The 57,273-nt window shown below is 61.5% G+C and carries 53 protein-coding genes (1 of these 53 only partly in view); 19 read left to right on the forward strand and 34 right to left on the reverse strand.

All coding sequences use genetic code 11. From position 1 onward, the window contains the following. From tatC to ubiE, 8 genes are all read right to left on the reverse strand, one after another. A partial coding sequence (gene tatC, locus KVG87_RS13145) for a twin-arginine translocase subunit TatC (RefSeq protein WP_217851069.1) occupies positions 1-496 on the reverse strand: 496 nt, incomplete at its 3' end. Next, the gene (gene tatB, locus KVG87_RS13150) at positions 493-924 is read right to left on the reverse strand and encodes a Sec-independent protein translocase protein TatB (RefSeq protein ID WP_207807673.1); all 432 of its coding nucleotides are present in this window, start codon (positions 922-924) and stop codon (positions 493-495) included. The genes tatB and tatC, both read right to left, overlap by 4 nt. 10 nt (positions 925-934) lie before the next feature. Then, the gene (locus tag KVG87_RS13155; RefSeq protein WP_016772073.1) at positions 935-1,216 is read right to left on the reverse strand and encodes a twin-arginine translocase TatA/TatE family subunit; all 282 of its coding nucleotides are present in this window, start codon (positions 1,214-1,216) and stop codon (positions 935-937) included. A 25-nt stretch (positions 1,217-1,241) separates the two neighbouring features. Next, positions 1,242-1,574 (reverse strand): phosphoribosyl-ATP diphosphatase, encoded by a 333-nt coding sequence (locus KVG87_RS13160; RefSeq protein WP_003220849.1) that lies wholly within the window; start codon positions 1,572-1,574, stop codon positions 1,242-1,244. Further along, a complete protein-coding gene (gene hisI / locus KVG87_RS13165; RefSeq protein ID WP_007899278.1) occupies positions 1,567-1,968 on the reverse strand; it encodes a phosphoribosyl-AMP cyclohydrolase in 402 nt (133 codons plus the stop codon). The genes KVG87_RS13160 and hisI overlap by 8 nt, the downstream gene beginning before the upstream one ends. A 120-nt stretch (positions 1,969-2,088) precedes the next feature. Continuing rightward, positions 2,089-3,693, reverse strand: coding sequence for a ubiquinone biosynthesis regulatory protein kinase UbiB (ubiB, locus tag KVG87_RS13170; protein WP_217851071.1), 1,605 nt, complete (start codon positions 3,691-3,693; stop codon positions 2,089-2,091). After that, positions 3,690-4,313 carry a ubiquinone biosynthesis accessory factor UbiJ gene (locus KVG87_RS13175; protein ID WP_076565210.1) on the reverse strand — a complete coding sequence of 208 codons (624 nt, stop codon included), beginning with the start codon at positions 4,311-4,313 and terminating at the stop codon, positions 3,690-3,692. Before KVG87_RS13175 ends, ubiB begins: the two co-directional genes overlap by 4 nt. Further along, complete coding sequence (ubiE, locus tag KVG87_RS13180) at positions 4,313-5,083, reverse strand: bifunctional demethylmenaquinone methyltransferase/2-methoxy-6-polyprenyl-1,4-benzoquinol methylase UbiE (protein WP_016772069.1); 771 nt, start codon at positions 5,081-5,083, stop codon at positions 4,313-4,315. Before ubiE ends, KVG87_RS13175 begins: the two co-directional genes overlap by 1 nt. A gap of 154 nt (positions 5,084-5,237) precedes the next feature. Here ubiE and KVG87_RS13185 point away from each other — a divergent pair, with 154 nt between their 5' ends. The 3 genes from KVG87_RS13185 (at position 5,238) to KVG87_RS13195 (ending at position 7,083) form a co-directional block, all read left to right on the forward strand. Beyond that, positions 5,238-5,513 carry a polyhydroxyalkanoic acid system family protein gene (locus KVG87_RS13185; protein ID WP_056787308.1) on the forward strand — a complete coding sequence of 92 codons (276 nt, stop codon included), beginning with the start codon at positions 5,238-5,240 and terminating at the stop codon, positions 5,511-5,513. A 231-nt stretch (positions 5,514-5,744) separates the two neighbouring features. Beyond that, positions 5,745-6,167 (forward strand): phasin family protein, encoded by a 423-nt coding sequence (locus KVG87_RS13190; protein ID WP_076565216.1) that lies wholly within the window; start codon positions 5,745-5,747, stop codon positions 6,165-6,167. 10 nt (positions 6,168-6,177) lie between these two features. Then, positions 6,178-7,083 (forward strand): phasin family protein, encoded by a 906-nt coding sequence (locus tag KVG87_RS13195; protein WP_217851073.1) that lies wholly within the window; start codon positions 6,178-6,180, stop codon positions 7,081-7,083. A gap of 199 nt (positions 7,084-7,282) precedes the next feature. Here the strand turns inward: KVG87_RS13195 and KVG87_RS13200 are convergent, their stop codons facing one another. From KVG87_RS13200 to argS, 9 genes are all read right to left on the reverse strand, one after another. Further along, entirely contained in the window at positions 7,283-7,903 is a 621-nt protein-coding gene (locus KVG87_RS13200) for a TetR/AcrR family transcriptional regulator (RefSeq protein WP_024011259.1), read from the reverse strand. 30 nt (positions 7,904-7,933) lie between these two features. Beyond that, entirely contained in the window at positions 7,934-9,616 is a 1,683-nt protein-coding gene (phaC, locus tag KVG87_RS13205) for a class II poly(R)-hydroxyalkanoic acid synthase (protein ID WP_071174138.1), read from the reverse strand. Between the two features lie 140 nt (positions 9,617-9,756). Further along, on the reverse strand, positions 9,757-10,611 hold the full coding sequence (phaZ, locus tag KVG87_RS13210) for a poly(3-hydroxyalkanoate) depolymerase (protein ID WP_016772063.1): 855 nt from the start codon (positions 10,609-10,611) through the stop codon (positions 9,757-9,759). 215 nt (positions 10,612-10,826) lie between these two features. Further along, positions 10,827-12,506: a class II poly(R)-hydroxyalkanoic acid synthase gene (gene phaC, locus KVG87_RS13215; RefSeq protein WP_041477559.1), complete on the reverse strand. Its 1,680-nt coding sequence runs from the start codon at positions 12,504-12,506 to the stop codon at positions 10,827-10,829. A gap of 257 nt (positions 12,507-12,763) precedes the next feature. Continuing rightward, complete coding sequence (locus KVG87_RS13220) at positions 12,764-13,135, reverse strand: gamma-butyrobetaine hydroxylase family protein (RefSeq protein WP_016772061.1); 372 nt, start codon at positions 13,133-13,135, stop codon at positions 12,764-12,766. A gap of 77 nt (positions 13,136-13,212) precedes the next feature. Next, complete coding sequence (gene hslU / locus KVG87_RS13225) at positions 13,213-14,550, reverse strand: ATP-dependent protease ATPase subunit HslU (RefSeq protein WP_217851075.1); 1,338 nt, start codon at positions 14,548-14,550, stop codon at positions 13,213-13,215. Between the two features lie 55 nt (positions 14,551-14,605). Continuing rightward, positions 14,606-15,136: an ATP-dependent protease subunit HslV gene (hslV, locus tag KVG87_RS13230; RefSeq protein ID WP_007968352.1), complete on the reverse strand. Its 531-nt coding sequence runs from the start codon at positions 15,134-15,136 to the stop codon at positions 14,606-14,608. Between the two features lie 290 nt (positions 15,137-15,426). Then, positions 15,427-16,137 carry an SPOR domain-containing protein gene (locus tag KVG87_RS13235; protein ID WP_016772059.1) on the reverse strand — a complete coding sequence of 237 codons (711 nt, stop codon included), beginning with the start codon at positions 16,135-16,137 and terminating at the stop codon, positions 15,427-15,429. Between the two features lies 1 nt (position 16,138). Continuing rightward, a complete protein-coding gene (argS, locus tag KVG87_RS13240) occupies positions 16,139-17,875 on the reverse strand; it encodes an arginine--tRNA ligase (protein ID WP_041477563.1) in 1,737 nt (578 codons plus the stop codon). On the opposite strand from argS, the gene KVG87_RS26035 reads away from it, so the two are divergent. After that, a complete protein-coding gene (locus KVG87_RS26035; RefSeq protein ID WP_016772057.1) occupies positions 17,874-17,996 on the forward strand; it encodes a hypothetical protein in 123 nt (40 codons plus the stop codon). The two genes, argS and KVG87_RS26035, sit on opposite strands and share 2 nt — an antisense overlap. A gap of 118 nt (positions 17,997-18,114) precedes the next feature. On the opposite strand, the gene KVG87_RS13245 is transcribed toward KVG87_RS26035, so the two are convergent. Then, a complete protein-coding gene (locus tag KVG87_RS13245; protein WP_217851076.1) occupies positions 18,115-20,334 on the reverse strand; it encodes a primosomal protein N' in 2,220 nt (739 codons plus the stop codon). 284 nt (positions 20,335-20,618) lie between these two features. Here KVG87_RS13245 and rpmE point away from each other — a divergent pair, with 284 nt between their 5' ends. The 3 genes from rpmE to KVG87_RS13260 all read left to right on the forward strand — a co-directional run bounded on the left by rpmE (position 20,619) and on the right by KVG87_RS13260 (position 23,117). Further along, positions 20,619-20,840, forward strand: a complete 222-nt coding sequence (rpmE, locus tag KVG87_RS13250) for a 50S ribosomal protein L31 (protein WP_041477565.1) — start codon at positions 20,619-20,621, stop codon at positions 20,838-20,840. 41 nt (positions 20,841-20,881) lie between these two features. After that, positions 20,882-21,664, forward strand: a complete 783-nt coding sequence (locus KVG87_RS13255; protein WP_217851079.1) for a thermonuclease family protein — start codon at positions 20,882-20,884, stop codon at positions 21,662-21,664. A gap of 184 nt (positions 21,665-21,848) precedes the next feature. After that, complete coding sequence (locus tag KVG87_RS13260; RefSeq protein ID WP_016772053.1) at positions 21,849-23,117, forward strand: malic enzyme-like NAD(P)-binding protein; 1,269 nt, start codon at positions 21,849-21,851, stop codon at positions 23,115-23,117. 128 nt (positions 23,118-23,245) lie between these two features. On the opposite strand, the gene KVG87_RS13265 is transcribed toward KVG87_RS13260, so the two are convergent. Further along, positions 23,246-25,690 (reverse strand): penicillin-binding protein 1A, encoded by a 2,445-nt coding sequence (locus KVG87_RS13265; protein ID WP_437180902.1) that lies wholly within the window; start codon positions 25,688-25,690, stop codon positions 23,246-23,248. A 219-nt stretch (positions 25,691-25,909) separates the two neighbouring features. On the opposite strand from KVG87_RS13265, the gene KVG87_RS13270 reads away from it, so the two are divergent. The 11 genes from KVG87_RS13270 (at position 25,910) to hemE (ending at position 41,983) form a co-directional block, all read left to right on the forward strand. Next, complete coding sequence (locus KVG87_RS13270; RefSeq protein ID WP_217851081.1) at positions 25,910-26,974, forward strand: pilus assembly protein PilM; 1,065 nt, start codon at positions 25,910-25,912, stop codon at positions 26,972-26,974. Next, positions 26,974-27,540 (forward strand): PilN domain-containing protein, encoded by a 567-nt coding sequence (locus tag KVG87_RS13275; RefSeq protein WP_016772051.1) that lies wholly within the window; start codon positions 26,974-26,976, stop codon positions 27,538-27,540. Before KVG87_RS13270 ends, KVG87_RS13275 begins: the two co-directional genes overlap by 1 nt. Next, positions 27,537-28,160, forward strand: coding sequence for a type 4a pilus biogenesis protein PilO (gene pilO / locus KVG87_RS13280; protein WP_076565234.1), 624 nt, complete (start codon positions 27,537-27,539; stop codon positions 28,158-28,160). The genes KVG87_RS13275 and pilO overlap by 4 nt, the downstream gene beginning before the upstream one ends. Then, on the forward strand, positions 28,157-28,687 hold the full coding sequence (locus tag KVG87_RS13285) for a pilus assembly protein PilP (protein ID WP_217851083.1): 531 nt from the start codon (positions 28,157-28,159) through the stop codon (positions 28,685-28,687). The genes pilO and KVG87_RS13285 overlap by 4 nt, the downstream gene beginning before the upstream one ends. Positions 28,688-28,700: 13 nt before the next feature. Continuing rightward, entirely contained in the window at positions 28,701-30,779 is a 2,079-nt protein-coding gene (locus tag KVG87_RS13290) for a type IV pilus secretin PilQ (protein WP_217851084.1), read from the forward strand. A gap of 4 nt (positions 30,780-30,783) precedes the next feature. Then, positions 30,784-31,302 (forward strand): shikimate kinase AroK, encoded by a 519-nt coding sequence (aroK, locus tag KVG87_RS13295; RefSeq protein WP_024011270.1) that lies wholly within the window; start codon positions 30,784-30,786, stop codon positions 31,300-31,302. 152 nt (positions 31,303-31,454) lie between these two features. Next, the gene (gene aroB / locus KVG87_RS13300; RefSeq protein ID WP_041477573.1) at positions 31,455-32,555 is read left to right on the forward strand and encodes a 3-dehydroquinate synthase; all 1,101 of its coding nucleotides are present in this window, start codon (positions 31,455-31,457) and stop codon (positions 32,553-32,555) included. Positions 32,556-32,565: 10 nt separating this feature from the next. After that, entirely contained in the window at positions 32,566-34,152 is a 1,587-nt protein-coding gene (locus KVG87_RS13305; RefSeq protein WP_217851085.1) for an AAA family ATPase, read from the forward strand. 614 nt (positions 34,153-34,766) lie between these two features. Next, the gene (gltB, locus tag KVG87_RS13310) at positions 34,767-39,212 is read left to right on the forward strand and encodes a glutamate synthase large subunit (RefSeq protein WP_150638042.1); all 4,446 of its coding nucleotides are present in this window, start codon (positions 34,767-34,769) and stop codon (positions 39,210-39,212) included. Positions 39,213-39,245: 33 nt separating this feature from the next. Further along, the gene (locus tag KVG87_RS13315; protein ID WP_007909438.1) at positions 39,246-40,664 is read left to right on the forward strand and encodes an FAD-dependent oxidoreductase; all 1,419 of its coding nucleotides are present in this window, start codon (positions 39,246-39,248) and stop codon (positions 40,662-40,664) included. Between the two features lie 251 nt (positions 40,665-40,915). Next, positions 40,916-41,983 (forward strand): uroporphyrinogen decarboxylase, encoded by a 1,068-nt coding sequence (gene hemE / locus KVG87_RS13320; protein ID WP_076565240.1) that lies wholly within the window; start codon positions 40,916-40,918, stop codon positions 41,981-41,983. Positions 41,984-42,159: 176 nt separating this feature from the next. Here the strand turns inward: hemE and KVG87_RS13325 are convergent, their stop codons facing one another. Beyond that, positions 42,160-43,434, reverse strand: coding sequence for an MFS transporter (locus KVG87_RS13325; RefSeq protein WP_056787358.1), 1,275 nt, complete (start codon positions 43,432-43,434; stop codon positions 42,160-42,162). A 118-nt stretch (positions 43,435-43,552) separates the two neighbouring features. Between KVG87_RS13325 and KVG87_RS13330 the strand changes: the two genes are divergently transcribed. Continuing rightward, positions 43,553-44,455, forward strand: coding sequence for a LysR family transcriptional regulator (locus KVG87_RS13330; protein ID WP_056787362.1), 903 nt, complete (start codon positions 43,553-43,555; stop codon positions 44,453-44,455). A 103-nt stretch (positions 44,456-44,558) separates the two neighbouring features. On the opposite strand, the gene KVG87_RS13335 is transcribed toward KVG87_RS13330, so the two are convergent. The 14 genes from KVG87_RS13335 to KVG87_RS13400 all read right to left on the reverse strand — a co-directional run. Continuing rightward, a complete protein-coding gene (locus KVG87_RS13335) occupies positions 44,559-44,996 on the reverse strand; it encodes a hypothetical protein (RefSeq protein WP_041477579.1) in 438 nt (145 codons plus the stop codon). 133 nt (positions 44,997-45,129) lie between these two features. Further along, positions 45,130-45,573: a hypothetical protein gene (locus KVG87_RS13340; RefSeq protein ID WP_041477580.1), complete on the reverse strand. Its 444-nt coding sequence runs from the start codon at positions 45,571-45,573 to the stop codon at positions 45,130-45,132. Between the two features lie 29 nt (positions 45,574-45,602). Next, positions 45,603-46,829 (reverse strand): beta-ketoacyl-ACP synthase, encoded by a 1,227-nt coding sequence (locus KVG87_RS13345; protein WP_041477581.1) that lies wholly within the window; start codon positions 46,827-46,829, stop codon positions 45,603-45,605. Further along, positions 46,829-47,557: a 3-oxoacyl-ACP reductase FabG gene (gene fabG, locus KVG87_RS13350; RefSeq protein WP_016772040.1), complete on the reverse strand. Its 729-nt coding sequence runs from the start codon at positions 47,555-47,557 to the stop codon at positions 46,829-46,831. Before fabG ends, KVG87_RS13345 begins: the two co-directional genes overlap by 1 nt. After that, positions 47,550-48,014: a hotdog family protein gene (locus tag KVG87_RS13355; protein WP_217851086.1), complete on the reverse strand. Its 465-nt coding sequence runs from the start codon at positions 48,012-48,014 to the stop codon at positions 47,550-47,552. The genes fabG and KVG87_RS13355 overlap by 8 nt, the downstream gene beginning before the upstream one ends. Further along, the gene (locus KVG87_RS13360; protein ID WP_217851087.1) at positions 48,011-49,207 is read right to left on the reverse strand and encodes a beta-ketoacyl-[acyl-carrier-protein] synthase family protein; all 1,197 of its coding nucleotides are present in this window, start codon (positions 49,205-49,207) and stop codon (positions 48,011-48,013) included. Before KVG87_RS13360 ends, KVG87_RS13355 begins: the two co-directional genes overlap by 4 nt. After that, positions 49,204-49,815 (reverse strand): hypothetical protein, encoded by a 612-nt coding sequence (locus KVG87_RS13365; RefSeq protein WP_191637005.1) that lies wholly within the window; start codon positions 49,813-49,815, stop codon positions 49,204-49,206. Before KVG87_RS13365 ends, KVG87_RS13360 begins: the two co-directional genes overlap by 4 nt. After that, positions 49,815-50,540, reverse strand: coding sequence for a class I SAM-dependent methyltransferase (locus KVG87_RS13370; protein WP_125925750.1), 726 nt, complete (start codon positions 50,538-50,540; stop codon positions 49,815-49,817). Before KVG87_RS13370 ends, KVG87_RS13365 begins: the two co-directional genes overlap by 1 nt. Next, positions 50,537-51,784 (reverse strand): NAD(P)/FAD-dependent oxidoreductase, encoded by a 1,248-nt coding sequence (locus tag KVG87_RS13375; protein WP_217851088.1) that lies wholly within the window; start codon positions 51,782-51,784, stop codon positions 50,537-50,539. Before KVG87_RS13375 ends, KVG87_RS13370 begins: the two co-directional genes overlap by 4 nt. Further along, entirely contained in the window at positions 51,771-52,934 is a 1,164-nt protein-coding gene (locus tag KVG87_RS13380; RefSeq protein ID WP_056787377.1) for a cation:proton antiporter, read from the reverse strand. Before KVG87_RS13380 ends, KVG87_RS13375 begins: the two co-directional genes overlap by 14 nt. After that, a complete protein-coding gene (locus KVG87_RS13385; RefSeq protein WP_056787380.1) occupies positions 52,931-55,261 on the reverse strand; it encodes an MMPL family transporter in 2,331 nt (776 codons plus the stop codon). Before KVG87_RS13385 ends, KVG87_RS13380 begins: the two co-directional genes overlap by 4 nt. Next, on the reverse strand, positions 55,245-55,847 hold the full coding sequence (locus KVG87_RS13390) for an outer membrane lipoprotein carrier protein LolA (protein WP_217851089.1): 603 nt from the start codon (positions 55,845-55,847) through the stop codon (positions 55,245-55,247). Before KVG87_RS13390 ends, KVG87_RS13385 begins: the two co-directional genes overlap by 17 nt. Further along, positions 55,844-56,269: an acyl-CoA thioesterase gene (locus KVG87_RS13395; RefSeq protein WP_130911762.1), complete on the reverse strand. Its 426-nt coding sequence runs from the start codon at positions 56,267-56,269 to the stop codon at positions 55,844-55,846. Before KVG87_RS13395 ends, KVG87_RS13390 begins: the two co-directional genes overlap by 4 nt. Then, on the reverse strand, positions 56,262-57,273 hold the 3' portion of the coding sequence (locus KVG87_RS13400) for an HAL/PAL/TAL family ammonia-lyase (protein WP_217851091.1). 533 nt of this gene lie beyond the right edge of the window; 1,012 of the gene's 1,545 nt are visible here — the last part of the coding sequence; the start codon falls outside the window, past its right edge; the stop codon is at positions 56,262-56,264. Before KVG87_RS13400 ends, KVG87_RS13395 begins: the two co-directional genes overlap by 8 nt.

Raw genomic sequence — 57,273 nt, forward strand, 5'->3', positions numbered from 1 at the left:
ACAGCGTCATGACGAAATCGAGGTAACTGGCGATGTCGGTCATCATTTCCACGCCGGCCGGGGTGGCAGCGGCGAAGAATTTGAAGATCAACGGAAAGACGAAGTAATAGGCGAACGCCATGCCGATGTAGAAGAGCAGGATGCTGGAGATCAGCAACGGCACCGCGACGCGTTTTTCATGCTTGTACAGGCCTGGCGCGATAAAGCCCCAGATCTGATGCAGGATCACCGGAATCGCGAGGAATAGCGAAACCATCATCGTCAGTTTCAGCGGCGTCAGGAACGGCGACGACACGTCTGTGGCGATCATCGTCGCGCCGACCGGCAGGTACTGGCGCAGCGGCGTCGAGACGAAGGTGTAGATCTGCTGGGTAAACGCGAACAGCCCGGCAAAAATAATGAAGATCGCCGCCACGCAACGCAGCAGGCGGGTGCGCAACTCGGTGAGGTGCGATACCAGCGGCATGTGCTGGTCGTTTTCCGGAAGATCGCTCATGGGGCTCGCGGCGGCAAAGTGGTGTCGTGAGGCGCAGGTGTGATCGGCGCGGTATTCGAGGCTACGTGTTCAACCGACGTTTCTGCGGGAGCGGATTGTGTCGGCGCGACAACAGGCGCAGGCGCCGTCGGCGCATGAATCGTCGGCTCAGCGGGCGGCTGCGCCGGCGACGGCTCCTGCTGGTTCGGATTGAAGATCTTCCGCGCCTCTTGCTCCAGCGACAGAATATGTTCGTTGTGCAGTTGCCGACGGATCTCGTCGGCACCGATTTCACGTTCAACTTCCTGTTTGATCGCGTTGAAGCTGCGCTTCAGGCGGCCGACCCACAGACCGGCGGTGCGCGCCGCGCCCGGCAGACGCTCGGGGCCGAGCACCAGCAGGGCGACGAGGCCGACGAGCAGCAGTTCAGAGAAGCTGATACCAAACATTAGTCAGTGCTCACACGTCTTTGCGGATCGGCTCTTCGACTTTCTGCGCCTGCACGTCGATGGTGTGCGGCGGGTTGGCCTGAGCGGTGGTTTGCGGCTGCACCGGTGGCACAGGCTGGGCCGGCGGGGTCACGCTCGGCTCGGCCGGTTTTTCGTCGTCGTTCATGGCTTTGCGAAAGCCCTTGATTGATTCGCCAACGTCGGTGCCGAGGTTTTTCAGTTTCTTGGTACCGAATACCAGCACCACGACAATCAGAATGACGACCCAGTGTTTCCAGTCAAAAATGCCCATGTGGCGATTCCTCTCTAAAAGTTGTTCAGGCGGACGGACGCGAGGCTTTCTCGACGTGTCCGGACAGGCCGAAGCGACGGTCCAGTTCATCCAGCACGGCCTGCGGATGCTGCCCCAGTTGGGCGAGCATGACCATGCTGTGGAACCACAGGTCGGCGGTCTCGTAGATCACATCACTGCAATCGCCGCTGATGGCGGCATCCTTGGCGGCAATAATGGTTTCGACCGACTCTTCGCCGACTTTCTCCAGAATCTTGTTCAGCCCCTTGTGATACAGGCTGGCGACATACGAACTGTCGGCGGCTGCGCCTTTGCGCTCTTCAAGTACCTGAGCGAGGCGGGTCAGGGTGTCACTCATGTGTGTGTCCTGCGGAATAGATAGCGTGCGGGTCTTTCAGCACCGGGTCGACCGTTTTCCAGTCGCCGTTTTCGAAGACCCGGTAAAAGCAGCTTTGACGGCCGGTGTGGCAGGCGATGTCGCCGATCTGTTCAACCATCAGGATGATCACGTCGGCGTCACAGTCCAGGCGCATTTCATGCAGGGTCTGCACATGGCCGGACTCTTCGCCCTTGCGCCACAGCTTGCCACGGGAACGTGACCAGTAGATTGCACGATTCTCCGCAGCGGTCAGTTCGAGCGCTTCGCGGTTCATCCAGGCCATCATCAATACGCGCCCGGTCTTGTGATCCTGGGCAATCGCCGGCACCAGGCCGTCAGCGTCCCACTTGATCTCGTCCAGCCAGTTTTTCATCGTCAAATCTCGAAAAGCAGCAGCAAGCCATGAGCTTCGAGCTGCAAGTAAACGCACGTTGCGGCGTGCCTGTAGCGTCAAGCTTGAAGCTGGCAGCTTATAACTTGCAGCTGATTCGTGCTATCGGCGAACGACCAGATACAAACCGACCGCGATCATGATTCCGGCGGGCCAGTGCGCCCACTCGGTCAACGGACCACCCGCAGCGAGGATCGCGCCGCCGGCCAGATGCGCGCAGCCGAGCAGGCGCAGGAACCAATCGTCCTTGCGTTTGCGCCACGGCGGCGGCGGGTCTTTGGCGTGGGGTTGCGACATGCGTTCGAGCAGATCGCGGGCCATGTTCGACAGGTGCGGAATCTGCTCCAGCTGGCTCTGCACGTTGCCCAGCACGGCTTTCGGGCTGACGCGTTCGCGCATCCAGCGCTCGAGAAACGGCTGCGCGGTGTTCCACAGATCCAGGTCCGGATACAACTGACGACCGAGGCCTTCGATGTTCAGCAAAGTTTTCTGCAACAGCACCAGTTGCGGCTGCACTTCCATGTTGAAACGGCGAGCGGTCTGGAACAGGCGCATCAGCACCTGGCCAAATGAAATATCTTTTAACGGTTTTTCGAAGATCGGTTCGCACACCGTACGAATCGCCGCTTCGAATTCGTTGAGTTTGGTTTCCGCCGGCACCCAGCCCGAATCGATGTGCAACTGCGCCACACGGCGGTAGTCACGCTTGAAGAAAGCGAACAGGTTGCGAGCCAGATAATCCTGGTCTTCCGGGGTCAGGCTGCCGACGATGCCGCAGTCGATCGCGATGTATTGCGGGCTCCACGGATTGACGGTGCTGACGAAAATGTTGCCCGGGTGCATGTCGGCGTGGAAGAAGCTGTCGCGGAACACTTGAGTGAAGAAGATCTCCACGCCACGCTCGGCGAGCATTTTCATGTCGGTGCGCTGGTCGGCGAGGGTCGCCAGGTCGGTGACCTGAATGCCGTAGATGCGCTCCATCACCAGCACTTTCGGCCGGCACCAGTCCCAATAGACTTGCGGTACATAAAGCAACTGCGAGCCTTCGAAGTTGCGGCGCAACTGGCTGGCGTTGGCCGCCTCGCGCAACAGATCGAGCTCGTCGTAAATGGTCTTTTCGTAATCCTGCACCACGTCGACCGGGTGCAGCAGGCGCGCGTCAGCGGAGAATTTTTCCGCCGCGCGGGCGAGGATGAACAGCCATGCCAGATCCTGCGCGATGATCGGTTTCAGGCCCGGGCGAATCACCTTGACCACGACTTCTTCGCCGCTTTTGAGCTGCGCCGCATGCACCTGCGCTACCGATGCCGAGGCCAGCGGGGCAACGTCGAAACGGCTGAACACTTCGCTGATTTTCTTGCCCAGCTGTTCTTCGATCAGCTTGATCGACACTTGCGAATCGAACGGCGGCACGCGGTCCTGCAGCAGCATCAGCTCATCGGCGATGTCTTCCGGCAACAGGTCGCGGCGGGTCGAAAGAATCTGCCCGAACTTGATGAAGATCGGCCCCAGATCCTGCAACGCCAGACGCAAGCGCGCACCACGATTGAGTTCCAGCGGCTTGCGCGGCAGCCAGCGCCACGGCAGCAAAAAGCGCACGGCCAGAAGGAACCAGGGCAGTGGCAGATCGAACAGCAGGTCATCGAGGCGGTAGCGGATCACGACGCGCTGGATGCGCAACAGACGGCGGACGGCAAGCAGCTTCATGCGTTATCGCTTGGGTCGAGGGATCGGGAAAGGCGCTCGAAACGCGCCTCGAGTCGTTCCAGATCAAGTTTGATCCGGTCCAGTTCGCTGAACCGCGCTTCCGCTTCGCGTTGCCCGACGAGGGTGCGCGATTCTTCAGCGAGGTATTCGGCAAGATTCTGGTTGAGGCTGGCAAATCCTTGTTGATACCAGCGCGCGCGGCTGCGCAGATGGCCGCCGAGCAATTGCGTGGCGACCGGCCCGAGCCAGCGCGAGAGTTCGTACTCCCAGTCCAGCTCAAGATCCTGAAGCACGCCGGCCAGCTCCAGCAACACACCGCTGTCGCCATCGAGCTCGACTTCCGGTGCATGCAGCACGGCGGTCTTGTCTTTGCTCAGGGCCAGTTTCACCAGGCTTGAAGCCGGAGCACGCAACGTGCAATCGACATCCGCTGCCCACTGCGCAGCGAGCATCAGGCCTTCGTCGCTGGGCAGAATGAACAGTTGCAGCGCCGGGTTGCGGCAGTCGACGGCAATCACCTTGCCGGTCAAATGCGCCAGGCGCGGCAGCGCCGTGCTGTCGAGACGCAGCACCCGGTTGAGGCCGAGTTCGACGCTGGCGAGCAGCCCGGTGAGCAACATCAGGGTTTGATGCCGCGGTGCAGGGCGACGATGCCTGCGGTCATGTTGTGATAGGTCACGCGGTCGAAACCGGCCTCGACCATCATCGACTTCAGGGTTTCCTGATTCGGGTGCATGCGGATCGATTCGGCCAGGTAGCGATAGCTTTCCGAGTCATTGGTGATCAGCTTGCCCATCAGCGGCATGAAGGCGAACGAGTAGGCGTCGTAGGCTTTGGACATCAGCGCGTTGGTCGGCTTGGAGAATTCCAGCACCAGCAGGCGGCCGCCGGGCTTGAGCACGCGCAGCATCGAACGCAACGCGTCCTCTTTGTGCGTGACGTTGCGCAGGCCGAAGGCGATGGTCACGCAGTCGAAATGGTTGTCCGGGAACGGCAGTTTTTCCGCGTCGGCCTGGACGAATTCGACGTTGCCGGCAACGCCCAGATCGAGCAGACGATCACGGCCGACCTTGAGCATCGACTCGTTGATGTCGGCCAGCACGACCTGGCCGGTCGGGCCGACGAGGTTCGAGAACTTGCGGGTCAGGTCGCCGGTGCCACCAGCGATGTCGAGTACGCGGTTGCCGCTGCGCACGCCGGAAAGCTCGATCGCGAAACGCTTCCACAGACGGTGCATGCCGCCCGACAGAAGGTCGTTCATGAGGTCGTATTTAGCGGCTACGGAATGGAAAACCTCAGCGACTTTTTCCGCTTTCTGGCTTTCCGGAACGTTTTTGAAGCCGAAGTGAGTGGTGGGTTCGGCATCGCTGCCTTTGCGCTGATCAGTCATATCGCTGTCACCAAAAGAGAATGCGCGACATTCTAATCCCCAAGCCATGCTTTGTCTTGGAATGGCTAAAGGTAAGATGGGCAACCTTCGGGACGATTTGCCGCAGATGCGGTCAAGATTCAACGTCAGCCATTCAATCATCAGGAGTCATTCCATGGCCAAAATCAGTGTTGAGCGCGCCCACACCCTGGGTAAGGAAGCCGCCCGCGAAAAGGCCGACAAACTGGCCAAAAAGCTCAACGAACAATACGGCCTGGAGCCGCAGTGGTCGGGCGACACCCTGAACCTCAAGCGCTCCGGCGTGAAAGGCGAAGTGCATGTGGCGGACGATTCGATCAGGGTCGACGTCGAACTGGGCCTGATGATGTCGGCCATGAGCGGCATGATCAAAGCCGAGATCGAGAAAGCCCTCGACAAAGCCCTGGCCTGATTTCCAGATTGAAATCCAGTCCCCTGTGGGAGCGAGCCTGCTCGCGAAAGCGGTGTATCAGTTGACTGAAATGTTGGCTGATATGACGCATTCGCGAGCAGGCTCGCTCCCACATTTGTTTTGTGATGCTCCCGCTGGTTAGGGTGCCCTTTCTAATTTTTCTCCCTACTTTGTGCCTGAGCCCGACACTCGTCCGGCAGTTCCTCAAACCTTCTGCGCGTGAGGTGCACCATGGCCAAAGTCATTTTGAAGAAAAAAATCGACGCTCCGACTTCCACTCTGAGCGACGTCAAATCCTATGCCCGCAAGATCTGGCTGGCAGGCCTGGGCGCCTACACCAAGGTCGGCCAAGAGGGCAGCGAGTACTTTCAAGAACTCGTAGCCGCCGGTCAAACTGTTGAAAAGAAAGGCAAAAAAGCCGTCAGCGAAAAACTCCATGCGGCCAACGCCGAGATCGATGACGCGGCCACTCAGGTCAGCTCGTTCAAGGGTCGCGTTGAAGTTCAGCTCGACAAGGTCGAGAAGGCCTTCGACAACCGTGTGGCCAGCGCCTTGAATCGGATCGGCATTCCGTCTAAACATGACGTTGAGGCACTCTCTGCTAAGCTCGATGAGCTGACGGCATTGCTCGAACGCGTCGCGCGAAAATCTTAAGGAGAACGGGATGGCTGGCAAAAAGAACACCGATAAAGAAAGCAGCTCGTGGGTCGGGAAGGTCGAGTCCTACTCCCGCAAAATCTGGCTGGCTGGTTTAGGCGTGTACTCGAAGATCGACACTGACGGCAGCAAACTCTTCGATGCATTGGTCAAAGACGGCGAGAAAGCCGAGAAGCTCACCAAGACTGCCGTCGGCAAGAAAGTCGAGGACTCGACCTCCTCGGCCAAGTCGCGTATCAGCGGCGTGAAAGATCGCGCACTGGGCAAGTGGGACGAGCTGGAAGGGGCTTTCGACAAGCGCCTGAACAGCGCGATTTCGCGCCTGGGTGTGCCGAGCCGCAATGAGGTCAAGGCGCTCAACGCCAAGGTCGATACGCTGACAAAGCAGATCGAAAAACTCACCGGTCTGAAAGCGCAGCCTGTGGCGGCAAAAACCGCTGCGGCGAAACCTGCCAGTAAAACTGCAGCTGCCAAACCTGCGGCGAAAACCGCAGCCAAGCCACTGACCAAAGCGGCAGCAAAACCGGCTGCGAAAGCTGCGACCAAAACTGCGGCCGCCAAGCCCGCGGCCAAAGCGGCAGCCAAACCGGTTGCCGCCAAGGCCGCTGCCAAACCGGCAACCAAAGCGGCAGCAAAACCTGCGGCTAAAGCTGCAGCGAAACCAGCGGCCAAGCCAGCAGCGAAAACTGCTGCCGCCAAACCCGCTGCGAAGCCTGCGGCCAAACCGGCTGCGGCGAAAAAGCCAGCAGTGAAAAAACCGGCCGCGCCGAAAGCCGCTGCGCCGAAACCGGCTGAGGCGCCATCGACTGCGCCAACAGCTCTGGCCAACGCGGCAAACTCCGCTGCGGCACCCACGGCAGCAGCTACTCCGACTGCGGCATCGACACCGTCGACGCCATCCAGTCAGTCCTGATTTCAGGGCAAATCAAAAACGCCCGGCCTGTGAAGGTCGGGCGTTTTTGTTTGTGGAGATTATCTCGATCACTGCAAGCCCTGTGGGAGCGAGCCTGCTCGCGAAAGCGGTGGATCAGTTGCACAGGCATCAGCTGAAAGTGTGCATTCGCGAGCAGGCTCGCTCCCACATTGGATTGTGAGTAGGCGCAGCGCTCGGGTCAGTCGTGATCCTCAAGGTATTGCAAGGCCATCCGCTCTGTCGCCACCTTCACTGGCGGCAGCAAATGCGGCGCCACCAGCATCATGATCTGATAAACCACCAACCGAACCTCTCCCTCACGATCAAGAATCCGCTGGTAATCCAGCGAGAACAGCAACGTCATGGTCACCTGCTCCACCAGTTGCCCCAATGCCTGGGTATCGCTGACCAGTTGCCCCGAAGCCTTCAATCGCGCCAGCAACGACGCCAGCGTCCGCTTCAGCGCATTGAGCAGATTGCGAATCCCCTTGGCCAGTTTCGGCAAGCGCCCGGCGAGGTTCGACAGGTCCTGGAACAGGAACCGGTATTGCGCCAGGCGCTCGACGATCAAATGCAGAAACAGCCAGTAATCCTCCGGCGCCAGTTCAACGTCCGGCGGTGGGTCGAGCAGGGGCGCGAGCTCGTGCTGGAAGCGTTCGAACAGGCCGAGAATCAGCGGTTCCTTGCCGTGGAAGTGGTAGTAGAGATTGCCCGGGCTGATCCCCATTTCGTTGGCCACCTCCATGGTGGAAACGTTCGGTTCACCCTTTTCGTTGAACAGTTGCAGCGCACATTCGAGGATCCGGTCGCGGGTTTTCATCCAGTCTTCTTAGAAAATTTCGGTTGAGCGTCAGCGCACATGCACATAGGTGCCAGGTGCTGCTTCCATCGGTGGATAGTTCGGATTGCCGAGGGTGGTGCGAGTCTCATTCAGGGCGCCGGAGCGCTGGGCGACCCATTCCAGCCACTGCGGCCACCAGCTGCCGTCGACGTGTCTGGCATCGTAGTACCAGGCACGCGGGTCGCTGCTCAGTTTGGCGTTCTCGACGTAGGCAGCTTTCGGGTTGCTCGGCGGGTTGAGGATGCTCTGCACGTGGCCGCTGTTGGACAGCACGAAACGTCGTTCGCCACCGAGCAGCAGGGTCGAACGATACACCGCGTCCCACGGCGTGATGTGGTCGTTCATGCCGGCGACGCTGAAGCTGTCGACATTGACCTTCTGCAGGTCGATCGGCGTACCGCACACCTCGAGACCGCCCGCGTGGATCAGCGGGTTGTGCTTGAAGAAGTCCAGCAGATCGCCGTGCAGCGCCGCCGGCAGGCGCGTGTTGTCGTTGTTCCAGTAGAGGATGTCGAAGGCTGGCGGCTCCTTGCCCAGCAAGTAGTTGTTGACGAAATAGCTCCAGATCAAATCGTTGGGGCGCATCCAGGCGAAGACCTTGGCCATGTCGCGACCGTCGAGCACGCCTCGCTGGTACGAGCGACGCTTGGCCGCTTCCAGTGTTTGTTCATCGGCAAACAACGTCGCCGGAGTTTCGATCTGGCTGTCGAGCAGACTGACCAGATAGGTCGCGCTGGCGACCCGGCGCAGTTGCCGTTTGGCCTGCAAATGCCCTTGCAGGGCGGCAATGGTCAGGCCGCCGGCGCAGGCGCCCATCAGGTTCACTTCGCGGGCGCCGGTAATCGCCCGGCAGATGTTCATCGCTTCTTCGACCGCTTCGACGTAACTCGACAGGCCCCACTCGCGATGGCGCACATCAGGGTTGCGCCAGCTGATCATGAAGGTCTGCAGGCTGTTTTTCAGGGCGTACTGGACGAAACTGTTCTGCGGGCTCAGATCGAAGATGTAGTACTTGTTGATTTGCGGCGGCACCACCAGCAAGGGCTTGGCGTACTGCTTTTCGCTCATCGATTTGTACTGGATCAACTCGAACATTTCATTGCGAAACACCACAGCCCCAGTGGTGGTCGCTACGGTTTTGCCGACCTCGAACGCCTGCTTGGTCACTTGCCGTGGCAGGCCGTCGTTGTGCAACAGATCATCGAACAGATGGCTCAGGCCACGCACCAGACTCTGCCCGCCGGAATTGAACAGCTCCTTGACCGCCAGCGGATTGAGCAGGGTGTTGGAGGGCGCTACGGCGTCATTGAGCAGAGTGAAAGCGAAGTGCGCACGGGCACGATCTTCAGGGCTCATGTCGCCTTCATCGATCCAGCTTTTGACCTGTTTTTGCCAGGCCAGATACGCCTGCAGGCTGCGCCGGTAGAACGGGTTGAGGCTCCACGCCGGATCGGCGAAGCGGCTGTCTTGCGGATTGGTCGGGTGTAGGGTTTCGCCGAGCAGCACGCGGCCCAGCTGTCCGCCAAGCTTCAGCGCATGCTTTGCGCTGTGCAACGGATTGCGCAAGCCGTGGGCGGCGACGCTGCGCAGTGTCGACAGCAGATCCCTGCCACGCAGACCGGCGATCGCACTTTGGGCGTTGATAAACACGGCGGGGCTGGGCACCACGCCCGTCGCTGGTTTTTCGCGCATGACTCAACACTCCTTCGTCTTCAGGGCAAAAACACACTCACCGAACCAGAACACCATAGACGCTGTTACCGGTTGCTGCCTGCGCGGCGTCCTGCCGCGCGCTTGATTTGGAAAGTGCTGCATAAAGCAGGCCGCCGCGATCAGCCGCCGAGCGGGGTCGGATGCGGGTGCATGACTGCGCGCAGACGCTCCTCTTCGAGAAACTTCATGATGATCGGCGCCACCGCTTCGGCGCGAGTGATCAGGAACAGATGGCCGTCATCGATGATGTGCAACTGGGCGTTGGGAATGCGCCAGGCGAGCATGCGCATGTTGATCAGCGGAATCAGCGGATCGTCATCGCCGGCCAGCACCAGCGTCGGCTGATGGATCTTGTGCAGCCAGTGGATGCTGGTCCAGCCGAGGCCGGCGAACAGTTGCCAGTAGTAACCGAGCTTGCCCGCCGAGCGCACTTTCGCCGCATGGCTGGCAGCCAGCGTCGGGTCGCGACGGAACGAGCCGCCGTAGATCATCGGCGCGATGCGGATCACATGGGATGGCTGAATGTAGCGGCGCGGGCTGGCCATCATCCATAGCACTTTCGGTTTGCCCGGCACCATCACCGCACCGGCCGCAGTGGCCGCCAGTACCAGTTTCTTGCAGCGCTCGGGATAGTCGTAGGCAAACTGCTGCGCCAGAGCTCCGCCCCACGACACGCCGATCACATTGACCTGACCGTAGTCGAGATAGTCGAGCATCCGCGCCGTCAGTTTGGCCAGGCCGGGAAAGCGATACGGCCGGTTGGGCGTCGAGGAGCCGCCGACCCCGGGCACGTCGAAGGCGATCACTTCCAGATCCGGGTCGAGCGCCGCGACAAACGGGAACACCAGCTCCAGGTTGGCGCCGATGCCGTTGAAAATCAGCAGAGGCGTCAAATGAGGCTTGCCGGGACGCACCGCCGTGCGGAGGGTCTGGCCATCCAGATCGACGGTGCGGAATATGAACGGTTGCGGCATGCGTGAGGCCCTGTAGATTTCAAGTCCACCCGTATTCCTGTAGGAGCGGACCTTGTGGTGAGGGGATTTATCCCCGTTCGGCTGCGAAGCAGTCGTGAATCGAGTAGCCGCGGTGCGTCTGACAAATCACGGTTTCAGGATTCGGGGTCGCTTCGCAACCCAACGGGGATAAATCCCCTCGCCACAAGGCCCTCTCCCACAATGGGTGGTGTCAGTTACCGCTCGTGAACATAAGTGCCCGGCGAAGCCTCGCCTGCCGGGTACGCTTTGTTGCCCAGTTTCGTCGGGGCCTTTTTCAGGTTGCCCGAGCGCTCGGCCAGCCATGCCTGCCAGTACAGCCACCAGGAATCGGTGTGCTTGGTCGAGTTTTCCTGCCAGTCATCGGCAGTCGCCGCCATCTCTTCGCTGGTCATGTAACGCGATTTCGGGTTGCCCGGCGGGTTGAGGATGCTCTGGATATGGCCGCTGCTCGATAGCACGAATTCAACTTTGCCGCCGAACAGTTGCGCCGACTTGTAGCAGGACTTCCACGGCGTGATGTGATCGTTGGTGCCGGCCAGCGAGAAGATGTCGGCGGTGACCTGCTTGAGGTCGATCGGCGTGCCGCACACTTCCAGTGCATTGGGGCGGATCAGTGGATTGTTTTTGAACATCTCGATCAGGTCGCCGTGGAACGCAGCGGGCAGGCGGGTGGTGTCGTTGTTCCAGAACAGAATGTCGAACACCGGCGGCTCGTTGCCGAGCAGGTAGTTGTTGACCCAGTAGTTCCAGATCAGATCGTTGGGGCGCATCCAGGCGAAAACCTTGGCCATGTCTTTGCCTTCGAGCACGCCGGCCTGGTAGGAGTGGCGCTTGGCGGTCTCCAGGGTCTGCTCATCGACGAACAGGGCGACGTCGCTGTCCAGGGTGGTGTCGAGCACGCTGACCAGCAGGGTGAGGGCGTTGACCTTGTTCTCGCCGAGCGCGGCGTAGTGGCCGAGCAGGGCGGTGCAGGTGATGCCGCCGGAGCAGGCGCCGAGCATGTTGACGTCTTTGCTGCCGGTGATCGCGGTGACTACGTCGACCGCCTCCTTCAGCGCTTCGATATACGTCGACAGACCCCACTCGCGCTGGGCCTTGGTCGGGTTGCGCCAACTGATGATGAAGGTCGGCACGTTGTTGCGCAGGCAGAAGCGCGCCAGACTCTTGTCCGGGCTCAAGTCGAAGACGTAGAACTTGTTGATCTGCGGCGGCACTACCAGCAGTGGGCGTTCGTGGACCTGCTCGGTGATCGGCCGGTACTGGATCAGCTCCAGCACATCATTGCGGAACACCACAGCACCTTCGGTGACGCCCAGGCTCTTGCCGACCTCGAACGCGCCCATGTTGACCTGGCTCGGCATGCCGCCGTTGTGCACCAGATCCTTGGCCAGATGCGAGAGGCCATCGAGCAGGCTTTTGCCGCCGGTTTCGAAGAAGCGTTTGACCGCCGCCGGGTTGGCCGCCGTGTTGGTCGGCGCCATGGCTTCGGTCATCAGGTTGATGACGAAATGCCCGCGAGCGATGTCCTTGGGGGACAGGCTGCTGTCATCGATCCAGGCATGCAGTTCCTTGCGCCAGGCCAGATAGGTTTGCAGATAACGTTTGTACAGCGGGTTCTGGCTCCACGCCGGGTCGGCGAAACGGCGGTCGTCACCGGCCGGTTGCAGCGCGGATTTACCCAGCAGCACGTTCTTCAGCTCGAGGCCGAAATGGGTCACGTGCCTGACGCTGTGAATCGGTTGTCTGATGGCCTGTTTCAGCACCATTCGAGCAGAGGCCAGCAGATCCTTTCCGCGCAGCCCGACGACGGGGTTAAGCCCCAGAGTGTTTTCCGAGGCTTGGTACTTCAGGTCATCGTTATTCTTGTCACTCATCTACGACGCTCCATTGTCCTGAGACGAGTACCCGGTTTCACGCTGTCGCTTCCACAGCCAATGCCGGGTACTACTGCTCGGGTGACCGTTGATTCTGCATAGCTGCTTTACAGTCGTAGAGCACTGCAGGGAACTTGCCAGCTCCATTGGTTACCCGAGTTTAATTTTTTTCGCAAGCGGCCGATCCGGGGCCATATGCGCGGAGCATTCAAACAGATGAAGTTAGAAAATGCCCTCTAAAGAGCGAGAGCCACGGCCTAGAGCATCAGCTTGACGAACGACTCGTTCGGATCGCGGGATTTTCCGGCAGCGCGCAGCTCGGCAAGATAATCGTCCCAGAGTTCGTTCTGGCGCTTGCCGAGTTCGTAGAGGTATTCCCAGGTGAACAGGCCGCTGTCATGACCGTCGTCGAAGGTCAGTTTCAGTGCATAGTTGCCAGCCGGTTCCAGCTTGCTCAGACCCACGTTGAGCTTGCCGAATTGCAGGATCGGTTTGCCGTGGCCCTGGACCTCGGCGGAGGGGGAGTGCACGCGCAGAAACTCGGCGGGCAGAGTGTATTCCTCGCCGGACGCGTAAGTGAGCGTCAGGGTTTTCGAGGCTTTGTGCAGTTTGATGTCGGTGGGAATCATGAAAAACAGCCTTTAGCTGCAAGCTACAAGTTGCAAGCTTAACTCAGCTTGCCGCTTGTAGCTTGTAGCTTGCCGCTCTACAGAATGTAGCGGGACAGATCTTCGTTCTGCGCCAATTCGCCGAGGTGGCTGTTGACGTATTCGGCGTCGATCAGAATCGCCTTGTCATCGTGGGCGCTGGCGAGGTCGCCGGCGCTGAACGACACCTCTTCGAGCAGACGCTCAAGCAGGGTGTGCAGGCGACGGGCACCGATGTTCTCGGTTTTCTCGTTGACCTGCCAGGCGATCTCCGCCAGACGCTTGATGCCCTCGGGCTGGAACTGGATGTTCAGGCCTTCGGTCTTCAGCAGCGCGCAGTATTGCTCGGTGAGCGAGGCGTGCGGTTCGCTGAGGATGCGTTCGAAGTCTTCCGGGCTCAGCGCCTTGAGCTCGACGCGGATCGGCAGACGACCTTGCAGCTCCGGCACCAGATCACTCGGCTTGCTCAGGTGGAACGCACCGGAGGCGATGAACAGGATGTGGTCAGTCTTGACCATGCCCAGTTTGGTATTGACGGTGCAGCCTTCGATCAGCGGCAGCAGGTCGCGCTGTACGCCTTCGCGGGAGACATCGGCGCCGCCGACATTGCCGCGCTTGGCGACCTTGTCGATCTCGTCGATGAAGACGATACCGTGCTGCTCGACCGCTTCCAGCGCCTTTGCCTTCAGCTCTTCTTCGTTGACCAGACGCCCGGCTTCTTCATCACGCACCAGTTTCAGCGCTTCCTTGACCTTGAGCTTGCGCGACTTCTTCTTGCCCTTGCCCATGTTGGCAAACAGCGATTGCAGCTGGTTGGTCATCTCTTCCATGCCCGGCGGCGTGGCGATTTCGATGCCGGAGACTTCGGCGACTTCGATCTCGATTTCCTTGTCGTCCAGCTGACCTTCGCGCAGGCGCTTGCGGAACAGCTGACGCGTATTGGAATCGGAGCTCGGCGCTTCTTCGTCGCTGAAGCCCATGCGTGCCGGCGGCAGCAAGGCGTCGAGGATGCGGTCCTCGGCAGCGTCTTCGGCGCGGTGGCGTACGCGGGTCATTTCCTGTTCGCGGAGCATCTTGATCGCGGCATCGGCCAGATCACGGATGATCGACTCGACGTCACGGCCGACATAACCGACTTCGGTGAATTTGGTCGCTTCGACCTTGATGAACGGCGCATTGGCCAGTTTCGCCAGACGACGGGCGATCTCGGTTTTACCGACACCGGTCGGGCCGATCATCAGGATGTTCTTCGGGGTCACCTCAACGCGCAGCTCTTCAGGCAGCTGCATGCGGCGCCAGCGGTTGCGCAGGGCAATCGCGACGGCGCGCTTGGCATCGTCCTGGCCGATGATGTGGCGGTTGAGTTCGTGGACGATTTCGCGGGGAGTCATGGACATAGTAATTGACGGTCCTCAAGCAGAAACAAGCCGTGGCACACGGGCCGCAACAGGCTTACTCAGCGAGATCCTGCTCCTCAATGGTCTGGGTGTGGTTGGTGAATACGCAGATGTCGCCAGCGATGCCGAGAGCGGTTTCGACGATCTCGCGCGCTGACAAATCGGTCTTTTTCAGCAGGGCGCTGGCGGCGGCTTGCGCGTAGGCGCCGCCGGAACCCATGGCGATCAGGCCATCTTCGGGTTCGACCACGTCACCGTTGCCGGTGATGATCAGCGAGGCATCCTTGTTGGCAACCGCGAGCATCGCCTCGAGGCGGCTCAGGGAGCGGTCGGTGCGCCATTCCTTGGCGAGTTCGACGGCGGCGCGGATCAGGTGGCCCTGATGTTTTTCGAGCTGGCCTTCGAAACGTTCGAACAGGGTGAAGGCGTCGGCGGTGGCACCGGCAAAACCGGCGATGACCTGGCCGTGGTACAGGCGACGGACTTTTTTGGCGTTGCCTTTCATCACGGTGTTGCCGAGAGAAACCTGGCCGTCGCCGCCCATGACGACTTTGCCGTGGCGGCGGACTGAAACGATGGTGGTCAAGGGAAGAGTCTCCACGCAGCGGGGCGAAAATGCCTTATGCCCATTCATATGGGGGTGCTGGAGGGGATTTCAACCGGCAGGGACGATGGGAGACGAATGGTGTGTGTGATGACTGTGGCGAGGGGATTTATCCCCGTTCGGCTGCGGAGCAGTCGCGAAACCATCATTTGCGGTATGCCTGCTGCACCGCAATGGCTGGTTTCAGGGCTGCTCCGCAGCCAAACGGGGATAAATCCCCTCGCCACAAAGTTTGAAGGTCACCTGCAAGTTGCAGCTGACCTCTGAGAGCCTTAGCGGCTCTGGCGTTGTTGTAACAACAGGTTGCTGAAGCCGGCGCCGGCCAGTTGTTTCTGCGCCGTGGTCAGTTGTTCACGGTTGCTGAACGGGCCGACCAAGACGCGGTACCAGGTTTCATCCTTGACCGTACCGGACTCCACCGCGACGGCTTGGCCGAGCAGAATGATTTGCGCGCGAACCTTGTCGGCATCGGTTTCCTTGCGGAACGAACCAGCCTGGAGGAAGAACTTGGTCACTGGCGCGGCCTTGCTCACTGGCGGCGCTGGCGGCGGCGTGATCCCCGCCAGGGCCGCTTGAGCCCGTGCGGTGTCGATCTTCGCCGCTTCGGCCGGGGTTACCGGCGTGGTCGGGATGGCCGGCACTTGCGGCGTCGGCAGGGTCTTCTCCGGTACCGCGTCCGGCGGCACGATCACTTCCGATTCCGGCAGCAGGGTGTAGAAGTCGTACTTCGGTTTCACCGGTTGCGTCGGGCTCGGCGGGGTCTTGTTGGCCTCGGCGATCTTCGACGCTTTCTGCTGCTGTTCGACTTTCTCGCGCTTGACTGTGTCGCTGCCCTTGCCCGGTTCCAGTTTCATCAGAAACACGATGAACGCGCCGACGGTCAGGCCGATAGCCATCCACAGCCAGCCCGGAATCGGTTGTTTCGCCGGGGCCTGATAGCGGCTGGCGCCGCGTTTGGGTGCAGGTTTTTTCTTGGCAGCCAACTTACATACGCTCCAGAGTTTCCAGACCCAACAGCTCCAGGCCTTGCTTGAGGGTGCGACCGGTCAGTGCGGCCAGACGCAGACGGCTCTGCATCTGCGCCGGGGTGTCGGCGGCGAGGATCGGGCAGTTCTCGTAGAAGCTGGAGAACAGGCCGGCGACGTCGTACAGGTAGGTGCAGAGAATGTGCGGCGTGCCTTTTTCAGCCACGTTGTTCAACACTTCGCCGAACTGCGCCAGCTTCGCCGCCAGCTCTTGCTCGTGCGCCGCTTCGAGGACGATCTGGCCGTCGACTTCGCTGAAGTCCTTGCCCAGTTTGCGGAACACACCGGCCACGCGGGTGTAGGCGTACAGCAGATACGGCGCGGTGTTGCCTTCGAAGTTGAGCATCAGGTCGAAGTTGAAGCTGTAGTCGCTGGTGCGATGCTTGGACAGGTCGGCGTATTTCACCGCGCCGATGCCGACGACCTTGGCGATGTTGCGTAACTCGTCTTCGGCCAGGGTCGGGTTCTTCTCTTTCACCAGGTTGTAGGCACGTTCCTGGGCTTCGGTGAGCAGGTCGATCAGCTTCACGGTGCCGCCATCACGGGTCTTGAACGGACGGCCATCGGCGCCGTTCATGGTGCCGAAACCCATGTGTTCCATTTCCATCGGATGGGTGACGAAACCTGCCTTGCGCGCCACCGCGAAGACCTGCTGAAAGTGCAGGGCCTGACGCTGGTCGACGAAATACAGCGCGCGATCAGCCTTGAGCTTGCCGCTGCGGTAGCGCACGGCGGCGAGGTCAGTGGTGGCGTACAGGTAACCGCCATCGGCCTTGACGATGATCACCGGCAGCGGGTCGCCATCGGCGTTCTTGAACTCGTCGAGGAACACGCACTGGGCGCCGTTGCTCTCGACCAGCATGCCCGCTGCTTTCAGGTCGTTGACCACATTGATAAGGTCGTCGTTGTAGGCGCTTTCGCCCATGACATCGGCCATGGTCAGTTTGACGTTGAGCAGTTCGTAGATCTTCTGGCAGTGCGACAGCGAGATGTCCTTGAACTTGGTCCACAGCGCCAGGCATTCGGCATCGCCAGCCTGCAACTTGACCACCAGGCCACGGGCGCGGTCGGCGAATTCTTCGGACTCGTCGAAACGCTGCTTGGCCGCACGGTAGAAGTTTTCCAGGTCGGACAGCTCGTCGCTGGTGATCGGATTTTCCTGCAGATAAGCCATCAGCATGCCGAACTGAGTGCCCCAGTCGCCGACGTGATTCTGGCGGATCACTTCGTCGCCGAGGAACTCAAGCACGCGGGCCACGCCGTCGCCGATGATGGTCGAGCGCAAGTGGCCGACGTGCATCTCTTTGGCCAGGTTCGGCGCCGACAGGTCGACCACGGTGCGTTGCGCCGGGCCGGCCTTGCGCACGCCGACATGGGCGTCGGCCAGTGCGGCGTCGAGGCGCGAGGCCAGGGCCTGGGTGTTCTGGAAGAAATTGATGAAGCCCGGGCCGGCGATTTCGGCCTTGGTGACGTTCTCGTCAGCGGGCAGGGCGGCGATGATTTTCTCCGCCAGATCGCGTGGCTTCATGCCGGCCGGCTTGGCCAGCATCATGGCGATGTTGCTGGCGAAGTCGCCGTGGGTCTTGTCGCGGGCGTTCTCCACCTGGATCGCCGGCGTCAGGCCTTCAGGCAACACACCTTCGTTGACGAGTTGGGTGAGGGCTTGCTGGATCAGCTGGCGAATGGTGTCTTTCATGGTCTTCTCTTTCGACCGCAAGCGCGGCGGGCGCATCGATGCGCGGGTGGAAAAACTGGGCATTATCCGTTGCGAAGACGGGCTTGCCAACCTTAGCAGGCAGGATGTGGATATGTGGTGACAAAAAGTCCGCTTTCGAGAGCAGGCTCGCTCCCACAAGGTTTTGCGCAGGACACACAAGGTATGTACGGCGCTGATCCACTGTGGGAGCGAGCCTGCTCGCGAAAGCGATCTTCAGCTCAATACAGATCCACCGGATCAACATCCAGCGACCAGCGCACCGCCCGCCCACTCGGCATCTGCTCCAGCGCCAGCATCCAGCTCGCCAGCAAGCGATGCAACGGCGCCCGGGCGGTCGCCTGCAACAACAGTTGCGCGCGATAACGCCCGGCGCGGCGCTCCATCGGTGCCGGCACCGGCCCGAGCAGCTCGATGCCGCTCAGATTCAATTCGGCCAGCAAGCGTTCGGCCTCGCTGCACGCTTCATCGAGAAAGCCTTCGGCCTGCCCCGGCTTGTGCGCTTCGGCACGCAACAGCGCCAGATGGGCGAACGGCGGCAACCCGGCGGCGCGGCGTTCGCTCAAGGCTTGTTCGGCGAAGGCGAAATAACCCTGCTCGGTCAGTTGCACCAATAAAGGGTGGTCAGCCAAATGCGTCTGGATGATCACCTTGCCCGGCTCTTCAGCCCGCCCGGCACGCCCGGCGACCTGGACGATCAGTTGCGCCATGCGCTCGCTGGCGCGGAAGTCGCCGGAGAACAGGCCGCCGTCGGCATCCAGAATCGACACCAGCGTCACCCGTGGGAAGTGGTGCCCCTTGGCCAACATTTGCGTGCCGACCAGAATGCACGGCTGACCCTTTTGAATCGTCGCAAACAACTGATTCATCGCGTCCTTGCGCGAGGTGCTGTCGCGATCGACGCGCAGTACCGGGTAATCCGGGAACAGAATCGCCAAGCGTTCTTCGGCGCGTTCGGTACCAGCACCGACCGGGCGCAGATCGACCTTGCTGCACTTCGGGCACTGGCGCGGCGTGCGCTCGACGTTGCCGCAGTGGTGGCAGCGCAACTCGCCGTAACGTTGATGCACGGTCATGCGCGCATCGCAGCGCGAGCACTCGGACATCCAGCCGCAATCGTGGCAGAGCAGGGTCGGGGCAAAGCCGCGACGGTTGAGGAACACCAGCACCTGCTGGCCGTTGGCGAGGGTCTGGCCGATGGCTTGCTGCATCGGTCCGGAAATACCGCTGTCGAGCGGACGGCTTTTCACGTCCAGACGCAGGAAGCGCGGTTGCTTGGCGCCGCCGGCGCGCTCGTTCAGGCGCAGCAGGCCGTAGCGACCGGTGTAAGCGTTGTGCAGACTTTCCAGCGACGGCGTGGCGGAGCCGAGCACGATCGGGATGTTTTCCTGCCGCGCGCGTACCAGCGCCAGATCGCGAGCGTGGTAGCGCAGACCTTCCTGCTGTTTATAGGAACCGTCGTGCTCTTCATCAATGATGATCAGCCCGGGATTTTTCATTGGCGTGAACAGCGCCGAACGGGTGCCGATAATAATGTCGGCCTCGCCATCACGGGCGGCGAGCCAGGCTTCCAGGCGTTCGCGATCATTTACCGCCGAGTGCAGCAGGGCGATCCGCGCATTGAAGCGCTGTTCGAAACGCGCCAGGGTCTGCGGGCCGAGGTTGATTTCCGGGATCAGCACCAGTGCCTGTTTGCCGGCTTCGAGGGTCTCGCGAATCAGTTGCAGATAGACTTCGGTCTTGCCGCTGCCGGTGACGCCGGCCAACAGAAACGCGTGATAACTGTCGAAACCGGCGCGAATCGCTTCATACGCCGCGCGCTGTTCGCTGTTGAGCGGCAGCTCCGGTTGCGCCAGCCAATGTTCATGGCGAACGCCTGGGGCGTGGCGGCGGATTTCGACCTGCACCAGCCCCTTGGCCAGCAGCAGATCGAGGCTGTCCTTGCTCAGCATCAGTTTGCTCAGCAATTGATGGGCGACGCCGTGGGGGTGCTGGGCCAGCGTGGTCAGCGCCTCGCGCTGGCGTGGCGCACGGGCCACTCGCGGGTCGTCAACGCTGGCGCCGGGGGCAATCGACCAGAAGCGTTCCTGCCGGGCCTCGGCCAGCTCGCCCTGACGCAGCAGCACCGGCAAGGCCCAGTTCAAGGTGTCGCCGAGGCTGTGCTGATAATACTGCGCCGTCCACAGGCACAGCTTGAACAGCGCCGGCGGCAGCGGTGAAGTCGAGTCGAGGAGGGCCAGTGCCGGTTTGAGTTTTTCTGCCGGCACCTCGCTGGTGTCGGTGACCTCGACCAGAATCCCGATCATCTCGCGCCGACCGAACGGCACCCGCAAGCGCATGCCCGGCTGCAATTGCTCACGCCGCACCCCGGCCGGCGCCCGGTAATCGAACAGGCGGCGCAGAGGCGAAGGCAGGGCAAGGCGCAGAATGGCGTCGGGCACGCGGGGGGATCTCGATACGCAAAATGATCGGATATGCATGACCTGTGGGAGCGAGCCTGCTCGCGAAGGCGGTGGGACAGGCAACACATGTGTCGACTGCCATGGCGCCTTCGCGAGCAGGCTCGCTCCCACAGGGAAGTGCGTTCAAGGCCGGGAGCCTAGCAGACGGTCGGTCTCGGTGACAGCTTGCGCGATTGAAAAGGTCTGGTAGAATCCGCGGCCTAATTACGTGCGGTATTCAACAATAGTGTTGGGTGGCGGCACGCTAGCCTGAGGAAGACACCATGAAAGCCGATATCCATCCGAACTACCCGGAAATTGCTGTTACCTGCAGCTGCGGTAACAAGTTCGAAACTCGTTCGACCTACGGCAAAGCCCTGGCGATCGACGTTTGCAACGAATGCCACCCGTTCTACACCGGTAAGCAGAAGACTCTGGACACCGGCGGCCGTGTGCAGAAGTTCGCAGACCGTTTCGCTACTTTCGGCGTCGGCAAAAAAGCCTGAGGCTGATCATTTTGGAAGGTCGCTTCGACTGCTCCAGACTGATGAAAAAGGCGTCCCTTGCGGGCGCCTTTTTTGTGTCTGCGATTTGGCTGTCCGCCGCCCAGGCGTTCTGCCCGGCACCCGCAGGGCTGACCAGCGTTTCCGTGCAGCGGGTGGTCGATGGCGACACCCTGCGCCTGAGCGACGGCCGCAGCGTGCGCATGATCGGCCTCAATACGCCGGAGCTGGGCAAGCAGGGCCGCAGCGACGAACCCTTCGCCGTGGCGGCGCGTAAACGCCTGCAAGCGCTGGTGGATGACAGCGCCGGCCGAGTCGGTCTGCGGCCCGGCAAGCAGGCGAAAGACCATTACGGGCGTACGCTTGCGCATGTTTACAGCGTCAGCGGAGTGAATCTCGAAGCGCAGATGCTTGCCGATGGCCTGGGTTTTCACGTTGCGGTCGCGCCGAATGTCGACCTGGTCGCCTGCCAGCAGGCCGCCGAACGCAGCGCGCGACAGGCCGGGCTTGGGCTCTGGCGGCAATCGCCGGTGCAGAAAGCGCAGGAGATCCAGCGTTCGGGCTTTGCCGTACTCAGCGGTCGGGTGAGCAAGGTGCAGCGCAATCGCGGCGGAATCTGGATCGAGTTGCAGGACAGGCTTGTATTGCGGGTTGCACCCAATCTGGTCGGACAATTTGACAGTGCTGGTTTGCAAGCATTGAAAGGCAGGCAGATCGAGGCGCGTGGCTGGGTGGTTGACCGATCCCGGCGCGGTGGTCTGCAAAAAGGTCAGGCGCGCTGGTTGCTGCCGTTGACCGATCCTTCGATGCTGCAAGTATTGCGCTGAAGAAAAATTGTAGACATTTTTACGGCTGATTGTGAACAGTCCAGCCCTTGTGCGCCGTGGCTCTTGGCCCAAAGTCGTAGGGCAGGGCGCTTGACAGCGGTGACTGCCCAGTCTTGTGGGGACTTTGCGAGGCGCGTATCCTCGCTGACCAGTCTGTCCAACAGTAAAAAAGCGGAATGCCAAAATGTCTGATCTGAAAACTGCCGCTCTCGAATACCACGCCAATCCTCGTCCGGGGAAGCTGAGTGTCGAGCTCACCAAGGCCACTGCTACCGCCCGCGACCTGTCGCTGGCCTACAGCCCCGGCGTAGCTGAACCAGTGCGCGAGATCGCTCGCGATCCTGAACTGGCCTACAAATACACCGGCAAGGGCAACCTGGTGGCAGTCATTTCCGACGGCACCGCGATTCTCGGCCTGGGCAACCTCGGCCCACTGGCTTCCAAGCCTGTAATGGAAGGCAAAGGCGTGCTGTTCAAGCGTTTCGCCGGCATCGACGTATTCGACATCGAAGTCGACTCCGAAAGCCCGCAGGCCTTCATCGACACCGTCAAGCGCATCTCCATCACCTTCGGTGGCATCAACCTGGAAGACATCAAGGCGCCTGAGTGCTTTGAGATCGAACGCGCTCTGATCGAGCAGTGCGATATTCCGGTGTTCCACGATGACCAGCACGGCACCGCGATCGTGACCGCTGCCGGTATGATCAACGCCCTGGAAATCGCGGGCAAAACCCTGCCGGAAGCGAAGATTGTCTGCCTCGGCGCCGGTGCTGCCGCCATCTCCTGCATGAAACTGCTGGTGAGCATGGGCGCTCGCATCGAAAACATCTTCATGGTTGACCGTACCGGCGTGATCCACTCCGGCCGTGACGACCTGAACCAGTACAAAGCCGTGTTCGCCCACGCTACCGAGAAGCGCACCCTGGCAGACGCACTGGCAGGCGCTGACGTATTCGTCGGTCTGTCCGGTCCGAACCTGCTGAGCGCCGAAGGCCTGCTGTCGATGGCGGCCAACCCGATCGTCTTCGCCTGCTCCAACCCGGATCCGGAAATCTCCCCGGAACTGGCGCACGCAACCCGTAGCGACGTGATCATGGCTACCGGCCGTTCGGACTACCCGAACCAGGTCAACAACGTACTCGGCTTCCCGTTCATCTTCCGTGGTGCCCTGGACGTTCGCGCCAAGCGCATCAACGAAGAAATGAAAGTCGCTGCTGCCAACGCCCTGCGCGAACTGGCCAAACTGCCTGTTCCACAGGACGTGTGCGATGCCTACGGCGGTGCTCCGCTGGAATTCGGCCGTGAGTACATCATTCCGAAACCAATGGACAAGCGCCTGATCACCCTGATCTCCGACGCCGTGGCCAAGGCTGCGATCGAGACCGGCGTGGCCACCCTGCCGTATCCGAAGAACTACCCGCTGAAAAGCGTGGATGACGTGTTCAACGGTTAAAAGCAGCCGCCCATAAAAAAACCCAGCCTGGTGCTGGGTTTTTTTATGGGCTGCAAGCTACAAGCTACAAGCGTGCATCGTTCGCGCTTTTGCTTTCCGCTTGTAGCTTGGCGCTTGCAGCTGCTCCCCTAGAACAGATCGATCGGCGCCTGCTCATCCGCCGGCAGCGGGCTGCCTGGCACGGCGCCGTTGCCCAGCTCGTTCACCGATGGCGGCGTGTCTTCGGCCTTGAACAGTTCGAAGTACGCACCCGGTGTGCTCGGTGTTGCTGCACGGCCGCTGACCGGGTCTACCCGCAGGCTGAGCAAGCCTTCTGGCTCAGGCTGCACATGCGGCGGCTTGTCTTTCAGCGCGGCCGACATGTAATTCATCCAGATCGGCAGCGCCACAGTACCGCCAAACTCACGGCGCCCGAGGCTTTCCGGCTGGTCGAAACCGGTCCACACCGTGGTTACGTAATCAGCGTTGTAGCCGGAGAACCAGGCATCTTTCGATTCGTTGGTGGTACCGGTCTTGCCGGCGATGTCGCTGCGGCCCATGGCCAGTGCACGGCGGCCGGTACCGAGTTTGATTACGTCCTGCAGCATGCTGTTGAGGATGTAGGTGGTACGTCCATCGACAATCCGCTCGGCCACGGCCGGCGCTTGCGGCACTGCCGGATTGCCGGGCGCTTCACCGGCAACTGGTGTGGCGTTGACCGTGAACGACTCGGTGGCTGGCGCAGCGATACCGTCGGTCGCGGAACCACCCTGTGGCACGGTCGGCGGGTTGGCGACGAACAGCGTGTCGCCGTTACGGCTTTCGATCTTGTCGATGATATACGGGGTGATCTTGTAGCCGCCGTTGGCAAAGGTGCTCCAGCCAGTGGCGATTTCCATTGGTGTCAGCGTTGCGGTGCCGAGTGCCAGCGACAGGTTCGGCGGCAGGTCCTGCTTGTTGAAGCCGAAGCGAGTGATGTAATCGATGGTCTTGCCCACGCCCATGGCCTGCAACAGGCGGATCGACACCAGGTTGCGCGACTTGTACAGCGCTTCACGCAGGCGGATCGGGCCGAGGAAGGTGTTGGTGTCGTTCTTCGGTCGCCAGACCTTGTCCAGGTACTCGTCGACGAACACGATCGGCGCATCGTTGACCAGGCTGGCAGCGGTGTAGCCGTTATCCAGCGCGGCGCTGTAAACGAATGGCTTGAAGCTCGAACCCGGCTGACGCTTGGCCTGCATGGCGCGGTTGTAGTTGCTCTGCTCGAAAGCGAAGCCACCCACCAGCGAACGGATCGCACCATTCTGCGGATCCAGCGACACCAGTGCGCCCTGAGCCTGGGGAATCTGGCTGAATTTCAGCGAATTGTCGGTCTGGCGCTGTACGCGGATCAGATCACCGACCTGCGCGACATCCGACGGCTGGCGCGGGTTGGCGCCCATGCTGTTGGTGTTGAGGAACGGTCGCGCCCATTTCATCGTGTCCCAGGCTACGTGCTCTTCACCGGTGCGGGTCAACACCTGCAAGCCGGTTTTATCGACCTGGGTGACGATGGCAGGTTCCAGGCTGCTGATGGTGCGCTGCTTGGTCAGTTCGCTGGCCCAGGCTTCGCGGGTCTTGCCCGGCAAGCGCGACTCGGGGCCACGGTAGCCGTGGCGCTGATCGTAAGTCATCAAGCCTTCGTGCAGCGCGGTGTTGGCCATTTCCTGCAGATTGCTCGGCACTGTGGTGGTGACGCGGAAACCTTCGGTGTAGGCGTCGCTGCCATAACGGCCGACCATTTCGGCACGGGCCATTTCGGCGATGTACGGTGCGTTCACTTCCGGGGTCGGTACGTGATAGCTGGCGTTCAATGGCTCGTTGATCGCCGCGGTGTAGTCGGCTTCGCTGATCTTGCCCAGCTTGTACATGCGCCCGAGGATCCAGTCGCGGCGTTCTTTACTGCGCGCCGGGTTGGCCAGCGGGTTGAAGCGCGACGGAGCTTTTGGCAGGCCGGCGATCATCGCCATTTGCGCGAGGCTGATGTCACGGATCGATTTGCCGTAATACACCTGCGCCGCCGCCTCGATGCCGTAGGCGCGGTTGCCCAGGTAAATCTTGTTGACGTACAGCTCCAGGATCTCGTCCTTGGTCAGTTGCCGTTCGATCTGCAGGGCGAGCAGGATTTCCGTGGTTTTACGCGAGAAGCTGCGCTCGCTGGTAAGGAAGAAGTTCTTCGCCACCTGCATGGTGATGGTGCTGCCACCGGACTGAATGTGTCCGCTCTTGACCAGTTGCGTTGCCGCGCGCATCAGGCTGCTCGGATCGACGCCATAGTGATTGGCAAAATTGTCGTCTTCAGCACTTAGTAACGCATTGATGAAGTTGGGCGGAATGTCGGCGAAACGGATCGGTGTACGGCGCATTTCGCCAAATTCTGCGATCAACTTGTTGTCGCTGCTGTAGACGCGCAGAGGAATCTGCAACTGAATGCTTCTCAGCGCCTCCACAGACGGCAAACCCGGACTAAGGTAAAGAAAGGCGCCGCTGAGACCTAAGAGCAGTCCGCAGAAAACGGCGACGATGGACCAACCGAAAAATTTCAGCAGACGAATCAAGGCTTTTGGACATCCAGGGCAAAGAATGAATTTGGCACGGGGCTGCGGTTACACACAGAGCCATCCGCGCGGGCAGTAAAAAGCGGAAAAAATCGCTGGGCATTATAAGCACTTTTCCGTCGGAGGCGTCATTGGCGCTTCTGTCAAGACGGGGGTGAAGGAACGCAATGCGTATTACAGAGTCCGTAACTCACGGAAAGTCATAGGGAATTGGTAGTGCTGGGACTCTTCAATAAAAAGACCAATGCGTTACTGGGGATCGACATCAGCTCCACGTCGGTGAAGCTGCTGGAACTGAGCCGTCAGGGCGAGCGCTACCGGGTCGAGGCCTACGCGGTGGAGCCGTTGCCGGCGAACGCTGTGGTCGAAAAGAACATCGCCGAACTCGAGGGCGTTGGCCAGGCACTGAGCCGCCTGCTGGTCAAGGCGCGTACCGGGGTCAAGAGCGTGGCGGTGGCAGTGGCGGGTTCGGCGGTGATCACCAAGGTCATCGAGATGGACGCCGGGCTGTCCGACGACGAACTGGAAAACCAGCTCAAGATCGAGGCCGACCAATACATTCCCTATCCGCTGGATGAAGTCGCCATCGACTTTGAAGTCCAGGGCGTCTCGCCGCGCAACCCGGATCGGGTCAACGTGCTGCTTGCTGCCTGTCGCAAGGAAAACGTCGAGGTGCGTGAAGCGGCGCTGGCGCTCGCCGGCCTGACCGCGCGGGTGGTGGACGTCGAGGCCTACGCCCTCGAGCGCTCGTTCGGTCTGCTGGCGACGCATCTGGCGGCCTCCCAGGAGCGCCTGACCGTGGCAGTGGTCGACATCGGCGCGACCATGACCACTCTCAGCGTCCTGCACAACGGCAAGATCATCTATACCCGCGAGCAATTGTTCGGCGGACGCCAGCTCACCGAGGAGATCCAGCGCCGCTACGGCCTCACGGTCGAACAGGCGGGCCTGGCGAAAAAGCAGGGCGGGCTGCCTGACGATTACGTCAGCGAGGTCTTGCAGCCATTTCGCGAGGCGCTGGTGCAGCAAGTCTCGCGTTCGCTGCAGTTCTTCTTCGCCTCCGGCCAGTACAACGCGGTCGACCATATCCTGCTGGCCGGCGGCACCGCCTCGGTGCCCGGCCTGGACCGTCTGATCGAACAGCGGCTGGACACGCCGACGCAGGTCGCCAACCCCTTCGCCGACATGGCCTTGGGCAGTAAGGTCAACGCAGGAGCGCTGGCCAGCGACGCGCCAGCCTTGATGATTGCCTGCGGGCTCGCGCTCAGGAGTTTCGACTGATGGCGCGGATCAACCTTCTCCCCTGGCGCGAGGAGCGCCGCGAAGAACGGCGCAAGCGCTTTCTGCTGGTCCTGATCGGCGTGCTGGCCGGCTCGATCGGCGCGGTGCTGATTGCTGACCAGATCATCACTGCGGCCATCGAGCGGCAAATGGCGCGCAACGATTACATCGGCAAACAGATTGCCGTGGTCGACGAACGCATCAAGCAGATCAGCGAGCTCAAGGCGCGCCGCCAGCAATTGGTCGAGCGCATGCGCATCATCCAGGACCTGCAGGGCAACCGGCAGATCAGCGGGCGAATCTTCGATCAGTTGGCACGCACGTTGCCGGACGGCGTGTATTTCACCGATGTGAAAATGGCCGGCAAGACCCTGTCCATCAGTGGCGCGGCGGAGTCGAACAACCGGGTCTCCGAGCTGATGCGCAATCTCGACGCGTCCGACTGGTTCGACGCGCCGAGCCTGAATGAGGTCAAGGCCACCAGCGCCGATCAGGTCGAACAGGCCAACGTCTTCCAGCTGACCGTTCGTCAGACCCAGCCCAAGGTTGTGGAGGACGAGCAATGAACGCCTCCGAGTGGCTGCAAAGCCTGCGCAACATCGATTTCAATGACCTCGACACCAGCAACATCGGCTCCTGGCCGCCGGCCGTGAAAACCCTGTGCGGTGTGCTGGTGATGGTGTTGATCCTCGCGCTTGGCTATTACTTCTTCATCAGCGACATGGAAAATCAGCTCGACCTCAAGCGCGAAGAAGAAATCACCCTCAAGGAACAATTCGCCAGCAAGGCGCGGCTGTCGGCGAACCTTGAGCTCTATACCCAGCAAATGAAGGAAATGGAAAACACCTTCGGCGTGCTGCTGCGGCAATTGCCCAGCGACACTGAAGTGCCGGGCCTGCTCGAAGACATCACCCGTACTGGTCTGGGCAGCGGCCTGGAATTCGAGGAAATCAAGCTGCTGCCGGAAGTGACCCAGCCGTTCTACATCGAACTGCCGATCCAGATCACCGTGACCGGTGCCTATCACGACCTCGCGACCTTCGTCAGCGGCGTCGCCGGCCTGCCGCGAATTGTCACTCTGCACGATTTCGAACTGGCGCCGGCCAATCCCGAGGGCGGGACGAAGCTGCGCATGAGCATTCTTGCCAAGACGTACCGCTATAACGACAAGGGGCTGGAAAAATGACCCCGATTCGTTATCTCGTCCTGCCCATGATGCTGGTGCTGGCGTTGAGCGGTTGCGGTGGTGGTGATGACTTCAGCGACCTCGACGCTTACCTCAACGAAGTGCGCCTGCGTCCGGCGGGCAAGATTGAACCAACGCCGACATTCCGGTCTTACCCCACATTCACTTACAGCGCCGCCAACCTGCGCAGCCCGTTTTCGCGGCAGGCGCGGGTCGATCTGGCCGGGCAGAAGCACGGCTCGCGCAACGTCAAACCCGACCCTAACCGGGTCAAGCAATATCTTGAAGGGTTCAACATCGAGCAGTTCGAAATGGTCGGCACGATCGCCAATGCCTCGGGCTCGTTCGCGCTGCTGCGCGGCGCAGGCGGGGTGCATCGTCTCAAGGTTGGCGACTACCTGGGCCGCAACGACGGCCGCATCGTCGCCATCAGCCCTACCCAGGTCGATGTCGTGGAGATCGTGCCCGACGGCGCCGGCGCCTGGCTGGAGCGGCCGCGCACCATTCCTTTGAAAGAGCACTCATAGTGGAAGTCGAACAATGAACAGGATTTTCTCCACCCTCGGTTTTTCGCTATGGATAGCGCTGGTGTCACCGATGGTAATGGCGGCCAGTCTGAAAGCGCTGGATGTTGCCGCGCTGCCGGGTGACCGCGTCGAACTGAAGCTGTCATTCGACGGCCCGCCACCACAGCCCAAGGGCTACACAACCGAGTCACCGGCACGCATTGCACTGGATCTGCCGGGCGTGACCAGCCAGTTGGCCAACAGAAATCTTGATCTAGGCAGCGGCAACGCGCGTACCGCAACGGTGGCCGAAGCCAAGGATCGAACCCGGCTGATTGTCAGCCTGACGCAATTGGCGCCGTACAGCACGCGGGTCGAGGGCAATAATCTGTTTGTGGTGGTCGGTCAGGGCGCTTCCGCGACTGCGCCGCGCCCGGCCGCCGTCGCACCGCGTGCCACCACGGCCGCTGCGGCACCGGCCAGACCAGCCGCGCAACGCAGCCGGGCGATTCGCGGCGTCGATTTCCAGCGCGGCACCGAGGGCGAGGGCAACGTGGTCATCGACCTCTCTGATCCGACCATCGCCCCGGATATCCAGGAGCACGATGGCAAGATCATCCTCAGCTTCGCCCGCACGCAATTGCCGGAAAAACTGCGTGTGCGCCTGGACGTCAAGGACTTCGCCACGCCGGTGCAGTTCGTCAACGCAGCGCTCACCGGCGATCGCACCGTGATCAGTGTCGAGCCCAGCGGCACCTTCGATTACTCCACGTTTCAGACCGACAACAAGCTCACCGTGAGCGTGCGGCCGATGAGCATCGACGACCTGCAAAAGCGCAACGCCGACCGTCAGGCCTATGTCGGCGACAAGCTCTCGCTGAATTTTCAGGACATCGACGTGCGCTCGGTGCTGCAACTGATCGCGGACTTCACCAATCTCAATCTGGTGGCGAGCGATACGGTGCAGGGCGGTATCACTTTGCGCCTGCAGAACGTGCCGTGGGATCAGGCGCTGGATCTGGTGCTGAAAACCAAGGGGCTGGACAAGCGCAAGATCGGCAACGTGCTGCTGGTCGCGCCTGCCGATGAAATTGCCGCTCGCGAGCGTCAGGAACTGGAATCGCAGAAGCAGATCGCCGAGCTGGCGCCCCTGCGTCGTGAGCTGCTGCAAGTCAATTACGCCAAGGCGGCGGACATCGCCAAGCTGTTCCAGTCCGTGACCAGTGCCGAGGCCAAGGTCGACGAGCGCGGTTCGATTACCGTCGATGAGCGAACCAACAACATCATTGCCTACCAGACCCAGGATCGCCTCGACGAACTCCGGCGGATCGTCGCGCAGCTGGATATTCCGGTGCGCCAGGTGATGATCGAGGCGCGCATCGTTGAGGCCAACGTCGATTATGACAAGAGCCTGGGCGTGCGCTGGGGCGGTTCGGTGCAGAACAAGGGCAACTGGAACGCCTCCGGTGTCAACGGTTCATCGAGCACCATCGGTACGCCAGGCAGCACGAGTACAAACTCGCCGTTCGTCGACATGGGCACGGTCAATAACACTTCGGGGATCGGCATCGCATTCATCACCGACAACGTGCTGCTGGATCTCGAACTGACGGCGATGGAAAAGACCGGCAACGGCGAAATCGTCTCGCAGCCGAAGGTGGTCACCTCGGACAAGGAAACCGCGAAGATCCTCAAAGGCACCGAGATTCCCTATCAGGAGGCCAGCTCCAGCGGCGCGACCTCGGTGTCGTTCAAGGAGGCCTCGCTGTCGCTGGAAGTGACCCCGCAGATCACTCCGGACAACCGCATTATCATGGAGGTCAAGGTCACCAAGGATGAGCCCGACTACCTGAACAAAGTGCAGGATGTGCCGCCGATCAAGAAAAACGAGGTCAACGCCAAAGTGCTGGTAAATGACGGCGAGACCATCGTAATCGGCGGTGTTTTTTCAAATACTCAGAGCAAGGTCGTAGATAAGGTGCCATTTCTTGGCGATGTGCCGTATCTTGGCCGCCTTTTCCGGCGTGATGTGGTTTCGGAGAAAAAATCCGAGCTGCTGGTATTTCTCACTCCGCGTATCATGAATAACCAGGCGATTGCTGTGAGTCGTTGATTCTGTGCGAAATTTGATACTTGTAGGACCGATGGGTGCTGGCAAAAGCACCATCGGCCGATTGCTGGCCAAAGAGCTGCGCCTGCCGTTCAAGGATTCCGACAAGGAAATTGAGCTGCGCACGGGTGCCAATATCCCATGGATCTTCGACAAGGAAGGCGAGCCCGGCTTTCGTGACCGCGAGCAGGCGATGATCGCCGAGCTCTGCGCGTTCGATGGTGTGGTGCTGGCGACCGGCGGCGGCGCGGTGATGCGTGATGCCAATCGCAAGGCCCTGCATGAAGGCGGGCGCGTGGTGTATCTGCACGCCTCCGTCGAGCAGCAGGTCGGCCGCACCTCCCGCGATCGCAATCGGCCGCTGCTGCGTACCGCCGATCCGGCGAAAACCCTGCGCGACCTGCTCGAGATCCGTGATCCGCTTTATCGGGAAATTGCCGATCTGGTGGTGGAAACCGACGAGCGGCCGCCACGCATGGTGGTGCTCGACATTCTCGACCGTCTCGCGCAGTTGCCACCCCGTTAAAGCATCGCCCGAAATGCGCTATCCTCGGCGTCCTGTCAGCGCCCGCCGAGGGTGTGGCGGATGCCGGGCGAGCGGCGTCATACCGCTACAGGCCGCAGAACACCAATAATTTCAGGGCAGGACGCCTGCTTCCATCTTCACTGTGGGGACACATGCAGACACTCAAGGTCGATCTAGGCGAGCGCAGCTACCCGATTCATATTGGCGAAGGTCTGTTGGATCAGCCGGAACTGCTGGCGCCGCATATCCACGGGCGGCAGGTGGCAATCATCTCCAACGAAACCGTCGCGCCGCTCTATCTCGAACGTCTGACCCGCAGCCTTGCGCAGTTCTCGGTGATCTCGGTGGTGTTGCCTGATGGCGAAGCCTTCAAGAACTGGGAAACCCTGCAACTGATTTTCGATGGTTTGCTGACCGCCCGTCATGACCGCCGCACCACCGTGATCGCCTTGGGCGGCGGGGTGATCGGCGACATGGCCGGTTTCGCCGCCGCCTGTTATCAGCGCGGTGTCGATTTCATCCAGATTCCGACCACGCTGTTGTCGCAGGTCGATTCCTCGGTCGGCGGCAAGACCGGCATCAACCATCCGCTGGGCAAGAACATGGTCGGCGCGTTCTATCAGCCGAACGTGGTGCTGATCGATACCGCATCGCTGAAAACCCTGCCGCAGCGCGAGCTGTCGGCGGGCCTGGCGGAAGTCATCAAGTACGGCCTGATCTGCGACGAACCATTCCTGACCTGGCTCGAAGAAAACGTCGACGCCCTGCGCGCGCTGGATCAAACCGCGCTGACCTATGCGATCGAGCGTTCCTGCGCGGCCAAGGCTGCGGTGGTCGGCGCCGATGAAAAGGAGACCGGCGTCCGCGCTACGCTCAACCTCGGCCACACCTTCGGCCACGCCATCGAAACCCACATGGGCTATGGTGTCTGGCTGCATGGCGAGGCGGTCGCGGCGGGCACGGTGATGGCGCTGGAAATGTCCGCGCGCCTGGGCTGGATCAGCGAGCAGGAGCGTGATCGCGGCATTCGTCTGTTCCAGCGGGCCGGCCTGCCGGTCATTCCGCCTGAAGAGATGAGCGAAGCCGATTTTCTCCAACACATGGCAATTGATAAAAAAGTGATCGACGGTCGTCTGCGCCTGGTGCTGCTGCGCCGGATGGGCGAAGCGGTAGTGACCGACGATTATCCGAAAGAGGTTCTACAGGCCACGCTGGGAGCGGATTACCGCGCCCTGGCTCAGCTTAAAGGTTAAAACGATTCCGATGACTAGTTTGCATGCCGACGAGGCGTTTCTCGGCCATTTCCAGTTAAGTCACGACCCGTTCGCGCCACGGGTGCCGGGCTTCAAATTCTTCCCGGCTCAGCGCAAACCGGTGCTGGGTCAACTGCATCACCTGGCGCGTTATAGCCAGTTGCTGCTGGTGGTCACCGGCCCGCAAGGCAGCGGCAAGACCCTGCTGCGGCAGGCGCTGGTGGCCAGCACCAATAAGCAATCGGTGCAGAGCGTGGTGGTTTCCGCCCGTGGCGCCGGTGATGCGGCCGGCGTGCTGCGCCAGGTGGCGCAGGCGCTGGATGTCGCGCAGGCCGAAGTCGGCGCGATTCTCGAGCAGGTGGTGCAACTGGGTCTGACCGGGCAGGAAGTCTATCTGCTGGTGGACGATGCCGAGCAGCTCGACGAGTCCGCGCTGGAAGCGTTGATGGCGCTCGGCGCCGGCACGCCGGAAGGTCGTCCGCATGTGTTCCTGTTCGGCGAGTCGTCGCTGATCGCTCAGCTTGAGGCGTTGCAGCTCGAAGAAGAGCGTTTCCACGTCATCGAATTGCAGCCGTACACCGAAGAAGAGACCCGCGAATATCTCGACCAGCGGCTGGAAGGCGCGGGCCGGGGTGTCGAACTTTTCACCGCAGATCAGATCTCTGATATTCACGAAAGCTCCGAGGGCTGGCCGGGCAACATCAACCAGGTCGCTCGCGATGCACTGATCGAAGTCATGATTGCCAGCCGCTCCGCGGTCAAGCGTCCAAGAATGGGGTTCAACATGCCGAAGAAACACGTATTGGCGATTTCCGCCGTCGTTGTGGTCGCGGTTGCCGCCGCCTGGCTGATGCCGGGTCGCAGCAAGGCACCGACCACCGGTGCTCCGGCCAACGAACAGGCGCAACTGCCATTGGGTCAGGGCGCAGCGAACGGCGCCAACCCGTCCGTCGAATTCGCCGGCAACACCCAGCCGATGCCGCTGCCATTGGTCGGCAACTCGCAGCCGGTCATGCGTGGCCCGCTGGCCGAGGCCGCCGGTGGCATTACCGAAGGCGACGACGGCGTGCCACTGGAAGGCTCCAGCGATACGCCGCCGACCGTAACCACCTCCGCACCGCCTGCGGGCGTTCCGGCCGGTCCCGCGCCGACACCGGCTCCGACTCCTGCCGCCAAACCGGCACCAACCCCGGCACCGACGCAGATCGCCACGGCCAAGCCCGCTCCGGCCACGCCAGCGCCAGCCGCGAAACCGGCTCCTGCTCCGGCCAAGCCTGCCGACAAGCCGGTCACAGTTGCCAAAGCCGCCGGTGGCAGCTGGTACGCCGGTCAGCCGACCAGCAACTATGTCGTGCAGATCCTCGGCACCAGCTCGGAAACCGCTGCGCAGAACTTCGTCAAGGAGCAGGGCGGCGAGTACCGTTATTTCAAGAAAGTCCTCAACGGCAAGCCGCTTTACGTGATCACCTATGGCAACTTTGCCAATCGTGATGCGGCCGTTTCTGCCATCAAGGCCTTGCCAGCGAAGGTTCAGGCTGGTAAACCTTGGCCTCGCACTGTCGCCAGCGTCCAACAGGAACTGGCAACAACTCGCTGAAGATTCGGCGGCCTTACCCAGGCCGCCTCTCCAAGCACCTCAAAATTTCTACGAGTGCGCGCCGCCTCTAGGGACGGTTGGCGCTTGCTGACGACCGCGACGCCGCCCCATTTTTTGCTGGGCAAGGCGCGAGGAACGCAGTTTGGTTTTTCCAAATAAGTTCCGAGCAACGCTGCCCAGCGAAAAATGGGGCGCGTCCCTTCGGGTTGCGCGCCAACGTGTGCGAGGCTGCGTTGCGGGATTTGCCAAGGGAACAACCATTGGCAGCATCCCGCGCCTTGCCTCGCACACGTTGGCGTGCAACGCGGTTCGCCAGCAAGCGCCAACCGTCCCTGCGGTCGCGTGCCTTGTGGTGTCTGCGTCACAGTAGTCTTTGAGTCGTTGCGGTCAAAATTAAAAAAGTTTTGACTAGCACAGCAGATCGCTTTAAACCTTTCACAAATGCGACATGAATTTGCGACAGTTCGTCGTCAAATTTGTGAGCCTTTGTGTCGCTGTGTACAATGACCACCCTTTTGCCCCCGCTAAGCCGGCGTACGTTCGGCGCGGAACGCAAGTGGTTGAATTGAAAAGAAATTTGCCTCGAATAGAGGCAGCCTGGTGAGAAAGTGTCTATGAAAGCAGGTCTGTACCAACCAGATGAATTCAAGGATAACTGCGGTTTCGGCCTGATAGCTCATATGCAGGGCGAGCCCAGTCATACCCTTTTGCAAACGGCCATTGAGGCCCTGACCTGCATGACCCACCGCGGTGGGATTAATGCCGACGGCAAGACCGGTGACGGTTGCGGTCTGCTGATTCAAAAACCCGACGCCTTCCTGCGAGCCATTGCCCAGGAAAGCTTCGGCGTCGAAATGCCCAAGCAATATGCCGTGGGCATGGTGTTCTTCAATCAGGATCCGGCCAAGGCCGAAGCCGCTCGCGAGAACATGAACCGCGAGATCCTCGCCGAAGGCCTGCAACTGATCGGCTGGCGCAAAGTGCCGATCGACACCAGCGTACTCGGCCGCCTGGCCCTTGAGCGCCTGCCGCAGATCGAGCAGGTCTACATCGGCGGCGAAGGCCTGAGCGATCAGGACATGGCGGTGAAGCTGTTCAGCGCCCGTCGCCGTTCGTCGGTGGCCAACGCCGCTGACACCGACCACTACATCTGCAGCTTTTCGCACAAGACCATCATCTATAAAGGCCTGATGATGCCGGCCGACCTGGCCGCGTTCTATCCGGACCTGAGTGACGAGCGCCTGCAAACCGCGATCTGCGTGTTCCACCAGCGCTTCTCCACCAACACCCTGCCGAAATGGCCGCTGGCGCAGCCATTCCGCTTCCTCGCCCACAACGGCGAAATCAACACCATCACCGGTAACCGCAACTGGGCGCAGGCCCGTCGGACCAAGTTCACCAATGATCTGATGGATCTGGAAGAGCTCGGCCCGCTGGTCAACCGCGTCGGTTCCGACTCCTCGAGCATGGACAACATGCTCGAACTGATGGTCACCGGTGGCATCGACCTGTTCCGTGGCGTGCGGATGATCATTCCGCCAGCGTGGCAGAACGTCGAAACCATGGACCCGGATCTGCGTGCGTTCTACGAGTACAACTCGATGCACATGGAACCGTGGGACGGCCCGGCCGGCGTGGTGATGACCGATGGTCGCTACGCGGTGTGCCTGCTCGACCGTAACGGTCTGCGTCCGGCGCGCTGGGTGACCACCAAGAATGGTTTCATCACCCTCGCCTCGGAAATCGGCGTGTGGAACTACCAGCCTGAAGACGTGCTCGCCAAGGGTCGCGTCGGCCCGGGCCAGATCTTCGCCGTGGATACCGAAACCGGGCAGATCCTCGATACCGATGCGATCGACAACCGTTTGAAATCCCGTCATCCGTACAAGCAATGGCTGCGCAAGAATGCCCTGCGCATTCAGGCGACCATGGAAGACAACGACCACGGTTCGGCTTTCTACGACGTCGACCAGCTCAAGCAGTACATGAAGATGTATCAGGTCACGTTCGAAGAGCGTGATCAGGTGCTGCGTCCGCTCGGTGAGCAAGGTTACGAAGCCGTGGGCTCGATGGGCGACGACACGCCGATGGCCGTGCTGTCCCAGCGTGTGCGCACGCCGTACGACTATTTCCGCCAGCAGTTCGCGCAGGTCACCAACCCGCCGATCGACCCGCTGCGTGAAGCGATCGTGATGTCGCTGGAAATCTGCCTCGGTGCCGAGCGCAACATTTTCCAGGAGTCGCCGGAACACGCCTCGCGCGTGATCCTCAGCTCGCCAGTGATCTCTCCGGCCAAGTGGCGCTCGCTGATGAACCTCGACCGTCCGGGTTTCGAACGGGCGATCATCGACCTCAACTACGACGAAAGCCTCGGCCTCGAAGCGGCGATCCGCAACGTTGCCGATCAGGCTGAAGAAGCCGTGCGCGCCGGGCGTACTCAGATCGTCCTGAGCGACCGCCATATCGCCCCGGGCAAGCTGCCGATCCACGCTTCGCTGGCGACCGGTGCGGTGCACCACCGTCTGACCGAGAAGGGCCTGCGTTGCGATTCCAACATCCTCGTTGAAACCGCGACCGCCCGTGACCCGCATCACTTCGCGGTGCTGATCGGTTTCGGTGCCTCGGCGGTTTATCCGTTCCTGGCCTACGAAGTGCTGGGCGACCTGATCCGTACCGGTGAAGTCCTGGGCGACCTCTACGAGGTGTTCAAGAACTACCGCAAAGGCATCACCAAAGGTCTGCTGAAGATCCTGTCGAAGATGGGTATCTCGACCATCGCTTCGTATCGCGGTGCGCAGCTGTTCGAGGCCATTGGCCTGTCCGAAGAAGTCTGCGAGCTGAGCTTCCGTGGCGTGCCAAGCCGGATCAAGGGTGCGCGTTTCGTCGACATCGAAGCCGAGCAGAAAGCCCTCGCCGTCGAAGCCTGGAGCCCGCGCAAGCCGATCCAGCAGGGCGGTCTGCTGAAGTTCGTCCACGGTGGCGAATATCACGCCTACAACCCGGACGTGGTCAACACCCTGCAAGCCGCCGTGCAGCAGGGCGACTACGCCAAGTTCAAGGAATACACCTCACTGGTGGACAACCGTCCGGTGTCGATGATTCGCGACCTGTTCAAGGTCAAGACCCTCGACACGCCGCTGGATATCAGTGAAGTCGAGCCGCTGGAGTCGGTGCTCAAGCGCTTCGACTCCGCCGGTATCTCGCTGGGGGCACTGTCGCCGGAAGCTCACGAAGCCCTGGCCGAAGCCATGAACCGCCTCGGCGCGCGTTCCAACTCCGGCGAAGGCGGTGAAGATCCGGCGCGTTACGGCACCATCAAGAGCTCGAAAATCAAGCAGGTTGCCACCGGCCGTTTCGGTGTAACTCCGGAATACCTGGTCAATGCCGAAGTGCTGCAGATCAAGGTCGCCCAAGGCGCCAAGCCGGGCGAGGGCGGGCAACTGCCGGGCGGCAAGGTCAACGGGCTGATCGCCAAGCTGCGTTACGCAGTGCCGGGCGTGACCCTGATTTCGCCACCGCCGCACCACGACATCTATTCGATCGAAGATTTGTCGCAGTTGATCTTTGACCTCAAGCAGGTCAACCCGCAGGCGCTGGTTTCGGTGAAACTCGTAGCAGAAGCGGGCGTCGGCACCATCGCCGCCGGTGTGGCCAAGGCCTATGCCGACCTGATCACCATTTCCGGCTACGACGGCGGTACCGGCGCTTCGCCGCTGACTTCGATCAAATACGCCGGCGCACCTTGGGAACTCGGCCTCGCTGAAACCCACCAGACCCTGCGCGGCAACGACCTGCGCGGCAAAGTCCGGGTGCAGACCGACGGCGGCCTGAAAACCGGCCTCGACGTAATCAAAGCGGCAATCCTCGGCGCCGAGAGCTTCGGCTTCGGCACCGCGCCGATGATTGCACTGGGCTGCAAATACCTGCGCATCTGCCACCTGAACAACTGCGCCACTGGCGTCGCGACGCAGAACGAGAAGCTGCGCAAGGATCACTACATCGGCACCGTCGACATGGTGGTGAATTTCTTCACCTACGTCGCCGAAGAAACACGTGAGTGGCTGGCCAAGCTTGGTGTGCGCTCCCTCGAAGAACTGATCGGTCGCACTGATCTGCTGGAAATCCTCGAAGGCCAGACCGCCAAGCAACATCACCTGGACCTGACCCCGCTGTTGGGCAGCGATCACATCCCGGCGGACAAACCGCAGTTCTGCGGCGTTGAGCGCAACCCGCCGTTCGACAAAGGTCTGCTCGCGGAGAAGATGGTCGAGCTGGCCGCGTCGGCGATCAACGACCTCAGCGGTGCCGAGTTTGAGCTGGATATCTGCAACTGCGACCGTTCGATCGGCGCCCGGATCTCCGGCGAAATCGCGCGCAAGCACGGCAACCAGGGCATGGCCAAGGCGCCGATCACCTTCCGTTTCAAAGGCACGGCCGGGCAGAGCTTCGGTGTGTGGAACGCCGGCGGTCTGAACATGTACCTGGAAGGCGACGCCAACGACTACGTCGGCAAAGGCATGACCGGCGGCAAGCTGGTCATCGTGCCGCCGAAGGGCAGCGTTTATAAAACTCAGGAAAGCGCCATTATCGGCAACACCTGCCTGTACGGTGCCACTGGCGGCAAGTTGTTCGCCGCCGGCACCGCAGGCGAGCGTTTCGCCGTGCGTAACTCCGGTGCCCACACCGTCGTGGAAGGCACTGGCGATCACTGCTGCGAGTACATGACCGGTGGTTTCGTCTGCGTGCTGGGCAAGACCGGTTACAACTTCGGCTCTGGCATGACCGGTGGTTTCGCCTACGTGCTTGATCAGGACAACACCTTCGTTGACCGGGTCAATCACGAGCTGGTGGAAATCCAGCGGATCAGCGGCGAGGCGATGGAAGCCTATCGCAGCCACCTGCAGAACGTGCTGAACGAGTACGTCGCCGAAACCGACAGCGAGTGGGGTCGTGAACTCGCCGAGAACCTCGACGATTACTTGCGGCGTTTCTGGTTGGTCAAGCCCAAGGCTGCCAGCTTGAAAACCCTGCTTTCCAGCACTCGTGCCAACCCGCAGTGATATGCGCCTGAAGAGTTTGATGAGGTTTTAACAATGGCTGAACGTCTGAATAACGACTTCCAGTTCATCGATGTCGGGCGCAAGGATCCGAAGAAGAAACTGTTGCGTCAACGCAAGAAAGAGTTCGTTGAAATCTACGAACCGTTCAAACCCCAGCAGTCGGCCGATCAGGCCCACCGCTGCCTGGGTTGCGGCAACCCGTATTGCGAATGGAAGTGCCCGGTGCACAACTTCATTCCCAACTGGCTCAAATTGGTCGCCGAGGGCAACATCCTCCAGGCCGCCGAGTTGTCGCACCAGACCAATACCCTGCCGGAAGTCTGCGGCCGGGTGTGCCCGCAGGATCGTCTGTGCGAGGGTGCCTGCACCCTCAACGACGGCTTCGGCGCGGTGACCATCGGTTCGGTCGAGAAGTACATCACCGACACCGCGTTCGCCATGGGCTGGCGCCCGGACATGTCCAAGGTCAAGCCGACCGGCAAACGTGTCGCGATCATCGGCGCAGGCCCGGCGGGTCTGGGTTGCGCCGACGTGCTGGTGCGTGGCGGTGTAACTCCGGTGGTGTTCGACAAGAACCCGGAAATCGGTGGCCTGCTGACCTTCGGCATCCCCGAGTTCAAGCTGGAAAAGACCGTGCTGAGCAATCGTCGCGAAGTCTTCACCGGCATGGGCATCGAGTTCCGTCTCAACACCGAAGTCGGTAAAGACGTGACCATGGAACAACTGCTCGCCGAATACGACGCGGTGTTCATGGGCATGGGCACCTACACCTACATGAAGGGCGGTTTTGCCGGGGAGGATCTGCCGGGCGTTTATGACGCGCTGGATTTCCTCATCGCCAACGTCAACCGCAACCTGGGCTTTGAAAAGTCGCCGGAAGATTTCGTCGACATGAAAGGCAAGAAGGTCGTGGTACTCGGCGGCGGCGACACGGCGATGGACTGCAACCGCACCTCGATCCGTCAGGGCGCCAAGTCGGTGACCTGCGCTTATCGTCGTGACGAAGCGAACATGCCCGGCTCGCGCAAAGAGGTGAAGAACGCCAAGGAAGAAGGCGTGAAATTCCTCTACAACCGCCAGCCGATCGCCATCGTCGGTGAAGACAAGGTCGAAGGCGTGAAGGTGGTCGAGACCCGTCTCGGCGAACCGGATGCCCGTGGCCGTCGCAGCCCCGAGCCGATCCCGGGTTCCGAAGAGATCATCCCGGCCGATGCCGTGGTCATCGCCTTCGGCTTCCGCCCGAGCCCGGCGCCGTGGTTCGAACAGTTCGAGATCCAGACCGATAGCCAGGGCCGCGTTGTTGCGCCCGAGCAAGGTCAGTACAAGCACCAGACCAGCAACCCGAAAATCTTCGCCGGTGGCGACATGGTGCGCGGTTCCGACCTGGTGGTGACGGCGATCTTTGAAGGGCGCAATGCGGCTGAAGGGATCCTCGATTACCTGGGTGTCTGATCACTTTCCAAAATTGGAATGGGATTAATTGTGGGAGCGAGCCTGCTCGCGAAAGCGGTGGATCAGTCAACAGAGATGTTGAATGTGAAGCCCTCTTCGCGAGCAGGCTCGCTCCCACAGTTGTTTCTCGGTGTTGCTGATAGCGCATTCCAGCGCAATAAATTGACCCGATAGACAAAAGGCTGACCCACATCCGTGCCTTTTGCCTCGCGCTCTGAGAAAATGCCCGCACTTTTTTTCCGGATGCCGACATGACTGCCCTGAAGAACGACCGTTTCCTCCGCGCCCTGCTCAAGCAACCCGTTGACGTCACCCCTGTGTGGATGATGCGCCAGGCCGGTCGCTACCTGCCGGAGTACCGCGCCAGCCGCGCGCATGCCGGCGACTTCATGAGCCTGTGCATGAATCCGCAATTCGCCTGCGAAGTCACCCTGCAACCGCTCGACCGCTACCCGCAACTGGACGCGGCGATCCTGTTTTCCGACATCCTCACCATTCCCGATGCCATGGGCCAGGGCCTGTACTTCGAGACCGGTGAAGGTCCGCGCTTCAAGAAAGTCGTCAGTACCCTAGCCGATATCGAAGCCCTGCCGATCCCGGATCCGCACAAAGACCTCGGTTACGTCATGGACGCGGTCAGCACCATCCGTCGCGAACTCAACGGTCGCGTGCCGTTGATCGGTTTCTCCGGCAGTCCGTGGACCCTCGCGACTTACATGGTTGAAGGCGGCTCGTCGAAAGACTTCCGCAAGACCAAGGCGATGCTCTACGACAACCCGCAAGCCATGCACCTGCTGCTCGACAAACTGGCGCAGTCGGTGACGTCGTACCTCAACGGCCAGATCATGGCGGGTGCGCAAGCGGTACAGATCTTCGATACCTGGGGCGGCAACCTGTCGGCAGCCGCGTATCAGGAATTCTCCCTGGCCTACATGAAGAAAATCGTCAGCGGCCTGATCCGCGAGAACGACGGACGCAAAGTGCCGGTGATTCTGTTCACCAAGAACGGCGGCCTGTGGCTGGAAAGCATCGCCGAAGCCGGCGCCGACGCCCTCGGCCTGGACTGGACCTGCGACATCGGCAACGCCCGTGCCCGTGTCGGCGACAAGGTCGCGCTGCAAGGCAACATGGACCCGACCGTGCTCTACGCCAAACCGGAAGCGATCCGCACTGAAGTCGGGCGCATCCTGGCCAGCTACGGCAAGGGCAGCGGCCACGTGTTCAACCTTGGCCACGGCATTACGCCGGAAGTCGATCCGGAACATGCCGGCGCGTTCCTGCGTGCGGTGCATGAGCTGTCGGCGCAGTATCACGAGTGATCAGCGCACAATAAACAACGCCCGGCCAATGCCGGGCGTTTTTGTTTGCACGATCCAATGTCGGACACAGATCAACTGTGGGAGCGAGCCTGCTCGCGAAAGCGGTGTGTCATTCAACACTGATGTTGCCTGACACAGTGCATTCGCGAGCAGGCTCGCTCCCACAGGGTTTTATTTCAGGCTTTGACACCCTGCAACGGCGGCAACTTCGCCAGCTTCAACGCCACCAGAAGGGCAATCAGCAACAGCGCACCAATAAACAAGCCGATGCCGTTCCACCCGCCCAGATGCCAGAACACCCCGCCCGCCGTCCCGGCAATGCTCGACCCGGCGTAATAACTGAACAGATACAGCGACGACGCCTGACCCTTGGCCGTCAACGCGCGCCGGCCGATCCAGCTGCTCGCCACCGAGTGCGCGGCGAAGAAGCCGAAGGTGAACACCAGCATGCCGATGATGACCAGCAACAGCGGCGTGAACATCGTCAGCGCGAGCCCGGCGAACATCAGCGCAATCGTCGCCCAGAGCACTTTGCGCCGCCCCAGTTTGTCCGCCAGCGAACCGATCTTCGCCGAGCTGTAGATCCCCGACAGGTAGACCACCGAGAGCAATCCGACAAATACCTGATCGAGGTTGTACGGCGCAGCCAGCAAGCGGTAGCCGATGTAGTTGAACAGCGTGACAAACGCGCCCATCAGCACGAACGCTTCAAGAAACAGCAGCGGCAGACCGGCGTCGCGAAAGTGCATGGTGAAGCCGTCGAGCAGGCTGCGCGGGTGCAGCGAGCGGGCGCGGAAGTTGCGCGATTCCGGGAGGATCTTCCAGAACACCGCCGCTGCGACCAGCGCCAGACCGCCTATCACCAGCATCGCCGTGTGCCAGCTGACGAAGTCGATCAGCACGCCGGTGATCAAGCGCCCGCTCATCCCGCCGATCGCGTTGCCGCCGATGTACAAACCCATCGCCAGGCCGATGTGCTGTGGATGGATTTCTTCGCTCAGATAGGTCATCGCCACCGCTGCCAGACCGCTCAATGACAGGCCGATCAATGCGCGCATGATCAGCACGCCGTGCCAGCTCGGCATCATCGAACTGGCGATGGTGCATAGCGCGGCAGCGAACAATGCCGCGACCATCACCGGTTTACGGCCGATGCGGTCGGAGATCGGCCCGGTGATCAGCAGGCCGAAGGCCAACATGCCGGTTGCCACCGAGAGGATCAGACTGCTCTGCGCCGCGTTGATCCCGTATTCGTGGGACAGCAGCGGCATCATCGGTTGCACGCAATAGAGCAGCGCGAACGTCGCAAAGCCGCCACAGAAAAGCGCCAGCACCGTGCGCATGAACGCCGGCGTGCCTTTTTCGATGTAGATCTCCTGCAGCTCGGCGAGGGCATCGTCGTCGGCTGCGGGCGGGATTTCGTGGGCAAGGGGCGCGACAGCAGTTTTCACTTCAGACCTCGGAAAGCACAGCCGGGCAGGCAATGAAAAAATCATATAGCTGGCTAATGTTTCTATCCAATATATTGTTCGACCTGTTTGATAGCTTTTGCGACCCAATGGAAATCCTATGGAATTGCGTCATCTGCGTTACTTCATCGCCGTCGCCGAAGAACTGCATTTTGGCCGCGCCGCACAGGTGCTGGGCATCTCCCAGCCACCGCTGAGCCAGCAAATTCAGGCGCTGGAGCAACAGCTCGGCGCGCGCTTGTTCGAGCGCACCAATCGTCGGGTCGAGTTGAGCGAAGCGGGCAGGCTGTTTCTGCAGGAGGCGCGGCTGGTGCTGGCGCAGGTCGACAAGGCCGCGGATGTTGCCCGGCGTGCGCAACTTGGTGAGCTGGGTGAGTTGAAGATTGGTTTCACCTCGTCGGCGCCGTTCAACTCGACGATTCCGCAGGCGATTTTTTCCTTTCGTCAGCGCTTTCCGGCGGTGCATCTGAATTTGCGCGAAATGAGCAGCACCATGGTCGCCGACGCTCTGGTGGACGAGTCGATCGAAGTCGGCATCATGCGCCCGCTCGGATTGCCGGATTCACTGAGTGTTGTGGAGTTGATGCGCGAGCCATTGGTGGCGGTGCTCAGTTCCAAGCATCCACTGGCCCAAAGTAGCGATGAAGGCCTGTTTCTATCGGCGCTGGCGCTGGAGCCCTTCGTGTTTTTCCCGCGCAGCTATGGCAGCGGGCTCTATGCGCAACTGCTAAACCTGGCCCGTGACGCCGGCTTCAGCCCGCACTTCGCTCAAGAGGCTGGTGAGGCGATGACCATTATTGGTCTGGTGGCGGCGGGCTTGGGTGTATCGGTGCTGCCAGCGTCCTACCAACGCATGCGCATCGACGGCGTGGTCTACCGTCCGCTGCTCGATCCCGAAGCGATTTCGGCGGTGTGGCTGGTGCAGCGCAAAGACCAGAAATCGCCGATGGCCAAGGCATTTGTCGAACTGCTGACGCGCAAGGTTGAACCGCTGACGGTGTGAAGGCGGCTGGCGCTTTCGCGAGCAGGCTCGCTCCCACAGGGAAACGCATTCCAAGGTGGGAGCGAGCCTGCTCGCGAAGGCGTCGGCCCAAACATCACAGATTTCAGGGCAACCGCACCAAATCCCCCTTCAAAGCCACCCGGGTAACAAAAACTCCCGCCCGGCACTCGTAGGTATTCAAATCCTTGCGTACACGCTGGTCGTAGTAACTGACGATATTGACCACCGCATTCGCCCCGACCCGCTTGGCATCAGCCTGCAATTTGATCAGATTCGACTGCAACACCCATTCACACGAAGCCTGATCGCTCTTGTTGAAGCCGTTGGTTTTCAAATCACTGACCACCCCTTGGCGCAGCAACTGCTGAGTGCCCTGCGGCCCGTTGCCGATCAGGTAGAACTTCACACTGCCGTCCAGTCGCCCGGCGCGAATCGCGTCCGACAGCACGGTTTCGAAAGGCATGTACATGAGGTTGGTGGCATGGCTGGCACTTGGCAGCAGGGCGATAAGCGCAGCGGCCATCAGGGCTTTCACTTGCATGGTCATCTCCTTTGACGGTGAAAGAGACTGCGAGGGCAGGTTACGGTGCTGCGACCTGCATCAGCGAGTGTAGATGCTGTTCAATCAGCGCAAAAAAAGGGCGCCAAACGGCGCCCTTTGTCATTTCTGGCGCTTACTGAACCTTCGCCAGATCACCCTTCAGCGCAACGCCCGCCATGATCGCGCCGGCGTGGCATTCGTAGGTTTGCGCGTCCTTGCGCTCGTTGCGCTTGTAGAAGCTGACGATGTTGGTCACGGCGTTGGCGCCGGCGTTTTTCGCGGCCTGGTGCAGGCTGATGATTGCCGATTGGGCGACCCACTCGCAGGCGACTTCATCGGATTTGTTGAAGGCGTTGGTTTTCTTGTTGGTCACGGCGTCGGGGCTGACGACGGTGACTTTGCCGGCCGGGGTGTTGCCGGCCAGATAGAATTTCACGCTGCCATCGATCTTGCCGGAGCGGGTGGCTTCGGCGACGGCTTTGTCGAATGGCAGGTAGACCGCCGTGTCGCGGGCCTGGCTGACCGCTGGCAGGGCGCAGAGCAGCAGGGTAACGGCGGCGAATTTCTTGAAGTGCATGTAGGTCTCCTTGACCTGGATTGATTCGGTTATGCCCAGCGGCGGAAGATCAACGAAGTGTTGACGCCACCGAAAGCGAAGTTGTTGTTCATCACGTAATCGTGGTGCATCTGACGAAACTCGCCGCGCAGGTAATCGAGCTTGCCGCAGTGCGGGTCGACCTCGTCGAGGTTGAAGGTGTGCACGTAACGGTCGCTGTTGAGCATCTCGATGCTGAACCATGACTCCAGCGCACCGCAGGCACCGAGGGTATGGCCGAGAAAGCTCTTTTGCGAGCTGATCGGCATGTGTTCGCCGAACAAGCTGCTGGTGGCCAACGTTTCGGCGATGTCGCCCTGCTCGGTCGCGGTGCCGTGGCCGTTCACATAGCCAATGGCGTCCGGACTGAGGCCGGCATCTTCCAAGGCCAGCTCCATGGCGCGGCGCATGGTGACCTGTTCCGGGCGGGTCGTGTGCTGGCCGTCGGCGTTACTGCCGAAACCGACGATTTCCGCGTGAATGTGCGCGCCACGGGCGAGGGCGTGTTCCAGCTCTTCAAGCACCAGCATGCCGCCGCCTTCGCCGATCACCAGACCGTCGCGGCCCTTGTCGTACGGGCGTGGGCTGGTCTGTGGTGCATCGTTTTTCAGGCTGGTGGCGTAGAGCGCGTCAAACACCATGGCTTCGGTCGGGCACAGTTCTTCGGCACCGCCGGCGAGCATCAACGGCAAGCGGCCGAACTTGATTGCCTCGTAGGCGTAGCCGATGCCCTGGCTGCCGCTGGTGCAGGCGCTGGAGGTCGGGATCAGGCGCCCGGTGAGGCCGAAGAAAATGCTGATATTGGCGGCGGTGGTGTGCGGCATCATCCGCACATAGGAGTTGGCGTTGAGCCCCTCGGCCACCGAGTTGAGCAGCATGTTGCCGAAGGCTTTGATCTCGTCAGTGCTACCGGTAGATGAACCACAAGCGACGCCCATGCGCCCGTCCTTGATCGATTCGTCACCGAGCAGGCCAGCATCGGCCAGAGCCTTTTCTGCTGCGCCGACCGCCAGTCGCGAAACCCGGCCCATGCTGCGCAACTGCTTGCGGGTCCAGTGCGACGGTACGAGAAAATCATCGATAGGCCCGGCCAGACGTGTGTTGAGTTCAGTGAAGCGATCCCACTCGTCCATCCGGCGAATGCCGCTGCGATTGGCCGCGAAATTGCCGGCAATGGTCGGCCAGTCGCTGCCCAGAGAGGTGATGCCGGCCATGCCGGTGACGACGACGCGTTTCATCAGCACAGGCCTCCGTTGACCGCCAGCACCTGGCGGGTGATGTACGAGGCTTCCGCCGACATCAGGAAATTCACCGCAGCAGCCACTTCCTCAGGGGTGCCCATGCGTTGCGCGGGGATCATTTTCATCAGTTCCTCCACCGGCACGTTTTCGTCGAGCATGGCCGTGTCGATCAGACCAGGGGCGACGCAGTTAACCGTAATTTTGCGCTTGCCCAGCTCGATCGCCAACGCCTTTGCCGCACCGATTACGCCGGCCTTCGAGGCGCTGTAATTGACCTGGCCACGGTTGCCGATCAGGCCCGACACCGAGGTGATGCAGACGATGCGCCCGGCGGCGCGACGACGGATCATCGGCATCATCACCGGGTGCAGAACGTTGTAGAAACCGTCGAGGTTGGTGCGCAGGACCACGTCCCAATCGTCATCGCTCAGCGCCGGAAACGCGCCGTCGCGGGTCAGCCCGGCGTTGAGTACCACGCCGTAATAGGCGCCATGGTTTTCGACGTCGGCCTCGAGAATGCTTTTGCAGGTTTCACGGTCGGCGACGTCGAATTGCAGGATGCGTGCGCGGCGACCCAATGCTTCGATTTCGGCCTGCACCGCTTGGGCTTCGGTCATGCCGCTGCGGCAATGCAGGACGATGTCGTGCCCGGCTTGCGCCAGACGCAAGGCAATGGCGCGGCCGATGCCACGGCTGGAGCCGGTGACCAGTACGGATTCAGTCATCGTGCGACTCCTTTGTCTGTTGCAGATATTGGTTGGCATGCGGCGGACGGAACACGTTCAGCCGGGCGCTGGCATGTATGCCGTCGCCGTGGATATGGCATTCGAATACGCCCATGCCGTTGTCGTCTTCCAGTGAGCGCAGGCCGTGGATGGTCAGCTCGCTGCCGGCCGCAAAGGCTGCGACGTTGCACTCGAATTTGCGCGTACCGAGGAGAAAGCCCAGCTCCGGCGGATTGCCTTTTTGCCGGGCGTGGCAACCGGCGAAAGCGGCGACGCTCTGCGCCATCAGCTCGACGCCGACCCACGCCGGCAGGCTGCCGTCGGGCAGGTTGAACAGGCCGTCGGGCTTGACCGTGAGGCGGGTGAAAATCTGCTCATCGTCGAAGCGCTCGATCGCGTCGATCAGAATCATGTCGCCGGCATGCGGCAGCAGTTCGGCGAGCGGCCAGTGGCTCATGGGGCGTCTCCGATAATCAGGCTGACGTTGTTGCCGCCGAAGGCAAACGAGTTGCTCATCAGGTAGCGCGGTGCAATGGACGTCAGGCGTTCGCTCGCGGTCACCCACTTGAGCGGCGGCAGCGCGGGATCGGCCTGGCCGTCCCAGATATGCGGCGGTAACGCCTGCTCAGGGTTGTCGGCACTCAGGCTCAGCCAGCAGAACGCCGCTTCCAGCGCGCCAGCCGCGCCGAGGGTGTGGCCGGTCAGCGGCTTGGTTGACGAGCAGGCGACGCCTTGGGGAAACAGCGCCGCGACCGCCAGACTTTCCATCGCGTCGTTGTGCTGGGTGGCGGTGCCGTGCAGGTTCAGGTAGTTGATTTGCCCGGCTTGCAGATGCGCGCGACCAAGGGCTTTTTGCATGGCTTGCAGGGCGCCGCGACCGCTCGGCTCCGGCGCGGAGATATGGTGCGCATCCGAGCTGGCGCCCGCACCCAGCAGGGCGATGCCCGGGCCTTCGTCGCGCTGTTTGCTCATCACGAACAGCACCGCTGCCTCGCCGATATTGATGCCGTTGCGGTTGGCGGAGAACGGATTGCAGCGCTCATCTGAAACGGCTTCCAGCGAAGAGAAACCGTTCAGCGTGAGCTTGCACAGACTGTCGACGCCGCCGCACAGTACCGCGTCGCACAAGCCCAGATCGAGCAGGCGCTGAGCACTCATCAGCGCGCGGGCGCTGGAGGTACAGGCGGTGGAAATCACGTAGGCCGGGCCGCTCAGTTGCAGCCATTCGGCGAGAAAATTCGCCGGGGCGCCGAGTTCCTGTTGGCGATAGTCGTACTCGCGGGGAAATTGCTGTTCGCGGATGTAATGCGCCAGACCCCGGCTGGCCTCGTCGATGCCCGAGGTGCTGGTGCCTAGCACCACGCCTATGCGCTCGCGGCCGAAGGTCTGGATCGCACGATCGATGTCGTCTCGAATCTGCAGCGCGGCTTCCAGCAGCAGCTGATTGTTGCGACTGCTGTGCTCGACCAGGTCCGCAGGGATCGCCGCCAATTCACCGTGTACGCCAGCCACAGGCAGTTCACGTTCGGCGACCCAGCCGGACTCGCGGCGCATCCCCGAACAGTCGCCGGCGAACAGATTGCGCGCGACTTCAGACTTGTCGCGGCCCAGGGCGCAGATCACGCCGAGGGCATTCAGGTAAGCGGTCATGGCGTCGATTCACCTAACTGGGAAACGCGATAGTGCGGGCCTTGGGGCAGATTCAATTGGAAGCTCAACGGTTGTGAATAGCGGACGTTCCAGCGCGCCGGCAGTGAACGCTGATCGGCCTGTTGGCGGGCGTCGGGATAGTTGCGCAGCAGCTCGGCAGGAGGCGTCAAGGCGAACAGCAGTGCGGCGAACAACTCCCGCGCTTCCGGGTTCGGCGGCAGCAGACCGTCGGCCTGCCAGTGCCCGTCGATCAGTTGCTGGCGGGCCTGGGGAATGCCCAGCGGATCCATCATCGACCAACGCGTGCCGGCGCCTTCGCGCTGGATCACCAGCAGCCAGTCCTGACGCTGCCCGGCTTGCTCGCGCTCAATGTGCAGTTGCAGCGGCAGAGGCAGCGTCGGGTTGGCCGCTGGTAGCGGTGGCTGGCTGGCGCAGGCACTGAGCAGCAGGGCTGACAAAACGATCACCAGCCATGCAGCAAACCCTGTGGGAGCGAGCCTGCTCGCGAATGCAATCTGACATTCGCCACTTTGGCTGACTGATACACCGCTTTCGCGAGCAGGCTCGCTCCCACAGGGTTTCAGGTGTTCAGATCGATAGCCGTACATCAGACAGATTCCTGCAATGGCTTGCGCGCGACGACATTCACCAGCGTCTCTTCGCGCTCACCGAATGGCTTGGGTTTGCTCAACCCCAACCGCTCCAGCAAACCAAAATCCTTCGACCGGCTCCACCACAGATACGGGTAGGACACATTGCGCTCGGCAAACTCGAAGCCCTGCTCGCGGATCATCTGCAGGTAGCCGGCGGCGCTCTTCTGCACATGCATCGGATGGCGGAACAGCCAGCGAATCACCCAGGTATCAATGTAAGCCTCGGTGGATTCGGCGAACAGCAGATAGCCGCCTGGCTTGAGCACGCGATAGAACTCGGCCAAGGCCTTTTCCTGCTCGACCAGATGATGGAAGGTCTGGTGGCAGAACAGCAGGTCGACGCTGGCATCGGCGACGTTGAGCGTGGCGCAATCGCTGCCGATCAACTCGACTGGCATGCCCAGGCGGGTGGCCTCTTCGGCGCTGAGTTGCAAACTGTGCGGGTCGGCGTCGACGCCGATCAGTCGCTGCGGGGCGAAGGTCTGACGCAGGTGGCCGAAGGACTTGCCCTGACCGCAACCGGCGTCGAGCAGCACCGGGTGTTCCGGCAGCGGCTCACTGAATAATCCACGCAAATCGTTGATCGCCACGCGCAGCACATGGTGCTGCCAGGTGTGGCTGCGCAAGAACCAGAGACCGAAGCGGGTTTCCTCTACGTAACTGTCGCTCAAGTAATTCATGAGGCGTCCTGCGCGCAGAGTTGGGAAATCATCTTCAGCCGGCGCCGCGCTTCGCTGACAAACGGGTTGCGCTCGTCCCAGGCATAACCGGCGAGGATCGAGCAGATCATCCGGCGAATCTCCGCCTGGCTGTCCTCATAGAAAATCACGTCCTGGAAGGTGCCGGCGTACCAGCCTTCGACGTAGCAACGGAAGGTATCGACGCCGCGTTTCAACGGTTCGGCAAATTCGCTTTGCCAGTCCACCGTTTCACCCTGCAACTGACGGTGCAGCAAGCCGGCAGCCATGCTCGCCGAACGCATGGCGATGGTCACGCCGGAGGAGAACACCGGGTCGAGGAATTCTGCGGCGTTGCCCAGCAGCGCAAAGCCCGGGCCGTGCAGGGTTTTCACGTTGGCCGCATAGCCGCCGAGGGTGCGCGCCGGGGTGTCCCAGACCGCGTTGTTCAGAACCGCGGCGAGGCTTGGCGTCTCGGCGATAAAACTGCGCAGGCAGGCATCGAGGTCGCTGTCGCGGCCCTGGAAATGTTCCTCAGCCGCGACCACGCCCACCGAGCAGCGGCCGTTGCTGAAGGGGATGGTCCAGAACCACACATCGCGATGCTCGGGATGGGTGGTGACGAGGATCTTTTCACGGTCGAACGCCGGGTTGTCGATGTGATCTTCGACATGGGTGAACACGGCCTGACGCACCGGGAAATTCGAAGGTGCTTCGAGGTCAAGCAAGCGCGACAGCACGCGGCCGTAGCCGCTGGCGTCCAGGACGAAATCGGCTTCGACGCGGTACTCGCTGCCATCTTCGCGGCGCACATCGAGTTGTGGTTTCGCCTGATCGAAATCGACGCTGACAATCGCATCGCCATAACGGATTTCCGCACCTTGCAATGCTGCTTGATCGGCCAGCAACTTGTCGAAATCGGCGCGCTGCACCTGGAACGTGGTCGGCTTGCCGGCGGTGAAGGTGTCGCCAAAATCGAAAGCGCTGTAGCGCTCGCCCCAGGCAAACGCCGCGCCGGTCTTGCGCTGGAACCCGGCGGCGTTGACGGCGTCGAGCATACCGGCTTCTTCGACGAAATCCAGGCAGTGGCTGAGCAGGCTCTCGCCGATGGAGAAGCGTGGGAAGTGCTGGCGCTCGAGCACCAGCACATCGTGGCCCTTGCGTTTGAGCAGGGCTGCGGCGATAGCACCGGACGGGCCGGCACCGATGATCACGACCTGACGGGATTCCATTTCAACGATTGGCACGTGAGCTCCGGGGCAAGGGACTGTTCAGATTCAGGGGCGCGCGATGCAGACCGATAAGGGCCGGCAGCAGCGTCGCGATCAGACCCATCAGCATCAGCGCGAAATACAGCGCGGGGGTGATGAGTTGTTGTTGCAATAGCAGGTTGAGAAAGACGATTTCGCTCAGGCCGCGAATGTTCAGCAGCACGCTTTCGCGCCAGCGGCTGGCGCCAGCGAACGAGGCGCCCGCCCAACCGAGGCCGAGCCAGTTGCCGAGCAGTTTACTGGCAATCGGCAACAGCAGCAGCGCCGCCCATTGCCCGGCGTCGAGGCTGGCGAGGGCGCTGTGCACGTCGATCTGAACGATGCCGAACGTGAGGATCAGCGGGATCGCGATCCATGTCTGCAAACGGCTCATCCAGCGCGCCGGCAACGGCAGCACCAACGGCACTTTCAGCAGCGCCATGCACAGCAGATAGCCGATGCCGAAAATCAGCGCGTTGAGTTTGTAATGCTCGGCCATGACCAGCAACGCGAAGAAGCCGAGGCTGTAAGTCAGCGGGCGACGCACGCGCAGCAGGTGCAAAAGCAGCGGCACGCCGGCCATGGCCACAGGCAGCAACAGGCTGCTCAGGTGCAGGCTGCCCTGGGCGAGGCCGAACAGCGTCCAGCAGGTCAGATCGATAAGGATCGCGGTTTGCACCAGCCGCCGCGTGGCAGCGGGCGGGTAATCGATATGACGCAGATACAGGTACAACACCGGGATCGCGGTAATCGCGAAGACCAGTCCGATGGCCAATGCGTTGAACCACGGCTGCGACGGCAGCAACCAGTACGCAACCGCCAGCCCGCAAGCGAACGGCACAGCGAAACTCGGCACAGCGATTTTTACGCTCTGGCGATCCAGACGCAGATCGATGACATCGCTGAGGATGTGCCCGAGCAGCAAGGCGAAGCTCAGGCTGTAGAGATCTTTCAGCCAGTCCGGGGCGATCAGTTGTGCGCCGCTGAGCTGCCAGCCCGGCTCGATCCAGAAATACATCAGCAACGGCAAACCGAAGCTCGCCAGCAGCAACTGACTGACGATCGGAATCAGGCCGAAGTGACGGCCGACACGAGTCGCCAGCGCAAACAGCGCCAAGGCCAGCAACCAGAAGCCGAAGACCATCATGCCGCTGGCTCCGCAACCGGTTCATGGCGCCCGGCCCACGGCGCGAGCATGAAGCTGAACGCCAGGCCGAGGCTCACCGACAGGCCGAAATTGCTCACCGCCGGGGTGCTGGACACCGCTAGCAGCCCGAACGACAGCCACGTCGTCACTGCTGCGAGCAAGGTGCCGAGCAGGCTCACCGCCGCGCCGCCGACCTGTTCGCGCATGAGGATTGCATAGTCGACACTGATCGCCGTCACCAGCAACAGGCCGAACAGGCTGAACAGGGTCAGTGGCTGACCGAGCCAGCCAAGGCTGGCCAGACTGCACAGCGCCGCCAGCAGCGGCAGGGCGACGATACGCAGGGCGCCGGTCAGGCCGAACGGCAGCATCAGCACCAGCACGATCAACACGCAGGAGGCCAGTTTCAGCTCGGCAGCGCTGATCTGCGTGGCGGCGAACACCTTGTTCAGATCACCGAGGCGATCGACCAGCACCACCCCCGGCAAATCGAGTGCTTGCACGCGCAACAACGACGGATTGTTCAAGCCCTGCAGGCTGGTGATTGCCGCAACGCCGTCTTCAGTCGGGCCAAGCCATAGCGTGCGATACGGCTCGCCGAGCGGGCCGGCCAGCGCGGCGTCGATGTCTTCGGCGGGCAGGGTCTGCAACTGCTGCAATTCATTTTGCAACGCAGCCACCGGCACGCCGAGATCGAGCAGCGGTTGCCAGACCGACGGCAGCCTGTTCAGTGATTCGCGCACTTGCTGTTGCTGGCTCGGCGCGCTGACCAGTTGATCAAGGGCCAGATAGCCTTGCAGTTTGTCGAGGTTGACCAGTTGCTGCAGCCGTTCGCTCAGCGCTGCCTGGCGCTCAAGCAATTGCTCCTGATTGGCAGCGCGGATCAGGAAGAACTGGCTGGTCGGTTGAAAACCGGTGATGCGCGCGATGGTCTGCGCTTCGTCGGTCAGATGCTGCGGCGCGCCAACCCATTGGCGAATGTCGTTTTTGCTCTGCAACTGCATCAGTCCGCCGACGCAGAAGGCGATCAGCAGGGCCAGCAGCGCGGGCGTGCGTATGCAACCGAGCAACGCCTCACGCAGATGAATCAGGCGCTCGGCCAGACGCAGCGGCCATTGCGCCGGGCGCAGTTCGACATTTTTCAGCAGCGCCGGCAGCAGGCAGACCGCCGACAGATAGGCGCCGAGCAAACCGGCCGCAGAGAACACCGCGATCTGCGTCAATGCCGGGAACGGAGTCCAGGCCAAGGCCAGATAACCGATAACGCTGGTGATCAGGCTCAGGGTCAGCCCCGGCAACGTCAGGCGCAGGGCCGGCCAACTGCGCCACGGCTTGAGGCTCCAGCTCTTGGACAGATAGTGCAGCGGGTAATCGACGGCGACGCCGATCAGACTCGAACCGAGCACCAGCGTCATCACATGCATGTGGCCGAACAGCGCCACGCAGGCCACCGCGCCGAACAGCATGCCGACCAGCACCGGAACAAATGCCAGCAGCACGCCCCAGCGGCGAAACGCCAACAGCAGCAACAGCAGAATGCCGACCGTCGCACCACCGCCGACCCAGGTCATTTCGCGGGTGGCTTGTTGCTGGCCGTTGGCGGCGTAGAGCAGGCCACTGGCGGCGAGCAACTGCACGTCGCCTTTCGCCGCCTGTTCGCGGCTGTGCTGGAGCAGATCCGCAACTTGCAGCGGCAGGTTCATATCGAAGGCATTGCCGGTGGTGCGCGCACGCAACATCACCCAGCTCTTGCCGTCGGCATCGGCGACCAGTGCGCCGCTGCCAATGTCCAGTTGCACTGCGCCATGTTTCGGCTGGCTGTTCTGGATGCGTCCGGTCAGGCCCAGCCAATCGTCCTGGCTCGGCACCAGAGTAAAGCCGTTGAACGGATCGAACAGCGCCTGTACTCGCTGCTGGATGAACGCGTCGGGGTGCTTGCTGAGTAGCTGCCGATCATCCGCCGAGAGCATCGCAAGGCGTCCTTGCAGCAATTGCTTGCGCAGCGCCGGCAAGTCGGCTTGCAGGTTCCACTGCACGGTTTCGAACAGACCGCTGGCCTGCCATTGTTCGCCCAGTTGTTGGGCCATGGTCAGCGCTTGCTGGCGATCGGCGTGGCCGACCAGCACCAGCATTTCGCGATTGAGCGGTTCTTGCATGCGCTGTTCGGCGCGCAACTCCAGCGCGTCTGGATTGGTCCCGGGTACCAGCTCCATGAGATTGGCCGACAGCGGCGCACCGTCGCGCCACTGCCAGGCAGCCAGCACGACAACGGCCAGCAGCAGGCTCAGAAACAGCCAGGGCAGCTTGCGTTCACTCGGCAAAGTCATGTTGCTCCGCTTCGCTCAAGGGTTGCTCGGCCGTGCTGTCCTGCATGCGCAGCAGGGTGCTGTCGCCTTGGGTTTCCAGCAGCTCGATGGTTTGCACAAGGGCGCCGCCATCGATATTGATCTGCTGGAACACTTGCTTGAGCAGCATCGAACGCGGCGTCAGGGTCAGTTGCCACTGCTGCGCCGTGCCGCTCAGGGCCAGTTCGAAATCGCGCTGCAAACCGCTGCTGTCACCTTGCAGTACGGCGAGAAACAGCCGGTTCTGCTCGGCGCCGGCGCTCTTGTTCGGCAGCAGTTGCCAGCCGTTGGCGTCACGACGGGCGATGCCGTTGGCGGTGATGCGGTAATCCTGTTGCAGCGGGGTTTTCAACAGCCACAGCAGGCCATGATTTTTCGCGAGGACGAAGCTGCCCTTGCTGATCAGCGGCTGCGGCAGGGCGCGCAGGTGTTTTTCCTGAGTGAACTGGCCGTGGATAACATCCGGTTTCGCCAGTTGTTCACTGAGTTGTTGCAGGTCGAAGGCATTGGCCCATGACGACACGGCCAGCAGCGTCAACGCACCGAGGCTTTTGAACAACACATTCATCGCAGCATCCTTTCCACGGCATCGGTGAAGACTTTGGGTGAGGCCAGTTGCATCTCGCGGCTGCTGACTTCGACGGCGACCTGCACGGAGCTTGCGCGGGTCAGGCGTTCGCCGGTCTGCAGGTCGGTGATCAGGTAATTGATCTTCAGACGGTTTTCCCACTCGATCAGGCTGGCGCGCACGTTCAGCCGTTGGCCGAACACTGCGCTGCGCACGTAGCGCAGTTGCAGGTCGATGATCGGCCAGGCGTAACCCGACTCGACCATGTGTGTGTAGTTGTGACCGATCTTGTCCAGCAGCGCACAGCGCGCCACTTCGAGGTATTTGACGTAATGGCCGTGCCAGACCACGTGCATGGTGTCGACGTCGAAAAACGGCACGAGAATTTCGGTATCGGCGTGAAGCACTCCGGCACTACGCATGCAGCCTCCAGTGTTGCGCGGCGATGCGTTGCAGGCACAGGCGCAGTTCGCTTTCCAGCGCACGGTCTTCGATGACCGGCGGGAAGTCTTTGCCGAGTTCTTCGTGCATCGCCGCCAGTGCCGGCGGCAGCGGACGCGCATCGGCGGCTTGAGCGCGCAGCCACACGCCCTGGTTGGCGGCGAGCAGGGTGGCGGCGGCGACCTGTTCGGTCAGCTCCAGCACGCGAATCGCATCACGGGCGGCGATGGTGCCCATGCTCACCTTGTCCTGGTTGTGGCACTCGGTGGAGCGCGAGAACACGCTGGCCGGCATGGTGTTTTTCAGCGCTTCGGCGGTCCAGGCACTGGTGCCGATCTGCACCGCTTTGAAGCCGTGGTTGATCATCGCCCGATCGGCGGGTGCGCCGGAGAGGTTGCTCGGCAAGCCGTGGTTGTAGCGCTCGTCGACCAGCAACGCCAATTGCCGATCGAGCAGATCGGCGACGTTGGCCACGAGGTTTTTCAGGCTGTCCATGGCAAAGGCAATGTGCCCGCCGTAGAAGTGCCCGCCATGCAGAACACGCTCGGCTTCGGCGTCGATGATCGGGTTGTCGTTGGCGCTGTTCAGCTCGGTTTCGATGAAGCCGCGCAGCCAGTTCAGGCTGTCGGCCAGCACGCCGAGCACATGCGGCGCGCAACGCAGCGAATAACGATCCTGCAGACGATGCAGTGGCGCGGTCGGCGCGTCGATCGCCAGATCCTTGCGCAGCCACGCGGCGACCTGCATCTGTCCCGGATGCGGCTTGGCGGCGAACAGGCGTTCGTCGAAGTGCTCCGGGTTGCCTTGCAGCGCGACGACGTTGAGCGCGGTGATGCGCGTGGCCAGTTGCAGCAGGTAATCGGCGCGGGCGAAAGCCAGGCAGGCGAGGCCGGTCATCACCGCTGTGCCGTTCATCAGCGCCAGCGCCTCTTTCGGGCGCAGCACCAGCGGCGTCCAGCCGAGCTCGCGATGTACATCGGCAGCC

The sequence above is a fragment of the Pseudomonas siliginis genome (assembly GCF_019145195.1).
Classification (GTDB): Bacteria; Pseudomonadota; Gammaproteobacteria; order Pseudomonadales; family Pseudomonadaceae; genus Aquipseudomonas; species Aquipseudomonas siliginis.

Excerpts from the sequence above, each read along its gene's own strand:
- rpmE (WP_041477565.1), top strand. The coding sequence starts at position 20,619 with ATGAAAGCCGATATCCATCCGAACTACCCGGAAATTGCTGTTACCTGC.
- KVG87_RS13285 (WP_217851083.1), top strand. The coding sequence starts at position 28,157 with ATGACCCCGATTCGTTATCTCGTCCTGCCCATGATGCTGGTGCTGGCG.
- KVG87_RS13335 (WP_041477579.1), bottom strand. The coding sequence starts at position 44,996 with ATGCAAGTGAAAGCCCTGATGGCCGCTGCGCTTATCGCCCTGCTGCCA.
- KVG87_RS13260 (WP_016772053.1), top strand. The coding sequence starts at position 21,849 with ATGTCTGATCTGAAAACTGCCGCTCTCGAATACCACGCCAATCCTCGT.
- KVG87_RS13200 (WP_024011259.1), bottom strand. The coding sequence starts at position 7,903 with ATGAAAACCCGCGACCGGATCCTCGAATGTGCGCTGCAACTGTTCAAC.
- ubiE (WP_016772069.1), bottom strand. The coding sequence starts at position 5,083 with ATGACTGATCAGCGCAAAGGCAGCGATGCCGAACCCACCACTCACTTC.
- pilO (WP_076565234.1), top strand. The coding sequence starts at position 27,537 with ATGAACGCCTCCGAGTGGCTGCAAAGCCTGCGCAACATCGATTTCAAT.
- KVG87_RS13160 (WP_003220849.1), bottom strand. The coding sequence starts at position 1,574 with ATGAGTGACACCCTGACCCGCCTCGCTCAGGTACTTGAAGAGCGCAAA.
- KVG87_RS13255 (WP_217851079.1), top strand. The coding sequence starts at position 20,882 with ATGAAAAAGGCGTCCCTTGCGGGCGCCTTTTTTGTGTCTGCGATTTGG.
- KVG87_RS13330 (WP_056787362.1), top strand. The coding sequence starts at position 43,553 with ATGGAATTGCGTCATCTGCGTTACTTCATCGCCGTCGCCGAAGAACTG.
- KVG87_RS13380 (WP_056787377.1), bottom strand. The coding sequence starts at position 52,934 with ATGATGGTCTTCGGCTTCTGGTTGCTGGCCTTGGCGCTGTTTGCGCTG.
- phaC (WP_041477559.1), bottom strand. The coding sequence starts at position 12,506 with ATGAGTGACAAGAATAACGATGACCTGAAGTACCAAGCCTCGGAAAAC.
- KVG87_RS13395 (WP_130911762.1), bottom strand. The coding sequence starts at position 56,269 with ATGCGTAGTGCCGGAGTGCTTCACGCCGATACCGAAATTCTCGTGCCG.
- phaZ (WP_016772063.1), bottom strand. The coding sequence starts at position 10,611 with ATGCCGCAACCGTTCATATTCCGCACCGTCGATCTGGATGGCCAGACC.
- ubiB (WP_217851071.1), bottom strand. The coding sequence starts at position 3,693 with ATGAAGCTGCTTGCCGTCCGCCGTCTGTTGCGCATCCAGCGCGTCGTG.
- KVG87_RS13195 (WP_217851073.1), top strand. The coding sequence starts at position 6,178 with ATGGCTGGCAAAAAGAACACCGATAAAGAAAGCAGCTCGTGGGTCGGG.
- KVG87_RS13185 (WP_056787308.1), top strand. The coding sequence starts at position 5,238 with ATGGCCAAAATCAGTGTTGAGCGCGCCCACACCCTGGGTAAGGAAGCC.
- phaC (WP_071174138.1), bottom strand. The coding sequence starts at position 9,616 with ATGCGCGAAAAACCAGCGACGGGCGTGGTGCCCAGCCCCGCCGTGTTT.
- KVG87_RS13175 (WP_076565210.1), bottom strand. The coding sequence starts at position 4,313 with ATGTTGCTCACCGGGCTGCTCGCCAGCGTCGAACTCGGCCTCAACCGG.
- hemE (WP_076565240.1), top strand. The coding sequence starts at position 40,916 with ATGACTGCCCTGAAGAACGACCGTTTCCTCCGCGCCCTGCTCAAGCAA.
- KVG87_RS13220 (WP_016772061.1), bottom strand. The coding sequence starts at position 13,135 with ATGATTCCCACCGACATCAAACTGCACAAAGCCTCGAAAACCCTGACG.
- fabG (WP_016772040.1), bottom strand. The coding sequence starts at position 47,557 with ATGACTGAATCCGTACTGGTCACCGGCTCCAGCCGTGGCATCGGCCGC.
- hisI (WP_007899278.1), bottom strand. The coding sequence starts at position 1,968 with ATGAAAAACTGGCTGGACGAGATCAAGTGGGACGCTGACGGCCTGGTG.
- KVG87_RS13355 (WP_217851086.1), bottom strand. The coding sequence starts at position 48,014 with ATGAGCCACTGGCCGCTCGCCGAACTGCTGCCGCATGCCGGCGACATG.
- hslU (WP_217851075.1), bottom strand. The coding sequence starts at position 14,550 with ATGTCCATGACTCCCCGCGAAATCGTCCACGAACTCAACCGCCACATC.
- KVG87_RS13385 (WP_056787380.1), bottom strand. The coding sequence starts at position 55,261 with ATGACTTTGCCGAGTGAACGCAAGCTGCCCTGGCTGTTTCTGAGCCTG.
- KVG87_RS13275 (WP_016772051.1), top strand. The coding sequence starts at position 26,974 with ATGGCGCGGATCAACCTTCTCCCCTGGCGCGAGGAGCGCCGCGAAGAA.
- aroB (WP_041477573.1), top strand. The coding sequence starts at position 31,455 with ATGCAGACACTCAAGGTCGATCTAGGCGAGCGCAGCTACCCGATTCAT.
- KVG87_RS13155 (WP_016772073.1), bottom strand. The coding sequence starts at position 1,216 with ATGGGCATTTTTGACTGGAAACACTGGGTCGTCATTCTGATTGTCGTG.
- KVG87_RS13290 (WP_217851084.1), top strand. The coding sequence starts at position 28,701 with ATGAACAGGATTTTCTCCACCCTCGGTTTTTCGCTATGGATAGCGCTG.
- KVG87_RS13190 (WP_076565216.1), top strand. The coding sequence starts at position 5,745 with ATGGCCAAAGTCATTTTGAAGAAAAAAATCGACGCTCCGACTTCCACT.
- gltB (WP_150638042.1), top strand. The coding sequence starts at position 34,767 with ATGAAAGCAGGTCTGTACCAACCAGATGAATTCAAGGATAACTGCGGT.
- KVG87_RS13370 (WP_125925750.1), bottom strand. The coding sequence starts at position 50,540 with ATGAATTACTTGAGCGACAGTTACGTAGAGGAAACCCGCTTCGGTCTC.
- KVG87_RS13340 (WP_041477580.1), bottom strand. The coding sequence starts at position 45,573 with ATGCACTTCAAGAAATTCGCCGCCGTTACCCTGCTGCTCTGCGCCCTG.
- argS (WP_041477563.1), bottom strand. The coding sequence starts at position 17,875 with ATGAAAGACACCATTCGCCAGCTGATCCAGCAAGCCCTCACCCAACTC.
- KVG87_RS26035 (WP_016772057.1), top strand. The coding sequence starts at position 17,874 with ATGGTCTTCTCTTTCGACCGCAAGCGCGGCGGGCGCATCGATGCGCGG.
- KVG87_RS13390 (WP_217851089.1), bottom strand. The coding sequence starts at position 55,847 with ATGAATGTGTTGTTCAAAAGCCTCGGTGCGTTGACGCTGCTGGCCGTG.
- KVG87_RS13365 (WP_191637005.1), bottom strand. The coding sequence starts at position 49,815 with ATGTACGGCTATCGATCTGAACACCTGAAACCCTGTGGGAGCGAGCCT.
- KVG87_RS13305 (WP_217851085.1), top strand. The coding sequence starts at position 32,566 with ATGACTAGTTTGCATGCCGACGAGGCGTTTCTCGGCCATTTCCAGTTA.
- tatB (WP_207807673.1), bottom strand. The coding sequence starts at position 924 with ATGTTTGGTATCAGCTTCTCTGAACTGCTGCTCGTCGGCCTCGTCGCC.
- KVG87_RS13315 (WP_007909438.1), top strand. The coding sequence starts at position 39,246 with ATGGCTGAACGTCTGAATAACGACTTCCAGTTCATCGATGTCGGGCGC.
- KVG87_RS13360 (WP_217851087.1), bottom strand. The coding sequence starts at position 49,207 with ATGACCGCTTACCTGAATGCCCTCGGCGTGATCTGCGCCCTGGGCCGC.
- KVG87_RS13345 (WP_041477581.1), bottom strand. The coding sequence starts at position 46,829 with ATGAAACGCGTCGTCGTCACCGGCATGGCCGGCATCACCTCTCTGGGC.